This is a genomic window from Luteimonas sp. 100069, from assembly GCF_003813845.1.
Lineage (GTDB): Bacteria > Pseudomonadota > Gammaproteobacteria > Xanthomonadales > Xanthomonadaceae > Luteimonas > Luteimonas chenhongjianii.
Window position 1 is genome coordinate 1 of the sequence record NZ_RPFN01000010.1, and the last position, 56406, is coordinate 56406.

Below are 56406 nucleotides of genomic sequence, written 5' to 3' on the forward strand. Positions count from 1 at the left end.
TGGCGCTCTCGCGACCGGCGGCAGCGTCGACGACGCGCTGGGCGTAGTGGCCGTAGGTTGCCCCGCGCTCGCGCTCGCGTCCCCGGCCTCACCCTCACCCTCACCCGACGCGCCGAGCGCGTCGACCTCTCCCGGAGGGAGAGGTGCAGGACAGCAACAACCCGGGCGGGTCAGTGAGTACTCCCGCCGGCGGCGGCAGCGGAGAGGCGGCGCTGGCATGGAGGTGCTTGAGCGGCCCGGCGCGATGCACGCCTCGAGTTTTCCGGAGGGTCGGCGCAGAGCCGCAGCACCGTGGTCGTTCAGCCGATCACGCGCTCGAAAGGCGGCAGCGCATCGAGGATGCGCTGGCCGTAGCGGCGGCTGAGCAGGCGCGAATCGAGGATCACGACGCGGCCGGTATCGGTCGAGGTGCGGATCAGGCGCCCGGCGAACTGGGTCAAGGTGCGCAGCGCATGCGGCACGGCGATCAGGTTGAACGGGTTGTGGCCGCGGGCTTCGAGCCATTCGCCGAGCGTCGCCGTCTGCGGGTCGGTCGGTACCGCGAACGGCACCTGGGTGATCACGACCGTCGTGCAGGCCTCGCCCGGCAGGTCCAGACCTTCCCCGAACGAATTGAGCCCGAACAGCACCGAGCCCTTGCCGGCGGCGACGCGCTCGAGATGCGCGGCCACCACCTGCGACTTGTTGCCACTGCTCTGCACCTGGATGGCTGCCCGCCGCGAGCCCGGCATCAGCTCGGCGACCTTCTCCATCTTCCAGCGCGAAGTGAACAGCACCATGCTGCCCTTGGACCAGTCCAGCTCGCGCGCAAGCCATTCGGCCACCGCCTTCGGATGGCCTTCGCGGTCGTCGGGCGGCACCGGGAACTGCGGCACGATCAGCTGCGCCTGGTTGCGCAGATCGAACGGCGACGGAAGGGATGCGGTTTCGGCGTGGTCGGGCAGGCCGGTGTCGATCGCGAACGACTGGAAATCCCCGCCGCCGGTCAGTGTCGCCGAAGTCATCACCACCGAGTCGATCTCCTTCCACAGCAGCGAGCGCAACACGTGCGCCGCCGAGACGGGTGAGCAGTGCAGGGCAAGGTCGCCTTCGCGGGTGGCGGTGATCCAGCGTGCCATCGGCGGACTGCCGTCGCGGTCTTCGCGGCGCCAGCCGGCCCACAGGTCGTGCTGTTGCTCGATCATTTCCAGGGCCAGCCCCAGGCTGCGCTGCAGCTTCTCGCGCGCAGGATCCTCCTGCTTCACCCGGGCCACGGCCTGCTGCGCGGCATGCACCCAGTTGAGGAGGGCGCGGGTGTCCTCTCCCAGCTGTTCGATCGCGGGCGCCCAGTGTTCGGGCAGGCGGCCGAGCGGCGCCCGCCACATCGGGTCGCGATCGCCGGGCTCCGGTTGCCAGGTCCGGTCAACGTCGAGCTGGAAGGCCTTGAGGCCCTTCGACACCCGCGAGGCGAGTTCGATCGCCTCGCCGGGCAGCAGCGTGCCGATCTTCTCCTTGTCGACCAGGCGGTAGCTGCCGGCGATCAGGATCTGCATGCGCCCGGTGCGCTTGGCCATGTCGGCCAGGGGCAGACGCGCAGCGCCCTGGTCGATCGCCACATTGGCCACGTGGTGACCTTCGTCGAGCACCAGCAGCATCTCGCCGGGCGGCGCCAGCAGCGGCTGTCCGTTCTCGATGTCGCCCATCGCCAGCGACGACAGCAGCAGGGCATGGTTGGTCACGACGATCTGCGATTCGCGCACCGTATTGCGCGCCCTGAGCACCGGACACTGCTGGGCGAAGCTGCAGCGCCGGCCGGCGCAGCCGGACGCCGGAGTCGTGATGCGCGTGCGCAACGCCGGCGAGATCGGCTCGGGCGCGGCATCGATGTCGCCGTCCCACTGGCGGTCCGCATGCGCTTCGAGCAGCCGCCGCGCGGCGTCGATCTCGTGCGGTGCCAGCGGCCGGTCGTAGAGCTGGCGCTCGAAGTCGCCGCCTTCGTCGGGGCCGGCGCCGTCGAGCAGCATCGTGCCCTGGCTGTGTTCGGCATGCAGTTCCGCGGCGTTGCGCGTGCACAGGTAGCGGGTGCGGCCCTTGGCCAGCGCGACGCGCGCTTCCAGTCCGGTCGCGGCGAGGAACGCCGGGATGTCGCGCTCGACCAGCTGCGACTGCAAGGCCACGGTGCCGGTGCTGATGACGAGTTTCTTCTTCGTCGCCAGGGCGATCGGCACCCCGGCGGTCAGATACGCCAGCGACTTGCCGACACCGGTCGGCGCCTCGGCGACGCCGATGCCGCCTGTGGTCGCGAGTGCGCGCGAGACCAGTCCGATCATCGCGCTCTGCGAGCGGCGCGTGCTGAAGCCGGGCGTGTTCGCCTGCAGCTTCGTGTACGCGGCGCGGATGTCGGCCTTCAGCGCCTCGGTCAGCACGCGCGGCGGTGCATCGGCCGCGTCGGTGGCCGGCGAGGTGGTGTCGGGTTCGCCCATGCGCCATTGTCCCACGGCGGGTCGCGCGGACCGAGACCGGAATGCTGAACACGGTGAGATCGGCACGGCATGGGCATCCGGCCGCCTGCTAGATTGGCCACTCAAGACCGGAGCGGACCATGAGCGCGGATTCGAGGGAGTTGCAGGGTTTCGTGCGCGAGGCACTGGCGCGCGGGGCCGGTCACGATGCGGTCGCCACCACCCTGGCCAAGGCAGGCTGGCCTGCAGCGCAGGTTGGCGACGCGCTGTCGCGATACCCGGCCGTTGCATTCGGGCTACCGGTTCCCCGACCGCGGCCGACCCTGTCGGCGCGCGACGCCTTCCTGCATCTGGTGCTGTTCACGGCGCTCTATATCTCGGCGTGGCAGCTCGGCAGCCTGCTGTTCGACCTGGTGAACCTGGCCTTCCCCGACCCGAGCGATCCCGATTACCGGGGGCAGTGGCTCGGCCGGTCGATGCGGTGGTCGGCATCGTCACTGGTTATCGCGTTTCCGTTGTTCGCGTTCATGGCGCACAAACTGTCGCGCGAACTGGAGCGCGATCCGGTCAAGCGGCTGTCGCCGGTGCGCCGATGGCTGACGTACATGACCCTGTTCCTGGCCACGGCGGTGCTGGCGGGAGATCTCATCACCCTGGTCTACAACGTCCTGGGGGGCGAGCTCAGCGTCCGATTCCTGCTCAAGGTGCTGATCGCGGGCACCATCGCCGGGGCGATCTTCACGTTCTACCTTCTGGACCTGCGTCGGGAAGAGGTGTCGCCTTGAACGTGGCCCGCTTCGGGCGCGGCCTCGTGGTGGCCGGCGGACTGGTGAGCGCGGCGGCGGTCGTGGTGACGCTGATATTGATCGGCACCCCCGGCGCGCAACGCGACGCGCGCCTGGACGCCGCGCGCGTCCGTGATCTGCATGCGATCGAGCAGGCAGCGGGCGCGCATCTGCTCAGGCGAAAGACCCTGCCCGAAACCCTGGAGGCCGTGCCGGGCGTCGACCTGCGCCGGACCGATCCGGTGACCGGCGCGGCGTACGAATACCGGGTTCTCGGGCCCGATCTGCTGGAGCTGTGCGCGGTGTTCGCCACCGACAACGCCCAGCCGCTGCGCCAGATCGAACCCTGGATGCGCCGCGACTGGCCGCATACGGCCGGCCGGGTCTGTTTCGAACGCCAGATCAAGCCGTCGTCCCAGGCCGAAGCGCCGGGCTAAGCCCGAGAGGCGATCCTGCACGCGCCTCGCCGGTGTTCCATGCGCGCTCTAGGTCGTGCCGACGGTCGCGATGACATCGGATCCGGATACCCGCGCCGCCGGTTCCGGGCATCTGGCGCAGTTGCATGCGTTGCTGGAGCGGATCATCGAGACGCAGGCCGTTGGAGGGCGGGGCGTCGCCGTTGGGGCACAGGGCCGATGGGGCGTGCAGCCCCGGCCTTTGAGATTGCGCCATCGTCGCTGCGTCCCCGGTTGCGGACGACGTCCCAGGCCCGGCGATCGTCGTAGCGATCTGCATAGCGGTCGCGCAGATGTCGGCTGATGCAGCTCGAAAGCCCGCGTCCCGCGCGCGCGGCCGCACAGGCGGCATCGAAGCGGCGACTCCCGACCTCCTGACGTTGGTAGTCGTACACCGCGCCATCGACGAACTCGACCGACAGCAGATTGCCTTCGAGACGCCAGGCGCGCACGCCGCTGCCGCCATGCCGGTTGCCGTAGCGCATCCACCCGGTCACCGCGCCGGCCCTCCAAGCGGACCGAGTGCGACGCGCTGCTGCGGCTGGTGAGCCCGGGACGGCATGTCCGCAGCGTCTGCGCGCGGGTGTCGACGCGGCGTCGGCGATGGTCGGTCCGGACTCAGGCCGCGCCGTGGATCGACGCGGCGGCCAGCCCCACGCTTGCCGCAAGCTCATGCTGGCGGAAGGGTTTGTTGAGGATGGTCACCCCGGGCGCGATGTCGGCCATGTTGGTGTAGCCGGAAACGATGATGATCGCCGTGGCCGGCAGACGCTCGCGCACGGCGCGTGCCAGCTCGGCGCCGGTCATGCCCGGCATCAGATGGTCGGTCACCAGGATGGCGGGGGCGAGACCGTCGTCGAGCGCGCGCAGCGCCTCTTCGGCCGAACCGGCCTCGACGATGCGATAGCCCATGTCCTCCAGCGCATCAGCGGTGCACATGCGCACCGAATCCTCGTCATCCACCACCAGTGCGGTACCGCGCGGTTCTGCTGTGCTGTCCACTACTGTGTCCTCGGTCGGTTCGTGTGCGGCGACCCGGGATGTGCCCACGGGGAGCCAGAGTTCGACGGTGGTGCCGGCGCCGGGCGAGCTGTCGATCGACAGATACCCGCCGAGTTGCAACGCCAGTCCGTGCGCCATCGACAGGCCAAGGCCGGTGCCCTTGCCGATGCCCTTGGTCGAGAAGAACGGCTCGATGGCACGCTGGCGCGTCGCCTCGTCCATGCCATGACCGGTGTCGGACACCGCCACCACCACGTAACGTCCGTCCGCCAGCCGGCCATCGCCCGTGACCCGGGCATTGCGGGCAGCCAGCGTGAGGGTACCCCCTTCTGGCATCGCGTCGCAGGCGTTCATGCCGAGGTTGAGGATGGCCATTTCCAGCTGGCCGGGGTCGGCCACCGCAGGCAACAGACCATCGGCGGCCGCCACGACCAGCCGGATCCGCGGACTGCAGGAACTCTCCACCAGCGCGGCCATGCCCACCACGAGCGCCCCCACGTCCACGTCGGTGGTCTGCAGCGGCTGCCTGCGCGCAAACGACAGCAGCCGCTGTACCAGCGAGGTGGCGCGATCTGCGGACCGGCGTGCGACCCCGAGCATGCGCGCGCGGCGCTCCGGGCGCGCATTCGGATCGGACGCAAGGTCGAGCGCGGTGACAATGGGCATCAGCAGGTTGTTGAAATCGTGGGCGACGCCGCCGGTCAGCTGTCCCAGAGATTCGAGCTTCTGCGACTGGCGCAGGGCTTCTTCGGCATTGCGGCGCTCGGTCGTGTCGATCGCCTCTGGAACCACGGCGATGATGCGGCCGTCGTCGTGGATCGGCCGCAGCGAGAGGTCGTGGCAACGTCGGCCACCGGGCAGATCGACCTGGATTTCGTCACGCACGGTCTCGCCTGCGGCGGCGCGCACGAACATCGCCCGGATACGCGCCGGCATCCCGGGCGTGGCGGAAAACCACGGCGTCTCCCACAGCGGCAGGCCAACGACGTCGTCGAACCCGACTCCCAGCGCCTCAAGCACGGGCCGATTGGCATCGGTGACGATGCCGTCGGGTCTGCACATGCCCTGCAGCTGGTAACTGGTTTCGAACAATGTGCGCAGTTGCGCCTGGGAGCGGGCCAGCGCGTCGGCGGCGGCCTTGATGTCGGTGACGTCGCGGCCGCTGCAGTAGAAACGCCCGCCTTCCGGCGTCGCCATCCACGACAGGGTGCGGACGCCCCCGGTGCGCGTGCGAAAGCGGTTCTCGAAATGCAGCACCGGCTTGTCGGCGCGCAGGTTGTCGAGGACCGCGCGGGTGACTGCGTGATCTTCCGCGCAGACACGGTCCAGCCAGCGGCGGCCGAGCAGTTCGTCGTCGGTCCAGCCGAGCAACTGTTGCCAGGCGGGATTGATCGCTTCGATCACGCCCTCTGCGTCCATGACCGCGAGCAGGTCGGGGGTGACCTGCCAGGTCAGCGATCGCTCGCGTGCGCGTTCCAGGACCTCGCGTTCCAGATCGCGGTTGAGTGCGCGCAGCTCGGCCTCGCGCGTGCGCAGGACGAGGTCGGACATCCGGCGCGCGGTCACGTCGACGCCCTGCACGAAGATGCCGGCCCCGCCATGCTCGTCGCTGATCGGTTGGTAGACGAAGTCCAGATAGCGTTCGACAGGCTCGCCGCCCGCCGAGGCCTGGACGACGAATCTCATGCCGTCGGCGGAAAATGGGTTGCCGCTGTTGAACGCTTCGTCGAGCAAGGCCACATAGCCCTGCTGCGCGGCCTCCGGCAACGCTTCGGCTGCGGGTTTGCCGAGCACGTCGCGTCCGCCGATGAGGCGCATGTAGGCCGGGTTGGCATAGCGGAACACATGGTCGGGGCCGGTGAGCATCGCCATGAAGCTGGGCGCCTGGTCGAACATGCGCCCCAACTGGGCGACGTCGGCACGCAGCCGGCGCTCGTTCTGCACCCGTCGGGTGACATCGGTGGTGACGTTGAGGAATCCGGCGATCCCGCCGTCCTCGCCGCGTACCGGCGTATAGGAGAACGTGAAGAACGTTTCCTCCGGATAGCCGTTGCGCAGCATCGTCAGCGGCATGTCTTCCTGCATCGTGGCCGTGCCGGACATCACGCTGTCCACCAGCGGACGGATGTCCTCCCAGACATCGGACCAGATCAGCGCCAGCGGCTGGCCGAGCGCGCCGGGCTCCTTCGCGCCAAGCACCCGCATATAGGCGTCGTTGTAGAACAGCGTCAGCTCCGGACCCCAGCACAGACACATCGCGAAACGCGATTCGAGCATCAGGCCCAGTGTCGTTCGCAGTGACTGCGGCCAGTGTTCGATCGGGCCCAGCGGCGTTTGCGTCCAGTCGAACGCCGCGACGCGGGATGCCATTGCGCTGTGGATGTGCAGGAAATCGGGCGAGCCGGCAGTCGCTGGAGACGTCACGGACAACGCGCGGGGAGTGGATGACCGCGCATCCTGCCACAGCCATTCGTCGCGACGCAGTGAGCGGCTCATCCGATCCGGGCCTGGAGGGCGGCCGCATTGGGGACTGCATGGCCGCCCGCGGTGTTGTCGAACACCACCCAGGCGTCGGCCGGCCCCGCAGCGACCGCGTCGGCGATCGCATCCAGTGCCGCGGGCGGATAGTCGCTGTAGTAGATCTTCGGCGCGCCGTGCCAGCGCCAGTATGCGAATCCGGGATGCCCACCAGGGACGGCATCGTCGCCGTGGCGCGCGGGATCGGCCGCCACGCGTGCCACCTCGCGACGGCGCAGGACGGCCTCCGCACGCGGCTCCAGCCAGCTCGCATGACGTGCCTCGCAGGCCACCGGGCCCGGCCAGCGCCGACCCAGCATCGCGAAGAAGGTGCTGGCGATGCGGGCATCGAACGCCAGACTCGGCGGGAGTTGCACGAGCACGCAACCCAGCCGATCACCCAGCGCGCCGGCCGCGTCGAAGAACGTATCGAGCGCCGGTCCGCAGCCCACCAGCCGCGCCTCGTGGGTGATGGCCTTGGGCAGCTTCACCGAAAACCGGAACCCCGCCGGCACCGTGTCCGCCCAGCGCGCATAGGTCGCAGCCCGGTGCGGCTTGTAGAAGGAGGAATTGATCTCTGCCATGTCGAAGCGCGTCGCGTAGCGGGCAAGCGCGGATTCGCCGGCCTCGAACAGGTCCGCGTCACCCGCGGCGATCGACCAGCCGGCGCACCCGATCCGGATCATCCCTTGCGCGGTCCCGGATCGGGATGGAGCTGCAGCAGCCGGGCGAGACGCACCGCGTTGCGCGCGCGCATGCCGATGGTATCGGCCACCTTTGCCGGGGGCTGGTCGAGATCCCCGGAGTCCCCGCCGCCCATGGCTTCGGTGACGCGCGCGGTGGATGTGTCGACGCCATGCGCCACGATGGCGGTGAGCCCATGGTCGAGCCGCCGCCGGGTCGAGGAACGCGTGGCGGCGGGTTTGAGCGTGCGGTCGAGGCCGAATGCGGTCAGCGGCATGCAGATCTCCGTGGATACGGGCGCGACTGTCGACGCGGACGCGTCCAGCACATGTCGTTCCGGCGCGTTCATTCGATACTGGCGAATCACCCGCTGCATGCAACGCAGCACCCTCAAGGATGGTCACGACGCCTTGTGCTGCAATGCACAATAATGGTCGGTTCCGAGTCCGAGCGTCCTCATGGCGAATGCCCCGGCCCTGCCGTCCGATCGCACCCGCGCGCTGATCCTCTTCGCCCTGGCGATGGGCGGTTTCGCGATCGGCACCAGCGAGTTCGCGATGATGGGCCTGATGCCGAGTCTGGTCCGGGAGTTCGGTGTCGACGAACCGGCAGTCGGGCATCTGATCAGCAGTTACGCGGTCGGTGTGGTCGTCGGCGCGCCCCTGCTGGCGATCCTCGGTGCGCGCCTGCCGCGGCGTCGCCTGCTGCTGGCGCTGATGGGTTTCTACGCGCTGGGCAATCTCGCGACCGCGCTTGCGCCGAACTACGGCGCGATGATGGTGGCGCGTTTCGTCGCCGGTCTGCCGCACGGGGCCTACTTCGGCGTCGCGATGCTGGTCGCTGCTTCGATCAGTCCACCTGCGCAGCGCGGCGCGGCGATGAGCCGGGTGCTGCTGGGTCTGTCGATCGCAATTCTGGTCGGCAATCCGCTGGCGACATGGTTCGGCCAGCAGCTGAGCTGGCGCTGGACCTTCGCCCTGGTCGCGGTGATCGCGATGCTGACCGTCGCGCTGGTTGCGCGCCTGCTCGCCCCCGACCCGGCCGAGGCGACGCAGTCGCCGATGCGCGAGCTGCGCGCGTTCAATACCGCGCAGGTCTGGTATGCGCTGCTGATCGGCGCGATCGGCTTCGCCGGCATGTTCTGCGTTTTCAGTTACCTGGCCCCGACCCTCATCGAGGTCACGCGCGTGTCGGAGCGCTGGATTCCGATCGGTCTGGCGGCGTTCGGCGTCGGTGCGATCCTCGGCAACCTCGCCGGCGGCTGGCTGGTGGACCGACTGCAGTTCCGTGCGGTCGCCGTCGTCATGGGCTGGTCGCTGCTGGTACTGCTGCTGTTCCCGCTCGCGACCGGCGCGGTGTGGTCGATCCTGCCGGCGATCGTCGCGGTCGGCACCATGGGGGCGCTCGCGCCGGTGCTGCAGAAGCGGCTGATGGATGTTGCCGGTGACGCGCAGACCCTCGCGGCGGCGTCCAACCATGCCGCCTTCAATACCGCCAATGCGCTCGGTCCCTGGCTGGGCGGCATGGCGATCGGCGCGGGCCTGGGCTGGACAGCCACCGGCTACGTCGGGGCGGTGACGGCCGCGGCAGGCCTGGGGATCTACGTCATGGCGCGGCGCGACGAACGGCGCCAGCGCGCGAACGTGGCCGCGGCCTGCTGAAATCTCCACGGCCTGGACGCCTTCACGCCTGTTGCCCGCCGCGCTGTCGACACTGCCGTTCGATCCCCGGAGCGGAGACCAGCATGGCGGCGAAGAGCAAGGGCGCGAAAGACGCGCAGACGATCGCGAAACTGATCGAGGACATCGACATCACGATGTTCACCAGCGTGGGGCCGGGCGGTTACCTCGTCAGCCGGCCGCTCTCGACCCAGAAGGCACGCTTCGACGGCAGCCGCGTCTGGTTCTTCGTTGCTTCCGACAGTCCCAAGGTTGCCGAGATCACGCGCAACTCCAAGGTCAACCTGGCGTATGCGTCCAAGGGCCGCAATACCTACGTGTCGATGGCAGGCGATGCCTACGTCAACGACGATCCGGAGAAGATCGAGGAGTTCTGGGACGACGCGCTCAAGGCGTATTTCCCGCGCGGCATCAACGATCCCAAGCTCACCCTGATCGAGGTCGAGATGCGCACCGCCGAGTACTGGGATGGCCCGGGCTCGCTGATCGGCAAGGCCATCGCCTTTGCCGTCGCCCAAGTGACCAGGCGCAAGGAGGCGATGGGCGAGAACCGCATCGTCGACCTGCGCGGCGGGACCACGACCTCGCGTCTGCCGCCGTCGCATGCCCAAACGCGCGGCGACGACGGTGGAAAGCCGGCGACGAAGAAGATCGCCGGCCGCTCGGGCGGCGGCACGACCGCATCGTCCGGTGCCAAGCGGACGACCACGAAGAAGAGCGCCACCGGTTCACCATCGGCCAGCACCGGCGCCCGCGCGAACGCGACGCCAAAGGCATCCTCGAAGCAAGCGACGACCAAGCGCCCGGCAGCGCGCAAGCCCGCTGCCGGCAAGACTGCGCCATCGCAGCGCGGTGGGGGCGCCAAGGGCTCCGCCCGCGGGACCGCCGGCGGCTGAAGCCCGCCCGCGTGCCGCGGCTGGCCATGTCGCGGCACACTACGCATCCCCTCCAGGAATGCCGCCATGCCCACGCGCGACGACGAGTTCGATCCCGACGACAACTTCGCCCACGGCGCCACCGGTCACGATTTCGACGAGGGCGACGCCGAACACGAGGGCGACCTGGAAGTGCTGGCCTGGCAGTGGCTGCTGCGCATCAACCCCGGCGACGAGGAGGCGGCCACCCAGCAGTTCCAGGCGTACCGCGAGCTGCTCGGCGACGATGACGATGACGACGCCGAGGCGGTGCGCGATGCACTCGAGCGCGTCACCGACTGGCGCGCCAGTTTCCGCATCGACGAAACCGAACGCACCACGCTGATCGATGCGATCGAGACCCTGGCCGAACGCTTCCGCGTGGATATCGACTGGGGGGTCGAGGACCCGACCGATGCGGTCGCGCTCGCCGGCGCGTCGACCGGCGCCCTGATCGAGGCGGCCTACGACCAGTTGCGGGTGGCCGGCTACACCCTGTGGACCTGGGACACCGGTGACGACACCGTGGCCGGCGTGCTGGCCCCGCGCGACGACGACGAAGCGATGCGCGTACTCGGCAACGCGCTCGGTCTGGACCTGCGCCCCGGCGCTGGCTGAACAAGCAGCCTCGACACAGCATTTGCAACGCATCTGCTAGGTTTACTCGTGTCCGTCACCGCATGGGAGGGTGCCATGGACCCGAGAGCCGTTACCGCCGCTTGCGCCTGTGCGTTCGCACTGGCGTGGGCGATGCCTGCATCCGCTGCGGGTCCGAATACTTCGGTGGAGACCCCGACCTCCCTCGCCACCGATGACGGGATCCAGCCATGGATGTCGCCGATCGGCGCCGCCTATCCCATCCGGCACATGTCGTCGCTGCGCACCGAATACCGGCGCATCCGCGACCTGCGCCGTGAACAGATGCAGCCGGAGTACGAGCGGCGGCTGCGGATGTCCGGCGAAGCAGCGGCCGACGCGTGGCGCGAGGACACCCTGCGCGATGTCGCCAAGCGCGATCTGCGCGATCTGCGGGCACGACTGACGCGCTGAGCGCGGGCGTTCCGGGCGGCGTGTCGCGCCGAAAGCCCGGGTTTGCCCCCGGGCGTGAGCCAGCCTGCGCGAAGACCCACCCCCGTCGGCGTCGCTGGCGGGCATACGGAAGGGGGGAGAAGTTGCCGGCACGCGTGACGGCCCCGGAGCGCGACCACGTCGACATGTCCGACTTCCGCCGTGCTCAGTCCGCCCTGAGCGTTGCGCTGCCGGAGGTCGAAAACGTCGCGTCTTCGACCGCAGCCTGCGCCTGGGCCTGATCGTCGGCATCCGCATCGAGGCCCGCATCGGCGTCGTTCTCTCCCGGCGACAACGCCAGCTCGACCAGGATCGGGAAATGGTCGGAGCCGACATCGGGCAGACGCTGCATCCCCACCAGGGTGAAATGCGTGCTGTGGAACAGGTGGTCGAGCGGCCAGCGCAGACCCGGCAGGCGGGCATGGAAGGTGTTGTACATGCCGCGCCCGATGCGGGGATCGAGCAGGCCACTGAGCTTGCGGAACAGGCGCGTGGTGCGTGACCAGGCAACGTCATTGAGATCGCCAGCGACGATCACCGGCAGCGTGGATTCCTTCACCGCCCGGCCCACGATCACCAGCTCGGCATCGCGCTCCTGTGAGCCGTCCGATTCGGTCGGGCTGGGCGGGCGCGGATGCAGCGCATGCAGCGCCACGCGTCGGCCGCCGTCGAGTTCCAGCGTCACATGGATCGACGGAATGTCGTCCTCGACCAGATACCGGATCTCCGCGTCGTGCATGGGCAGACGCGTGTACAGGTGCATGCCGTAGAGATTGTCCAGCGGGCAACGCATCGCATGCGGCAGCAGGTCCCTGAGTGTGTCGAGCCGTTCCTCCCACCAGCTGTCGGTCTCCACCGCGATCAGCACGTCCGGGCGGTGCTTGCGCACCTGGGCGAGCAGCAGTTCCGCGTTGCGGTTGGTCGTGAGCACGTTGCTCGCGAGCAGGCGCAGCCGTGGCTGTGCCGAATCAGGCGCGTCCTCGACTTCGACCCGCGCCAGGCGGGTGTAGGGGAAGATCCACCACGCCTGCCACAGCATGCAGGCCACGTTGACGACGATGATCCCCACCGTCCATGCGTCTTCGACGGGGCGTAGGGCGAGTTGCAGAACGAGCACCAGCACCGACAGCAGCAGCAGCTGCAATCTCGGGAAATCGAAACAGCGGATCCACCAGGCACCGCTGCGGATCGTGGGCATCAGGGTCGCAACGGCGAGCAACGCGGTAGCGGCAGAGAAGACCAGAGTCAGCATGGGAGGCGGGTGGCAAAGAAGGCCGGCACTATCAGCCCTGGCCCGCTTCAGGGATGTGAAGTGCCCGCGCCGGCGCACTGCGGCTGGGCAGCCAACGCGTCGGCTGCGACCATGGCGCGCCCGGCACCCGCCGGTCCGCAACTGGAGCCCCTGATGTCATTCCGGCCGCGCGTGGATCCGTTCACGCTGATGCTGCTCGCGACCATCGCCCTCGCATCGTTGCTGCCGGTGCAGGGGAAAGCCGCCGCGGTCATGGACATCGTCACCAACGGGGCCATCGCCGCGCTGTTCTTTCTGCACGGCGCGCGACTGTCGCGCGCTGCGATCGTCGCCGGCGCGCGGCACTGGCGGCTGCATCTGACGATCCTCGCCTGCACGTTCGGGTTGTTTCCGTTGCTCGGGTTGCTCGGCCGGCCACTCTCGGGCTGGCTGCTGACGCCCGAGCTGTACGTGGGCATCCTGTTCCTGTGCGCGCTGCCCTCCACGGTGCAGTCGTCGATCGCATTCACCTCGATGGCCGGCGGCAACGTGTCGGCAGCCGTGTGCGCCGCCTCCCTGTCGAGCCTGGTCGGCGTCGCGCTGACGCCCCTGCTGATGGCGCTGCTGGTGGGCGGTGATGGGGCGATGGCCAATCCGCTTACGGCCATTGCCAGGATCATGCTGCTCCTGCTGCTGCCCTTCGTTGCGGGCCACCTCCTGCGCCCGTGGATCGGGAGCTGGGTCGAGCGCCATCGCCCGGTGCTGCGCTGGACCGACCAGGGCACGATCCTGCTGGTGGTCTATACCGCCTTCAGCGCCTCGGTGATCGAAGGACTGTGGCGCCAGACGCCGGTCTGGACCCTGGTCGCGGTCACCGCGGTGTGCGCTGTGCTGCTGGCGGTCGTGATGCCGCTGGTCACCTGGATCGCGCGTTGGCTGGGCTTCGACCGCGCGGACGAGATCGCCATCGTGTTCTGCGGCTCGAAGAAGAGCCTCGCCACCGGCCTGCCGATGGCCAAGCTGATGTTCGCGAGCGGTGGTCTGGGTGCGATCGTGCTGCCGGTGATGATCTATCACCAGATCCAGCTGCTCGTCTGCGCGGTGGTTGCGCAACGGTATGCGCGCCGCGCGCCTGCGCCGGGGCAGGGCGCAGGCTGAGGCCGCCGGGCCTGTCTCACCGCATCCGGCCTGTTGCGGCGTCCGGGTCAGACGCGGTGGGGGTTGCCATCATCGTCGGGTGCGTCGCCACCGTTGTCCGAGCCGCTTCCGGAGACACTTCCGGAGCTCGCCGCGGCGCCCGGGGCATTGAGTCCGGTGGCGCTACCGGTCAGCGACGGCGCGGAGGACGTATGTTCGCTCGGGGATCGTGGGACGTTGGTGTCCGGCGCATGTGCGCCCGGCGTACCGGTGTGCAGAGAATCGTCGTGCGGGGCGTCGTGCTGCCCCGTTCGGTCCGCGCGCTGCACGCGCAGGTGGTTTTCGATATCGCGCACGCCTGCACAGCGCTCGACGAGATCTTCGACGCGGTGCTTCATCGCACGACCGGGGACATGACCTTCGAGGCTCACGACGCCGTTGCGGACCTGCACCGAAATCTCGCGGGCATCGATCGCGTCGTCATACAGCAGCCGCTCGCAGATGTCCTCGGTGATCCGCGCATCCGAGCGCACATATCCCTTTGGGCCGACCCCCCGCCAGCCGCCCGCCGCGTTGCCATGGCGAGCGGCATCGGTGTGCCGGCCGTGACCGCCATGGCGGCCCGAGCCCTGGCCCGGCCGCGCGCGATGCCCCCAGTCCGAGAGATGGTCATCGCTTCCGCGCAGCCGCTCCGACCCGTAGGCCCCGTACCCATCGCCACCCGCCGAATGGGGCTCCCTCGGCTGCCACCGTTGCTCCTGGCGCCACGGTCCAGCGCCCGGCTCCGGGGCGCTGCCACGTGGTGGCTCGTCCCAGAACGCGTGCCCATGGCCGGTGCCGTGGTCGTCATCGTGCTCATGCATGCCGGAGCGGGAGGCGCCCCCGCCCGACCAGGCGCCTCGGTCGGGGCCGTGATCGCCTCGTCCACGGCGATGGGGGTCGTATTCCCGGCCGGGACGTGAGCGACCGCCGTCCTGCTCGCGCGCCCGCCGCTGCGACGTCGAATCGTCGAGCCGGGCATCGAGCCAGCGCTTGCCGGCTTCGATGTAGCGGGCGCCGGTTGCGATCAGTTCTTCGCCGAAGGCCTTCATTTCCGACACGCCGGTGTCGTCGTCCTGTTTGCGATGTCCCATGGGATCTCCTGTTTCGTCGGGCAGGACGCTGGCGGGCGCTGCGCCACCCGGCGTCTGCCGTGGTGCTCCCGGCAGCGCGTATCACTGCCGGTGGGCAGACGACCGTGCGCGCGCGCGCGTTGCGTGGGCGTCAAATCCGTAGAGGACTCGCCGCGGCGCGAGCCAATCGCCGCGCCGTTCATGCCCGCTTCGCACGCCGAGATACCCGCGTCTCAGCGGTTCAACGCGTCCATGCCGGCTTCCGGATAGCGGGTTCCGGCCGCCGCATCCGGCGGAAAGATCGCATCGATCCGGGCCATGTCGTCCTCGGTCAGATGGATCTCCAGCGCAGCAATGTTCTCGTCGAGGAAGCCGATGCGCTTTGTGCCCGGAATCGGGACGATGTCCTCGCCCTGCGCGAGCACCCATGCCAGCGCCAGCTGCCCTGGTGTCACGCCGTAGTCCTGGGCGATCGCCTGGACCGATTCCACCAGCGCGAGGTTGCGGTCGAAGTTCTCTCCCTGGAAGCGCGGCGAGCGGCGGCGGTAATCGTCCTCGTCGAAATCCTCGACGGTGCGGATGGTGCCGGTCAGAAAGCCCCGGCCCAGCGGCGAATAGGGCACGAAACCGATGCCGAGCTCGCGGCAGGCGGCCAGCGTGCCGGTGGTCTCGGGATCGCGCGACCACAGCGAATACTCGCTCTGCAGCGCCGTGATCGCATGCACTTTCGCCGCGCGGCGCAGCGTGTCGGCCGATGCTTCCGACAGGCCCAGGTACCGGACCTTGCCCTGCTCGACCAGGCGCGCCATCGCGCCGACCGTGTCCTCGATGGGCACCTGCGGATCCACGCGGTGCTGGTAGTAGAGGTCAATGGTCTCGATGCCCAGGCGCTTGAGGCTGGCCTCGCAGGCCTGCTGCACGTATTGGGGCCGGCCGTCGATGCCACGCGCCTGCGGATTGTCCGGATCGAGGCGGATGCCGAACTTGGTGGCGACGAAGGAATCGTCGCGGCGGCCGGCGATCGCGCGGCCGACCAGCGTCTCGTTGGTGTGCGGGCCGTACATGTCGGCGGTATCGAGCAGGGTGATGCCCTGGTCGAGCGCATGGTGGATCACGGCGATCGACTCGGCATCGCTGCCACGGCCGCCGTAGAACGCGCTCATGCCCATGCAGCCCAGGCCGATCGCCGATACGGTGGGGCCGCCAGGGCCGAGGGTGCGGGTCTTCATCGCGGTGCTCCGTGTTGAGTGCAAGGGCTCACTGTGCAGGTCTCGCCGGCACGTCGGCGTCGAGATCGCCGGAGCTGAGTGTTTCCGCCCCTGGCGAGCGTGTGTCCGCATGCTGCACCGGCGCGGCCGCATGCTTTGTTGCGTCACGGGCATCGCCATCGGTGACCTCGTTGCGCATGCGCGGCAGGGCCTCGGGCAGGTGCGCATTGATGAAGGCCAGCATGCCCTCGCGCACCGCGCAGCGCAGATCGAACAGTTCCCCGGAATTGCGCGCGCTGACCAGCAGGCGCACCTCGATGGTGTGCTTGTCGGTCTCGGTGACCTGGGTCACGCAGACGCGCCCGTCCCAGCGCGGATCGGCTTCGCAGATGCGCTGCAGTTCCTCCCGGATCGCCGGGATCGGCGCGCGATGGTCGAGCCACAGGAACGCCGTGCCCAGCAGCTGCGCGCTGGTGCGCGTCCAGTTCTGGAAGGGGTTTGAAATGAACCATTGCAGCGGCACGACCAGGCGACGCTCGTCCCAGACCCGGACGATCACGTAGGTCGATGTGATCTCCTCGATGCGTCCCCATTCGCCCTCGACGATCACCACATCGTCGAGACGGATCGGCTGTGCCAGCGCGATCTGCAGGCCGGCGATCAGGTTGCCGAACACCGGCTGCGCCGCGACACCTGCGATCAGGCCGATGATGCCGGCCGATGCCAGCAGGCCCGTGCCCACCTGGCGTACCTGGGGGAATGTCATCAGCGCCAGCGAAACGCCGACCAGCACGATGCCGGCCTGCACCACGCGGCTGATCACCCGGGTCTGGGTCTGGATGCGCCGGGCCGCGAGATTGTCTTCGACGTCGATCGGGTGATCGCGCAGGATGCGCGCCTCGACCGCACCGACAGATCGCGCCAGCAACCAGGTGACGCACAGCATGGCGCCGATCCCGATCCAGTGGCGCAGCTGGCCAAGCAGTTCCGGGTCGAGCGGTGTGGCGTTGAGCGCCAGGGACAGGAACAGCAGGGGCAATGCGACTGCGGCAGGCAAGGCGACGACCTGTGCGATCCGCGCGCGCATCTGTTCGGAGGCGCGGCGGCGGGCAGCGCGTGCAAGCCGGCGCAGGTACCAGTGCACGATGATGCCGAGGGTCAGGGCGGCCAGCAGCGGCCATGCGATCGTGGCCAGATGCATCCAGTCGGTGCGCATCGCGCCTCCAGTGCGTCATCGGGCGTGCCATGCTGCGGCGCGGCAGGTTGATGGGTCGTCAAGGTGCCCGCGAGGCGCGCGAGACCGCATCACCGCTGCGGCTCGCGACGCACCTTGGGACGCGCGTCAGCGCAGCCAGGCCGCGACGAATGCCAGCAGCACCAGGACGATGGCGGCGCCGATACCGGCGCGTCGCAGATGGCGGTGCATCATCGGATTGGGCCTTTTCGGGTCACACGAGATTGAAGCGTTCGGAGTACAGCCGGTCGGACGGCACGCCGCGCGCGATCAGCTCCGGCTCGACCGCATTCGCCAGCGCCTCCGGCCCACAGACATAGACCGGCAGTTGCGGCAAGTCGCGGGGCAGGCGGCGGTCGAGCAGATCGCCGTCGATGTGGCCGGTTTCGCCGGTCCAGCCGTCGGGAGGCGCCTCGAGCACATGGATCACGGTCAGCGGCAATGCCTGCGCCAGTGCTTCGAGCTCGTCACGGAACAGCACGTCGTCCCAGCCCGGGTTGCCGTAGAGCAGCCATAGCGGCGCGCACGCCCGGCGGTCGCGTGCGGTCCGCAGCATGCTCATGATCGGGGTGATGCCCACGCCGCCGGCAATGAACACCGCGCCGTGCGGGCATCGCGAAGGCAGGTAGGCGAATTCACCGTAGGGGCCTTCGACGAACGCGTGCATGCCCGGTGTCAGCGCGCCGACGCGGCCGGTGAAGTCGCCGAGCGGCTTGATGGTGAATTCCAGCGTCCGGTCGTCGGCGCTGGAACTGATCGAGAACGGGTGCTGCTGCAATCGCCAGGGCGTCTCGCCGATCGTGATCCAGGCGTACTGGCCGGGGCGGAACGCGAGGCCGCGGTGGCCGGACGGCAGCAGGCGCAGGACGTGGCTGCCGTCACGCGCGGTCCGCACCGACTGCACCGTCCACGGGCGACGCGCCAGCCGGCGCGGGCGCAGCACGCGGTTCTCCAGCACCGCGTAGAGCGACGCGCCGACGACCACGGCCAGCGCGGCCTTCTTCCACATCGGCGCGGTGTAGTGACCGACCATCAGCGCATGGCCCAGGCCGATCGCCACCACCAGCAGCGCGAGCGCGCCATGCAGGGCACGCCAGTGTTCGTACTGCAGGCCGAACGACAGGCGCCACAGTGATGTGGCGGTGAGCCAGGTGGCCGTCAGCAACGCGCACCACAGTGAGGACGCACGCAGCCAGTCCTCACGTGGATCGAGGTAGTCGAGGAAGCGCGTATCGCCGAGGAACATCGTCAGCGGATGCGCCAGCACCAGGCCCCAGCCGAGCAGGCCGGTCTGGCGATGGAACTGCAGCACGTCGTCCTGGCCGAGTCCACGCGCGAACCAGCGTTGTCGTCCGGAGGTCAGCGCCTGCGCGGCGAGTACGCCCAGTCCGAGCAGACCGAGCATGGCGCCGGTCTCGACGATCCGTCCGCGAACGGCCGGCGCATCTCCGGCCAGCGCGATCGCCATCGGCAGCAGCGCAGCCGCCATCCACGCCAGCAGCCACAGCGCGAGCCGCCGCCAGCGGGTGTTCATGCCACGCGAGCGCCGGGGTCGCGGCGCAGCTCGCGGGTGAGCGCGACGACGAGCAGCAGGCCCACGACCAGATAGGGCACGCCGCCCGGCACCCACATCAGCAGGCCGGCCAGCTGCTGGTCGCGCAGCGCGTCGACGCCGGCCAGCAGGGCGCGGTCGGTATAGGCCGGATAGAGCAGTCGCGGCGAGAACGTCAGCAGCGCGCCGAGGAAGCCCATGCACATCATCGCGGTCACCAGCGCCACGCAGGCACCGGCCGCGCCGCCATCGTGCGCGCGCAGTCGCCGCAGGACCGCGCTCCAGAACCACAGGCCGGCGAGCAGCACGCTGGCGAGCATGCCGCGGTGCACGCTTTCGCTCGCGAGCGAGACGGCGATCATGCCGGGCATGTGCCACAGCCACATCGTCGCGATGTGGACCAGCGTGGCCAGGCCGAGTGCGGAGGTCGCGGCGACGGCCAGTGGCGCCAGCAACCGCCCACTGGCAGCAGCGGCGGCGCGAGGCAGCGTGGAAGCGACGGTCGCGAACGGACGCGCGGCCAGCAGCAGGGGCGGGGCCAGCGCCAGCAGGACCATGTGCTGGGCGACGTGCGCAGATGCGAGGTAGCCCGCGTACGCATCGAGCGGCCAGACCAGCGCGAGCGCCAGCGCGAGCATGGCGAACGCGAACGCAAGTGCTTCGCGCAGCGGGGTTCCGCCGTGCGCGCGCTGCCGCATCCACCCCGTCGCATATGCCGCTGCGAGCACCGCCAGCGGCAGCAGCGTCCAGGCAGACAGCGTCCACGCCTGCGACAACGACGGCGGCGGACCGTCTGCCGGCGCTGCCCACAGATGCGGCGCAGCCAGCAGCAGAACAGAAGCGGTCGATGCGATGAAGGAAATAGGCACACGCGACATGCGCCCGACGGTAGCAGCCCGCTGTCGCAGTCCACGTCGAGGGCACGCCGTATTGATGCGGGGCACCGTACCCTTCAGGCATCGATTCCGCGTGGAGCGCCGGTGTACTTCTGGCTCAAGATCCTGCACATCCTGGCAATGACGATCTGGTTTTCCGGTCTGTTCTTCCTGCCGCGGCTGTTCGTCGCGCGGCATCGCCACGAGATCGACGCGGATCCCGAATACTGGAATCCGGTCACCAACATGCTGTTCTTCCGGATCATGACGCCGGCGGCGCTGGCGACCATCACCGTGGGCGGCATCCTGTTCGCGTGGAATCCCGCGGGCGCGTGGCTGGTGCTCAAGCTGGTCGTCGTTGCCGGCGCGGTGCTGCTGCATCTGTACTTCGGCCTGCTGCTCTACGAGCTGGGGCACGACCGCGACCACCACGGGCCGACGTTCTATCGGGCGATCGGATGGGTGCCGCTGGTCTTCCTGCTGCTCATTGCCGGATTGACCGGCGCCAAGCCGCTGACGCTGGGGAATCTTCCGGCGCCGCCGATGGGACCGGTCGAGGCCGAGGAGATCGTGCCCGGACTGGAGGAGGGCGAGGGCCTGCCGCGGCTGGAGTTGCCGGAGTCCTGATCGCCCTGGCGGTGCTGCGCGTAGTTCGAGCGTTTCGCGCGCTGCCGCGCCGCGCTCATAGCGCAACCGCAGCGATGAAGGGCGGGTGCTGGCAGCGTTAACTGCGCGACCTCCGATGGATCACGCCGCTTCGCCCGCTGGCTCGCCGTCGGCCATCGGCGCTGCCCTCACCAGACTGCGGCCGACGTACGCGCCGGCGCGTGCCGATCGTCGAAGGTGGGCCGGCCGGGCCGCCTGCGCGCAGCGCGACACGCCGGTACGCGACCGATCTATTCCGCGGGCGGCTTGCGGTCCGGATCCGGGCCGTCGGCCGCGTCCGCTTCCTCGTCCCCGTAGACGCCCACCCCGTGGCGGAAGCTCAGCGTGCCGCCGAGCCAGCCGGCGACGCCGACCAGGCCGGCCATCACCGCCGACGACAGCAGGCCCCAGGGCCACACTGCAGCGACCGGATCGGGCAGGCGCAGCCAGACGCCGAGCGTGGCCATCGCCAGCACCATCACCGCGACGATGAAGTGGTTCCATGCGGAAACGTGCCGGCGTACGACGCGGATCGACATCATGTCGAAGGTGCCGACGACGCCGGCCAGCAGACCGAAGCCGAGGCCGCCGACGTTGAGCCACAGCGACAGTTCCGCCCAGAACGCAGCGCCCAGCCACAGGAAGAGGACGTCGGTGACCACGACCATCGACAGGAACGCGATCGGAAAGGTCACCAGCATCGGGTGGATCGGGTGCTTGGCGATCGCCAGCACGCTTTCCACCGTGTGGCTCCTGGTGTCGGGAACGGGTTGTTTGAGGTCTCTGCGCATGGTTTCCGGGCGCCTCAGGCGCAGGTCTGGAGCATCGCCAGCGGCGATGCGGTGAACACCACGCCCAGCGCGGAGATGGCCGCGCCGAGCAGGCACAGGACCACCATGAAAAGCCGCCGGGCATGGTCGGCGCGACCGGCATCGTCGCTGGCCAGCAGCGCCCGACGGATCTGCCACGCGCGCCAGGCCTGCCAGGCGATCGCGGCAAGGATGACCGCGGTCAGTCCCCACATCGTCCAGGTCATGATCTCGAGCCCGGCCACGCGCTCACGCCCCAGCTGGCGCGCGCAGGCCAGGCCCTGCAGGCTGTAGATCGCCAGGAAATGCAGCGCCCACAGCGCATACGGCGCGCACATGCGGGTGAGCGTCATGCCGCGTGGCCGGCTCATGCCCACCTCGGGAACAGGTGCAGCACCGCCCAGGTGACCACGCCGATGCCGACGGTATAGCGCCAGAACGCCGCGGCGATCCGCGACTCGAGACGGCGCACGCCGTCCACATAGCCACAGCGGATCCGCATCGCGGTGAAGCCACCGATCAGCATCGCCACCAGAATGTGGACCGCGTGGAACCCGGCCAGGGTCCACACGACGGACGCATAGGCATGGACTTGCGGCGCGCCGACCGCCGCCCACAGCGCGGGCAGATGCAGACCCAGATACACGGCGCCGCCGACGACGGCCACCACCTGCCATGCGATCGCCGTGCGCAGCCTGCCCGCCGCCAGCGCCACGGGTCCCAGCCACGCCGCCAGCAGCGGCAGGACCAGCGGGGCCAGCGCGACCAGGGCCGGCGTCCACGCCATGACCGTCGCGCCGACTGGGGGCCACACCGGCGCGTTGAGCCAGAGGTAGAAGTAGGCGAACACCAGCGATGCGAACAGCGAGCCATCGATCAGCAGCGTGACGACCAGCGCCCACCAGCCCGGCGCGTTGCGCGCCGCGGCCTGCGTCGGCAGGCGCAGGCCGGGCGCCACCTCCAACTCCGCCGGCGCATGCCGGTCGCCCGTGGTCCAGGCCCAGTGCAGGAACAGGCCGATCAGCGGCACCAGCATCAGGATCGACAGCCAGTATTGGGAGCTGATGAAGCCGGCCAGCAGGATGGCGATCGTGAACGCCGCCAGGATCGGCAGCCAGGTCGATGTGGAGACCCGGATCACCTGTTCCGGACGCCCGGACTGGATGCCGGTGCCGAGGAGTTCGCGGCGGTTGTCGTGGGCTTCGCCGAGCAGGCCGTCGGTGCGTCGCGTGGCCGCGACCACTTCGGGGTTGTCCCACAGCGGGTAGCGGCTTTCGATCTGCGGCACCGACGCGAAGTTGTAGGTCGGCACCGGCGAGGGCACCGCCCATTCCAGGGTGCCGGCCTGCCACGGGTTCTCGACCCCGCGGCGTCCGAGCACGAAGCACAGCGCGACATCGATCAGGATCGCGACCACGCCGACCGCCATCACGAAGCTCGCCGCCGTCGACAGCAGGTTGAGCCAGTGCACGCCGAGTTCCATCGCGTAGCTGTCCACGCGCCGCGGCATCCCGACCATGCCGGTCAGGTGCATCGGCAGGAACGCGAGATTGAAGCCGATGAACACCAGCCAGAAACCGCTGCGGCTCAGCGATTCGCTGGGCATGCGCCCGCTGGCCAGCGGCAGCCAGTAATAGAGGCCGGCGAACAGCGGGAACATCAGCCCGCCGATCAGCACGTAGTGCAGATGGGCGACGACGAAGTGGGTGTCGTGCACCTGCCAGTTGAACGGCACGAATGCCAGCATCACGCCGGTCAGGCCGCCGCAGACGAACACCACGAAGAAGCCGATGATGTAGAGCATCGGCACGCGCAGCCACGGTTTGCCGGCCCAAAGCGTGGCCAGCCACGCGAAGATCTGGATGCCGGTCGGGATCGCCACCATCATGCTGGCCGCGCTGAAGAAGGCCAGCGCCAGCAACGGAATGCCGACCGCGAACATGTGGTGCACCCACAGGCCGAAGCTGAGGAAGCCGGTGGCGACCAGCGCCAGCACGATCCAGGTGTAGCCGACCATCGGTCGCCGCGCGAAGGTCGATACGACCATCGACACCACGCCGGCCGCGGGCAGGAAGATGATGTAGACCTCGGGATGGCCGAACAGCCAGAACAGGTGCTGCCACAGCAGCGGATCGCCGCCGCGCGCGACTTCGAAGAACGCGAAATCGAACGCCCGTTGGATCTCGAGCAGGATGCTGGCCAGGATCAGCGGCGGGAAGCCGAACGCGATCATGAAGGCGGTGACCAGCATCGCCCAGACGAACAGCGGCATCCGGCGCAGGTCCATCCCCGGCGCACGGGTGATCAGCACCGCGGCGATCACCTCCACCGCCGAGACCACCGCGGCGATCTCGGCGAAGGTCACGCCGATCAGCCAGAAGTCCGCGCCCTTGCCCGGGGAATAGGTCGAGTCGCTGAGCGGCGTGTACATGAACCAGCCCGTGTCGGGCACGCTGCCGAAGATGAAGCTCGAGTACAGGAACAGCCCGCCGAACAGGTAGCACCAGTAGCCGAACGACGACAGTCGCGGGAACGGCAGGTCGCGCGCGCCAATCATCTTGGGCACCAGATACATGGCGAAACCGCCCATGATCGGCACCGCGAACAGGAACATCATCGTCGTGCCATGCATGGTCACGAACTGCGCGTAGCGCTGCGGGTCGAGCACCTGCAGGCCCGGCCAGGCCAGTTGCAGGCGCATGAACATCGACAGCAGGCCGCCGACCAGCAGGAAGGCGAAGCCGGTGACGATCACGCGCATCGAGACCGTGGAATGGTTGACCGCGGTCAGCTGGCCGACCAGGCCCGGGCCATTCGCCCAGACGCGTTCGAGCCTGGCGAGGCGATCGCCATGGCGCAGATGGTCGCCGGGGGTGGGAATGGTGTGGTCGGGCGTCGCGGGGCTCACAGCACGTCCTCCGAGGCGCCGTGGCGTGGCGGCGCGCGTCCGGCCGGCGCGTGGGCCGAGGGTGGCTCGTCGTCAGGCCGTGCATCGCGTCCGGCCAGCCAGTCCGTCAGCGCGGCGGGTTCGAGCACCCGGACCGGAAAGACCATGCGCGCGTGTTCCAACCCACAGAATTCGGCGCATTGGCCGCGTATCGGTGTGGCGCGGTCGGCGCGCAGGCGCAGCACGTTGATGCGGCCGGGAATCGCGTCGACCTTGCCGCCCAGCCGCGGAATCCAGAAGCTGTGGATCACGTCGTCGCTGGTGATGCGGAACTCGATCATCTGCCCCAGCGGCATCGCCAGTTCGTCGATGCTCTCGCCGATCACCCGGTCGTTCGCGTCGCGGTAGCGGAAGTGCCATTGCCACTGGCGCGCGGTCACCTCGATCACCGCATCGGGCTCGCTGCCCACGCCGGTCACGCGCGCGCTGGTCAGCGTGCCGTAGACCAGCAGGCCGGCCACCACGACCAGCGGCAGCGCCACGCCGCCCCACAGGATCAGTCGTTCGGGCCGGCGCGGCGTGTCACCGGCTTCGCGCCGGCGCAGGGTGTACCACAGCAGCAGCATCACCCCGATCCACACCGCGGAAAACAGTCCGGTCATCAACCAACCGCCGCGGGCGATCTCGGCGGCAGCGGGACCGGCAGGATCGAGCATGGACTGCGGGCCGCCGCATGCACTGGCGGCCACCGCGAACGCGGCGGCGAACAGGGCGCTGGCGCGCCGGCGGTCTCGGATCGGCATGTCGATTGTTGCGGCCCCAATGTTCACGGACGGCGGGCGGCCGGTCGGCGAACCCGTCGGGGACGCTACCGAGGACGGCGGCCACAGTATGTGAATGCGTCGCGATGACGTCGGCCTCGCAACAGGCTCAAGGCGACGTCGGCCCTCGGCCATCGGCAGTCGCAGAAGCTGAGACGACGGCGCCGGAGAGTAGGCGCGTGAACCTGACCGACAAGCTCGCGATCCTCGCCGACGCCGCCAAGTACGATGCCTCCTGCGCGTCGAGTGGCGCGAACAGGCGCGACTCGTCGAAGACCGGTGGCATCGGCAGTACCGAAGGCATGGGCATCTGCCATTCCTACACGCCAGACGGCCGGTGCGTATCGCTGCTGAAGATCCTGCTGACGAATTTCTGCGTTTTCGACTGCGCGTATTGCGTCAACCGCGTGTCGAGCAACGTCCGGCGTGCGCGGTTCACGCCCGACGAGGTCGTGACGCTGACGCTGGATTTCTACAAGCGCAACTACATCGAAGGCCTGTTCCTCTCCAGCGGCATCATCCGCAGCGGCGACTACACCATGGAGCAGATGGTCGAAGTCGCTCGCAGCCTGCGCGAGAACCATCGCTTCGCGGGCTACATCCACCTCAAGACCATTCCCGATGCCGCGCCGGAACTGCTGGCGGCCGCGGGCCGGTATGCCGACCGCCTCAGCATCAACATCGAGCTGCCTACCGAAGCCGGGATGACGGCGCTGGCGCCGGAGAAGACCCATGCCGGCATCCACAGTGCGATGGGCGAACTCAAATGGCGCATCGACGAGGACAAGGACGCGCGCAGGGTCAAGCGCCAGACCGCAGGCGTGCGCCGGGCGAAGGCGCCGCGCTTTGCGCCGGCCGGACAGAGCACGCAGATGATCGTCGGCGCCGACGACGCCAATGATCGCAGCATCCTCGAATCGAGCAGCCGCATGTACGGCACCTACCGGATGCGCCGCGTCTACTACTCGGCCTTCAGCCCGATTCCGGATGCCTCCAGCACCCTGCCGCTCCAGGCGCCGCCGCTGCTGCGCGAGCACCGCCTCTACCAGGCCGACTGGCTGCTGCGCTTCTACGGCTTCGACGTCGACGAGATCACGCCGGAGGCCGGCGCGCAGGACGTTGCTGCGGTCACGCCCGGCATGCTCGATCTCGATGTTGATCCCAAGCTCGCGTGGGCATTGCGCAATCCTGCGCGCTTTCCTGTCGACATCAACCGCGCGCCGCGGGAAATGCTGCTCCGCGTGCCGGGCCTGGGCACGCGCAACGTGGAGCGCATCATCTCGGCGCGTCCGCACGGTGCGCTGCGGCTCGACGACCTCGCACGCCTGCGCATCCCCCTGAAGAAGATCATGCCGTTCGTGATCACGCCGGGGCACCATCCGCGCCAGCGCCTCGACGATCCCGCCCGCCTGCGCAGCGAACTTGCTCCGCAGCCGCGGCAGGCAAGCCTGTTCTGATCCGCGATGGCCGGTGAGTCCACGAGCACCGGTCATGATGCGGGGCATTGCCGCATCACGGCCACGGTCGCGCCGCCCTGGGACGCCGCCGCCTGGCGCAGCGCTGCGCGTGCGGCCGTGTGCGCGGACCTGCCGCCGGACCGGCTGGACTGGAGCGGTGGCGCGCAAGGCGCATTGCTTGGCGGCGCCGATCTCGTCACGTTTCCCGCGAACCGCGAGCCGCCGCGCGTCCCCGCGGAATTCCTCGCCCTCGCCGGTGCCGTGCTGTGTCACCGCGCCGGGGACCGCCATGGCCTGCTGTACCGCATGCTCTGGCGCATCGCGCTAGGGGAACGTGCCCTGCTGCTGCGCGCATCCGATCCCGATGTGCACCGCGCCCGCACACTGGCACAGGCGGTACGCCGCGACAGCCACAAGATGAAGGCCTTCGTCCGCTTCCGCGCGGCGCCGGGCGACGACGAGCACTACATCGCCTGGTTCGAACCGGATCACCACATCGTCGATCGCGTCGCGCCGTTCTTCGCGCGCCGCTTCGCCGGCATGCGCTGGGCGATCGTCACGCCCGACCGCACCGCGATCTGGGACGGCTCGGCGCTCGCCTTCGCCGGCGGCGGCACCCGCGCCGATGCGCCGGCCGAGGACGCACGCGAAGACCTGTGGCGTACCTACTACGCCAACATCTTCAATCCGGCGCGGCTCAACACCACGATGATGCGCAGCGAGATGCCGCAGAAGTACTGGGGGCATCTGCCCGAAACCGCACTGCTGCCGGCTCTGGTGCGTGATGCCGGTCGGCGTGTGCGCGAGATGGCGGAGCGCGAACACGTGGCCCCGAGACGCCGCATCCCGGTTGCGCCGGGGCCCGCACCCGCCGAGCCCGGCAGCCTGGACGCGCTGCGGGAATCCGCGCGCGACTGCCGGGGTTGTTCCTTGTGGCAGCCGGCGACGCAGACCGTATTCGGCGAAGGTCCGACCGATGCGCGCACGATGATCGTCGGCGAGCAGCCGGGCGACGAGGAGGATCTCTCAGGACGCCCGTTCGTGGGGCCGGCCGGGCGGCTGTTCTCGCGCGCGCTCGACGAGCTCGGCATCGACCGCAGGGGTCTGTATCTGACCAACGCGGTGAAGCATTTCCGCTTCGAGCCGCGCGGCAAGCGGCGCCTGCACAAGCGACCGGACGTCGCGCATATCGAAGCGTGCAATGGCTGGCTGCGCGCGGAGATCGCGCAGGTGAAACCCGAGCGCATCGTCTGCCTGGGCGCCAGTGCCGCGCGGGCGGTTTTCGGACCCGGCGTGCGCCTGAGTGAGGCGCGCGGCGCCTGGCGCACGCGCGATGACGGCGTACGCGCCTTCGCTACCGTGCATCCCGCCTGGGTGCTGCGCCAGGGCGACCTGCAAGCCCAGGCGCTGGCCTACGCGGGATTCGTCGAAGACCTGCGCCTGCTGCTGGCCACCTGAACCGTCGTCGGTCGCTTGCGCGGCATCCCGCCGCTGTTCACCTGCACGTCGCGGCAACGCCAGAACACTCGCCAATCCCCAAAGCAGGAGAAGTGCGATGACGCAGATGACCCCGCTCCGTGGCCTGGTGCTGGCCCTGTCGCTGGCGACCGGGGCTGCTGCCGCCCAGGACGCGATGACCGCGACGCAGGTGCGCGCCGCGTTGACCGAGGGCGGCTATACCGAGATCGAAGACGTCGAGTTCGAGGAGGGCGTGTGGAAGGCCGACGCCAAGGACGCGACCGGCAACAAGATCGACGTGCGCCTGGATCCGGCCACCGGCCGCATCTATCCGGAAACCGCCGGCGCCAGCAATCTGGGCGAAGCCGACATCCGCGCCAAGCTCACCGCTGCCGGGTACACCCGGATCAAGGATGTCGAGTTCGATGACGGTCTGTGGAAAGCCGAGGCCGATAACGCGGAAGGGCAGCGCATGGACCTGAAGCTCGATCCGCAGGACGGACGCATCATCAGCCAGTCGCGCGACTGATCCGCGCTGCGCGGACCCCAACGCCCGGCCTCGTGTCGGGCGTTTCCATGTCCGGGCGCCCGCGAGCAATCAGTCGCCGGTGCGATCCGGGATCGGCACGTCCAGCGGCATCTCGTCGCGCACGCAGTTGGCGGCGTCCTTGGGCGCATCGGAATGGGTGTCGAGGCACCGCGCGGCGATCATCGCCCAACGCGAGACCGCATCCTCGCGCGCCGAAAGCGCACCGGTCGCGACCATCCAGCGTGCGATCTCGACCATGCGGGCGCGCGCTTCCAGCGAGGCGGTGGCGTCGAGCGAGGCCGCGCTGACGATGAAGGCGTGCGCGAACGCCGCGGTCGTGCGCTCGGCCGACACCTCGTCCGGTGCGAGGCCGGCCGGGTCGTCGAGCAATGCCTGCAGGCGGATGGCCTCCTGCGCCTTGAGATCGCCGGCCGAGCCGATGCTCATGCGCAGCAGCACCGTCGCCGACAGCGCGCCGATGAAGATACCGGTCAGCAGCACGAAGATCGCGCCGATCAGCAGCGGGCCGCGCGGCCGGCGCGCGGGTTCATGGTCGGGGTGGGTCACGCATGTACTCCGTCGCCGCCGGATGCGGCGGCGCCATAGGCTAGCGCAGCACGAGCCCGGTGCCGCAGCCGCGGGTGCGACCGATCAGCGCAGCCAAATGGCGGGCTCGCGGCTTGGGCGCCGTCGCGGCGGCTGGAGGGGGCATTGAGCTCGGCCGCAAGCGTCGGATAGGCACTGGCCTCGGCGCAGGTGATGCACCCGTAGCCATCGGTATCCAGCGCCGAGACGTCGGCGCGGTAGCGCGAACCGTCGACCGGGCGCGGCTCGCGCGAGCGGACGATGATCTGGCGGCCGTCCTCGTCCTGCGTGGTCACCATCCCGAGCTGCCGCCCCCGGCTGTCGCGAAAGCTCCGGGGAGCGCTCTGCTGCAGGGCGTGAGGTGCTGATCCGGGCGGCGGCCCGCAACCGCAGCCATGCACGTGGGAGGAGCGCGCGAAGCGTACTGGACTGCCCCGGCTTGAACGAAGCGACAAGATCGCAAGCGTGGCCCGCGCGGGGGCGGTGAGCAGGCCAGTGCGGCTCAGCGGCGGCGCATGCGCAGGGCGATGGTCTGGCCCGCCAGCAGCGCCCCGATGCCGAGCGCCACCCACGCCGAGGTCACCGCGCCCGGCAGCGGCCATTCGGTCTGCTTCATCCAGACCGCGAACAGCCCCCACAGGGCGATCGCAAGATAGGCGACGTTTCCGCGCATGCGCTGGTTGAGGACCAGAAGGACCACCGCCGAGATCGCCCACAGCACGAGGCTCCAGCCGAGCATGCGGCTGGTCGACAGCAGCTCGTAGGCGACGATGGTCTGAGCGAGATTGAGGAAGGCCGCGAGCGACAGCCAGCCGGCATGGATCGACAGCGCCAGCCAGGCCAGCCGGTGCGAGGCGGCATTGCCACCACGCGAGAGCTGCACCGCGCACCAGGCCAGCGCGGCGAGCGCGCCGAAGATCACCACCACGCAGACCCCGAACAGCCCAGCGGAAAACAGCGGCATCCAGATCGCGGTCAGGAAAAAGCCCAATGCCGCGACCGGGGCAATCCGGCCCAGCAGCGGATCGTTGCGCCGGGTCCCTGTGGCCTGCCAGCCGGCATAGAGCAGATCGAGCAGGAAGATCAGCCCCCACACCGAGAACGCATAGCCGGCGGCAACCATCAGGGTCGGGTATCGGTCGGAGATGGTGCCCTGATCCGGACCGAAGGCGCCGGTCTGCGACAGCCAGGCGATGACCGGCATCGCGATCGAACAGAGAAGGACCAACAGGCGCATGACGAAGATTCCGACGTTACAAACCCGCGCATGCTCGCAGCGCCGGCGTGAGGGCATCGTGGCGGGTGCGCGCGGGCAGGACAGTCTTGACCTCTCACCCGGGAGAAGGGGTTTGGCAACCGAAGATTTCGCCGGGCATAGCCCGGCGTCGACGCCAGGCGCGGATGGCGTCGCACGGCAAGCGCCTGCGGCGTCGCAGCGGCGTGGCAGGGATCGGTTCGCGATGCCTGCCTGCGCCGTGCGCGCGCCATCCCACCCCTGGCATCTGCGCCGCAGGCCTCCTCCACGCCCCGCTTGAGCGGGAGCATGGGGAGACCCAGGGGTTCGGCGATCTACATGCCGCTATGCCGCAGCAACGCCGCGATGTCCGGATCGCGGCCGCGGAAGGCGCGGAAGTTCTCGATCGCATCCCGGCTGCCGCCGCGCGAGAGGACCTCTTTGCGGAAACGCGCACCGGTGTCGGCCAACCGCTCCGGCGCTTCCTCGAACGCCGCATAGGCGTCGGCGCTCAGCACCTCGGCCCACTTGTAGCTGTAGTACCCGGCGGCATAACCGCCGGCGAAGATGTGCGAGAACTGGTGCGGAAAGCGGTGCCAGGCCGGGGTGCGATTGACCGCGACCTCGTCGCGCACACGCTCGAGCAGCGATAGCACGTCGTCCTGCATCGGGTCGAAACCCGCGTGCAGCAGCATGTCGAACAGCGCGAACTCGACCTGGCGCAGCGTCTGCAGGCCGCTCTGGAAATTGCGCGCGGCGAGCATGCGGTCGAACAGGTCCCGCGGCAGCGGCTCGCCGGTGTCGACATGGGCGGTCATCGCCTGCACGCGGTCCCATTCCCAGCAGAAGTTCTCCATGAACTGGCTCGGAAGTTCCACCGCGTCCCATTCCACGCCATTGATGCCGGCGATCGGCAATGCATCGACGCGCGTCAGCAGCTGGTGCAGGCCATGGCCCATCTCGTGGAACAGGGTGATGACTTCGCCATGGCTCAGGGTCGCGGGGCGACCGTCGCCGCCGCGGCCGAAGTTGCAGACCAGGTATACCAGCGGCGTCTGCATGCCCTCGGCAGTGGCACGGCGGTTGCGGCAGTCGTCCATCCACGCGCCGCCGCGCTTGCCTTCGCGCGCATAGAGATCGAGATAGAACTGCCCGACGAGTGCGCCGTCGCGGTCGACGAGACGGTAGAAGCGCGCGTCCTCGTGCCAGACCGGCGCCTGGTCGGGTTGCACGCGCAGTCCGTACAGCGACTCGATGACCTCGAACAGGCCCGCGAGAACGCGATCCACGGTGAAATAGCGCTTCACCTCCTGCGCGGAATAGGCATATCGCGATTGCCGCAGGCGGTCACTGGCGAATGCGATGTCCCAGGGTTCGAGGGTGGCGAGCCCAAGCGCTTCGCGGGCGAAGGTTTCGAGTTCGTCGCGGTCGCGCTGCGCGTGCGGGCGGGCACGCGCGGCCAGATCGCGCAGGAAGGTCAGCACCGCGTCGGGCACGGCGGCCATCTTGGTCGTCAGCGACAATTCCGCGTAATTCGCATGCCCGAGCAGCCGTGCCTGCTCGGCGCGCAGCGCGAGAATGCGAGTGATCAGGGGCCCGTTGTCGAGCGCCGCGGGACCGGATTCCGACGCGCGCAGTCCGTACGCGCGATAGAGACGCTCACGCAGCGCGCGGTTGGTCGCATAGGTCTGCACCGGCAGATAACAGGGCATCTGCAGCGTGAGCTTCCAGCCGCTGCGGCCGTCGCGCTGGGCCGCGGCGCGGGCCGCGGCCAGCACGTCGTCCGGCAGGCCATCGAGTTCGGCAGCGTCCTCGACATACAGCGCGAACGCATCGGTGGCATCGAGCACGTGCTCGGAGAACTCCGATGACAGCTTCGCCAGCGCCTGCTGGATCTCGGAGAACCGGGCGCGCTCTGCATCGTCAAGCGCGGCGCCACCCAGCCGGAAATCGCGCAAGCCATGGGCGACCACCCGCCGCTGTAGCGCATCCAGTCCCAGCGCATCCGCCTGGTCGGCAAGTGCCCGGTACTGCGCATACAGCGCCTGATCCTGGCCAAGCCGGCTGTAGAAACGGGTCACTTCGGGCAAGGCCGCGTTATACGCCTCACGCAGCGCCGGCGTGTTGACCACCGCATTGAGATGGCCGACCTGGTTCCAGGCCCGGCCCAGGCGCTCGGTCGCGTCCTCGAGCGGGGTCACGATGCTGTCCCAGCCGACCGGCGCGTGTCCGGCCAGGGCCAGCGCGGTCTCGGCTTCGGTGACCAGGGCGTCGATCGCCGGCTGTACGTGTTCGGGCTGGATCTCGTCGAAGCGGGGCAGGCCGGAAAAGTCGAGCAGCGGATTGTCGTGGTTCAAGGGAACTCCGGGTATTGCAAGGGGAAACGCCATTCGGGAACAGCACATGGACCGTCACATGATCGCCGGCCAGCGCTTCCATGAAGTGGTGGCGGGACGCGCCCACTCAATGGCTGAGAGCGTCATGGCAGACCTGCCACGGGAGGAGCAAGCCTGGCATGCGCCGGTACCCGTGGCTGCTGACCGATGCGGCCGATCAGGCGTTTTTCGCCGCGCCTGCGCCACCGCGCAAGATGAACAAGGTCTTCGCGGGGCGGGCGGCGCCAGCCGGGCCATGGCGCGGCGGAGGTGCGCACGGACATGGAGAAATTTCGTGGGTGAAGACCGGTCACGTTAGAAAGCCCGGCGCGCAGGCGATGTGAGAGACGCATGTCACAAAAGCAGCGCTCGCTCGCGCTATTGTCTGGGTTCCTTCGTCGTCCTGACGCATCCGCAGATGCATTCGATCGAAGTCGTCCTGGTGATGTTGCTGGCCGTCGTGGTCAGCGGCTACCTCACCCGCGTGCTGCCGCTACCGCTGCCGCTGGTGCAGATCGCGCTGGGCGCGACGATCGCCGGCGCCTTTGGACAGGGCGTGACCCTGGATCCGCATGTGTTCTTCGTGCTGTTCCTGCCGCCGCTGCTGTTCCTCGATGGCTGGCGCATTCCCAAGGACGGCCTGTTCCGCGACAGGGGCCTGGTACTGCAGCTCGCGCTGGGGCTGGTGGTGTTCACCGTTGTCGGCATCGGGCTGCTGATCCACTGGATGATTCCGGCAATGCCATTGGGGGTGGCGTTCGCCCTCGCCGCCATCCTGTCGCCCACCGATCCGGTCGCGGTCTCCTCAATCGCCGCGCGCAGCCCGATACCCCGCCGGGTCATGCACATCCTAGAGGGCGAATCGCTGCTCAATGATGCGACGGGCCTGGTGTGCTTCCGCTTCGCGATCGCGGCCGCGCTGACCGGCAGCTTCTCACTGGTGTCGGCATCGCTGACCTTCCTGTGGTTGGCGATCGGCGGCATCGCGGTCGGTGTGGCTGTGACCTTCGGCATCAATCTCGGTCACGCGATGGTGTCGCGGCTCTTCGGCGAGGCGGCCGGCACCCCGATCCTGATCAGTCTGCTGACGCCGTTCGGTGCCTATCTGCTGGCCGAGCAGATCGGGGCATCGGGCATCCTGGCGGCGGTCGCCGCCGGCATCACCATGAGTTATGTCGAACTCAGTGGCCGCGCGCTGGCGACCACCCGCGTGCAGCGGACCGCAGTCTGGGACACGGTGCAGTTCTCGCTCAATGGCATCATCTTCGTACTGCTGGGCGAGCAGCTGCCATGGATCGTCCAGCGTGCGATGCGCTCGGTACTCGAGGCCGGACATGTACAGGCCTGGTGGCTGGTGGTCTACGTGGTCGCGATCTATGGCGGCCTGTTCGCGCTGCGCTTCGGCTGGGTGTGGACATCGCTGCGCTTCGGCCTTTACCGGGGAGGACCTGAGGCGCAACGCCCGAGCCGGCGGCTGGTTGCCGCGATGTCCTTGGCCGGCGTCCGGGGCGCGCTGACGCTTGCCGGCGTGCTGACCCTGCCGTTGCTGCTCGCCGATGGCAGTCCCTTCCCGACCCGGGATCTCGCGATCTTCCTCGCCGCCGCGGTGATCATCCTGTCACTGCTGCTCGGCAGCTTCGTCCTGCCGCGCCTGCTACGCGGCCTCGAAGTGCCCGAAGCCGGCGAAGAGGAACGCGCCGTGGACCACGCCAGGCACGAGGCCGCAGTCGCCGCAGTCGCCGCGGTCGAACGCGCACAACATGACCTCCCCGAGGCCCGCAACCATCCTGACCTCTACGCGAGCGCCGCGCTGCGGGTGATGTCGTTGTACGAGGACCGCCTGCGCCGTGATCCGGTCAAGGGTATCGATGCGGATGCATTGCGTCGCGCGGATGACGCCGAGCGCGCGCTGCGCCTCGCGGGCGTGCACGCCGAGCGTGCGCGCATCTACGAACTCGCACGCAACCGCGAAATCTCCGATGCCATCGCCCGCAAGCTGGTGCGCGAGCTGGACCTGATGGAAGCGCGTAACCGCTGAGTGGGCCCCCTCCGTGGACGGAAGGCGGGACGAACCTGCCCCTGGCCGGACGCCGCGGGCGAGTGCCCGCCGGGAACACGCGCCATTCGCAGCGAGGCAACTGCTCCAATCAGCTCCGCTCCCCGACTGTCGCGTCGCTACACGCTGTCCCCGCGTCGCCCTGGCGAGGCGACGTATATTTCCGGTCGATCCCGTGCGAACGAAAGCCTCAGCCCGGCTGCCAGTCGAAGGTCAGGGTTTCCTCGCGGGCGAAGCGCTGCAGGTGGTTCTCGATGACCTGCTGGTAGCGCTCGATGCTGTCGGCATCGGGCTGGGTCAGCACGATGCGCAGCGTGTCGCCCTCGACGAAGAAGTCGGCGCCGTTGTCCTCTCCCTGGAACGGGATGAAGGCGTGGCTGTCCTCGTCGTCACGGGTGATTTCGAACTTGTGCCGCCAGTGATTGCACAGGGTGCGCAGCAGGCGGGGAGCGTCGTTGGACGCCGTGGTCGCGGTGGTGGTGATCGACATCGTGGACTCCATCGGGCGGCGCCGTCGCCGCGGCCGCGAGCATAGGCGGGCATGCCGGTGCCGTGAACCCCCGCCGGCCAGGACACTGTTGCAGCGGCCCGCGCAGGGCGGATGCCGCACACTGGGCGGCCCACTGTCGCTACAAGGTCACCCATGGATGCTTCCGCCATGCCGCGCGCGTTTCCCTGGCCGGTGGTGCTGTTCGATCTGGACGGCACCCTGGTCGACAGCGCGTCCGATATCGCGGCCGCGGTCAACCGGCTGCTGACTGAGCTCGGACACCACGCCGTCGACGAAGCCACGGTACGCAGCTGGATCGGCGACGGCGCGCGTGAGCTGGTTACCCAGGCGCTTCGCCACGCCGGCGATACCCGTGACGTCGGGGCGGTGATGCCGCGTTTCATGGTCCATTACGGCGATTGCCTGCTGCTCGATCCGCGGCTGTATCCGGGCGTGGAGACGACGCTGGAGGCGCTGCGCACTGCCGGCGTGCGCATGGCGGTGTGCACCAACAAGCCGGCGCAGTACGTGTCGCCGCTGCTCGAGGCGCTGGGTATCGATGGCTTCTTCGACGCGGTGCTCGGCGCCGGTGTGCTGCCCGAGCGCAAGCCGCATCCGTTGCCGCTGCTGCATCTGGCCAGGGAATTCGGCGTCGACATCGGCCGGTGCCTGATGGTCGGCGATTCCGCCACCGATGCCGGCGCGGCGATCGCTGCCGGGGCGCCGCTGGTACTGGTGGCCTATGGCTACCGCCGCGATTTCGACCTCTATGGCTGCGGCGCGCTCGCGGTGATCGATCGCTTCGACCAGCTGCTCGACCTGCGCTGAGGGCCCGGGCCGCGTGTCTTTGGGCGCGCGGCGGCGCTCTGCACCGTCGCGTTCTCCCCGCAGGCACGTGGCCAGGGACCTTCAGTCGCCGAGCCGCGCCCGTACTTCGGCGGCGACCCGTGCGGTTTCGCGCAGCGGCACCACATCGAACGCGGGCAGGGCACCCTCGAAGCGGCGCACGCGGCGGTCCGCGATCATGCTGTCGACGAACTGCTGCGGTGCGCCGTCGAGCGGCCCCGGCGCGAACACGAACACCGGCGCGCGCGTGGCGCAGGCTTCCGACAGCATGTTCACCGAGTCCGCCGAACAGACGATGCGATCGGCCCAGGCGAGCATGCCCGCATAGGGATTCTCGCCGTCGCGTGCCTCGGCCCAGACGCAGGCCGCGCGGCCTGCATAACGCGCGCGCAGCGCCGCGCGCACGGCCGGCGATGTGCGCCGGGAACCGGTCAGCAGCAGGCTGCCGCCGTCATGCGCAACGCATGCGTCGAGACGGTCGGCGAGCGCAGCGAACGCGGCGACATCGAAGCGTCCGTGCCGCGAATCACCGCCGAGCAGCACCGCGATTCGCGGGCCGGGCAGGGCACCGAACTGCGGATACGCCGCGCGCGCGCGCGCCAGCCACGCGTCGTCGACCGGATGCAGGCTGCCGCGCGCGACCAGCACGTTCTCGCCGCGCAGCATGTCGTGTTCGGGCACGACCACGAGATCCCAGTGGCGCGGCGGCATGCGGGGGTCGAGGATCTGCACCGTGCGCGCGCCACGCGCGCCGGCGAGCCGGGTTGCCAGCGCAGCCTGGCGGCCGCAGCCGATCACCAGCGCCGGCGGCGTCGACAGCCGCGCCGCGAACTCGTGACCGAACGCCAGCCGCGCGCCCGGCAGCTGGTGGGGCGAGGCCCAGCGCCACGGAGCGCGGGGCGTGAGCTGCAGCTCTTCGGCCCGGGGCGACAGCCAGTGAGCCAGCGCGCCGGCCTGGCGGGCGTTGCCGGCACGGCCGTCGCTGACTGCCCAGACATGTCCCGGATCCCGGTCGCTGGCGGAGGCGCGTTCCACGTATGTGATCATCCGTTCTGCGCCGACCACGCGGCGCGTCGCCGCAGGACTCTACACTGCGGCCCTGTTCCTGCCCCGTTCCTATCGAGATGCCGATGACCGACACACTGCCCGATGCCGCGCTCGACCAGCTGTTCCGTACCGCACGCACCTACAACGGCTTCAGCGGCGAGATCAGCGACGAGACCCTGCACCAGCTCTACGAGCTGCTGAAGTTCGCGCCGACCTCGGCCAATGCGTCGCCCGCGCGCTTCGTGTTCGTGAAGTCGGCCGAGGGCAAGGCCAAGCTGGGTGCGGCGCTGTCGGAAGGCAACTACGACAAGACGATGTCCGCGCCGGTGACCGTGATCGTCGCCCACGACGAGGACTTCCACGAAAAGCTGCCGTTCCTGTTTCCCCATACCGACGCGAAGAGCTGGTTCGACGGTCCGCGCGAGAACCGCGAAGTGCCCGCGTTCCGCAACGGCACGCTGCAGGGCGCCTACCTGATCATGGCCGCGCGCGCGCTCGGTCTCGACACCGGTCCGATGTCGGGCTTCGACAATGCCAAGGTGGATGAAGCCTTCTTCGCCGGCACGTCGATCAAGTCCAATTTCCTGGTCAATCTGGGCAAGGGCGATCCCGCGACGATCTTCCCGCGCTCGCCCCGCCTGCCGTTCGACGAAGCCGCACGCATCGTCTGACCGCCCGTTCTTCCGCTGCGCCTTCCGGCGCGGTGTCATCGCCGCCCACGTGATCGAGGATTCCGTCATGCGTACCGCCTACCTGCTGCTCCCGCTCGCCGCCGCCATCGCTCTTGCCGCCTGCGCCCAGCAGGACCCGGCGTCGACGGACGTCGCCGCGCCCGCATCCGCCCAGACCGCCCAGACCGCTTCGCCGTCCGAGGCCATGGCCGAAACCGAGCCGACCGCCGAAGCCATCGCCGGTGTCTCGGGCACCTACGTGCTCGATCCCAAGCACACCGACGTGATCGCGCAGTGGAGCCACTTCGGCTTCTCCAACCCGATCGCGCACTTCGGCGACGTGTCCGGCCAGATCGTCTACGACGCCGACAACGTCGGCGCGTCGTCGGTCGAGGTCACGCTGCCGCTCTCGGGCTTGAATTCGCACGTCGGTGACTTCGACGACCACCTGCGCAGCGCCGACTTCTTCGACGCCGCCAAGTACCCCAACGCCACGTTCAAGAGCACCTCGGTCGAGAGCGCCGGTCCCAACAAGCTCAAGGTCACCGGTGACCTGACGATCAAGGACATCACCCGGCCGGTGGTGCTCGACGTCACGATCAACAAGTTCGGCGAGCAGCCGATGGCCAAGCGACCCGCCGCCGGCTTCGATGCGGTCACGCAGATCAAGCGCAGCGATTTCGGCATGGGCATGGCCGCGCCCAACGTCAGCGACGAGGTCGAGCTGCGCATCACCACCGAGGCCGTCGCCGCCGGCGATGCGCCCGCAGCAACCGCCGCGCAGTAAAATCCGCGGTCAGGACGCCGGTGCAGGGGTTTCCCTGCGCCGGCGTTTCCGTTTTCGCGTTCCGGATTCCGCCGTCATGAAAGTCCATCGTCCCGCCGATCAGCGTGGCCGCACCACGTACGGCGACCGCACGCGCCTGTGTACCTTCTCCAGCGGCGATTACCACGACGCCGACTGGATGGGCTGGGGCGCGCTGCGCCAGCTCAATGAGGAATTCCTGCCGCCGGGCGCTATCGTCCCCTCGCAGCGCGTGGCGAACATGGAGCTGCTGACACTGGTGCTCGACGGCGAGCTGCTGCGCGATGACCTGGCGCTGGGCGCGGGCGCGTTGGCCTGGATCGGCGCCGGGCATGCCAGCGACACGCCGGTGGAGACGGCCGGCGCGGATGGTGCCCGCGTGCTGCGCATCGCGCTGCAGCCCGAGCGCGTCAACCTGCCGCCCGCGGCAGCGATCCGCGATCCGGATCCCGGCGCGCCCGTCGATGCCTGGACATTGCTGGCGGGTGGCGACGCAGCGCCGGACAGCCTGCCGCTGCGCCTGCAGGCCCGGCTGCGGCACGCGCGCCTGTCCCCGGGTGCGCGCCTGGAACTCTCGCTCGTGCCCTCGCATCGCTACTGGCTGCAGTTGTTGCAGGGCGCGGCCACGGTCGATGGCCTGGCCTTGAGTGCCGGCGACGGCGTCGCGTGGGCGAACGAGAGCGCCGCAGATGCGATCGTCGCGGGTGTCGATGGCGCCTCGCTCCTGCTGTTCACGCTGCCACGCTGAGGCCGTCTCCATGACGGCGCGCTAGAATGGCCGCCTCCACTCGATGAATGTCGCCGCCATGACCGCAGCCCCCGTCCAGCCGACGCAAGCCAACGCCGCCAACCGTTACGAAGTGCGCCGCGCCGACCTGCCGCTGAGCTGCCCGCTGCCGTCCATGGCGCTGTGGAACTCGCATCCGCGCGTGTACCTGCCGATCGAAGCGGAGAACGGCGAGTCCGTCTGCCCTTACTGCGGCGCGCATTTCGTCCTCGTCGACTGACGCCTCGCGCTGCGGTCGCATGCGTCGTCCGCTGACCGTGGTCCAGCTGCTGCCGGCGCTGTCGTCGGGCGGCGTCGAGCGTTCCACCATCGAGATCGCGCAGGCGCTGGTCGACGCCGGCCATCGCGCCATCGTCGTCTCCGCCGGCGGGCGGCTGGTGCCGGCGCTCGAGGCGACCGGCGCAAGCCACGTCACGCTCGACATCGGTGCCAAATCGTTGCGCGTGCTGCGCCATGTGCGCGCCCTGCGCCGGCTGTTCGCGGAAACCGGCGCCGACATCGTCCACGCACGCTCGCGCCTGCCGGCATGGATCGGCTGGTGGGCGCTGCGTGGCATGCCCGCGGGGCGCCGCCCCCGTTTCGTCACCACGATGCACGGCCTGAACTCGCCGTCGCGCTACAGCGCGATCATGGCCCGCGGCGAGCGGGTGATCTGCGTATCGGAAACCGTGCGCGACTACCTGCTGCGGCACTATCCGGGCACACCGCGCGACCGCCTGCGGGTGATCCCGCGCGGCATCGATCCGACGAAGTTTCCGGCAGCGCCGCGTCCCGACGCCGTCGCTCGGGCCGAGGTCGCATCGCGCTGGCCCGCGCTCGGTGGCGACGGCCCGCTGCTGCTGCTTCCCGGGCGCGGCACGCGGCTCAAGGGCCACCACGACGCGATCGCGCTGCTCGCGGACCTGCGCGGCAGCGGCCTCGACGCCCGCCTGTGGATGCCCGGTGCACGCGAGGCGGGTCGCGAGGCCTACCTCGCCGAACTCACGTGCGCGGCCGAGGCCGCCGGCTGCAGCGACGCACTGGCGATGACCGAACCCACCGACGCGATCGCCCGCGCCTACGCCGCCAGCGATCTGGTACTGCAGCTTTCGCGCAAACCCGAGGCCTTCGGCCGCACCGTGCTCGAAGCTTTGTCCTGCGCACGTCCGGTGGTGGGCTGGGCGCATGGCGGCGTCGGTGAACTGCTCGCGCAGCTGCAGCCCCAGGGCGCGGTGCCCCCGTTCGACCTGGCCGCGTTGGCGCAGACCGCGCGCGCGCTGGTCACGCGACCGCCGCGAGCCGTTACGATGCCCGACACGCTGCGTGCGATGCAGGAGGCGACCCTCGCGGTCTATGACGAGTTCGACGACAACTGATTCCGTGCGCGATCCGCGCGCACCGCGCACCGCAGGCTGGCGTTGGGCGCCGCACTGGGTCCTGGCCTTCGTGATCCTGTGGCCCGCGCCCGGTTATGCCGAAGGCGTGATGGTGCTGGGCGCGCTGGCAGCGCTCATCCACCTGGTCGCGGCGCGTTTCCGTGGCGGGGCCGCCCTGCTCAGCGCGCCTGCGTGGGCGCTGACCAGCGTGCTGTTCTTCGCCTACTGGCTGCCGCAGCTGATCTCGGCGGTGGATTCGGTCGATGTCGGACGTGCGTTGCGCGAAGCCGTGGTGGATCTGCGCTATCTGCCGTTCCTGTGGCTGGTGGCGTCCGCTGTGACCACGCCGCGCGGCCGCCGGATCACGCTCGGTGGCCTGGCCGCGATCGTCGCGGTGTGGACGATCGACGGACTGTGCGAAGTGGTGTTCGGGACCAGCCCCTTGTTCTTCGGCATCGACCAGCTCAAGCAGCTGATCAGCAACCGCCCCATGTGCAGCGTCGAGCAGCTCGCCGCCGCCGACCGTCTCGGCGGTGTGCTCGGCCCCTGCAATCTCAAGCTCGGCATCGTCCTCGCCAGCCTGTCGCCGTTCGCGCTGTACTGGGTCGGGCGTCGCTTTGGCGCGACCGGCTGGCTGGTCTCCAGCGCGGCGATCGGCATCGTGATCCTGTTCGCCGGCTCGCGGGCCTCGTGGCTGACCTATGCGCTGGTGCTGCTGTTCTCGGGCTGGCGCCTGCTGGGGTGGCGCCGGTTGCTGGCGGTCTTCGCGGCCGGGCTGGTCCTGGCTGCAATCGGGGCCACCGTTTCGCCACAGGTCCGCGACCGTATCGAACGCACCGCGGCGGGGCTGTCGGCCGACGAGTCCGGTGTCGACGCCGCGCTGTCGGGCCGTGCCCGCATCTGGGACGCGGCGGTCTGCATGATCCGCGAGAACCCGATCAACGGCGTCGGCGCGCGCGGCTTCCGCGAGGCGTTCCCGGGCTGCGATCCCGATGCCGGACAAATCGCTGCCTGGGGCGATGGCCCTGCGTTCCATGCGCACCAGATCGTGCTGGAAATCGGCAGCGAGACCGGCCTCGTCGGCCTGTTGCTGTGGCTGGCCGGCGCGGCGATGGCCTGGCGCGCGTGGCGGTTCGCGCCGCCGATCGCCCGCGAACGCGCGCGCCCGGCCATGCTGGCGCTCGCGGTCACGGTGTTCCCCTTCAACACCCATCTCGCGTTCTATTCGACGTTCTGGGGTGGCTTCACCCTGCTCCTGTCCGCCCTGTACGCGGGAACCCTGCTCGCACGCGTGGAGCCGTCGCAGCCCGGCGAAGGCAAGGCGCCGCACTGAGCGCCTCGCGCAGCGCACGACGAATCGACCACCCATCCGCTTTCGGGCCTGGATGGTGAAGCAATTAGTCCGCGCGCAGGACGGACAGCCGCAGGGCTTTCCAAGCCCTGTCGGCCATGCTGCGCTAGCTTGCCTTCAGGTGAGGGGCCCCGGCGGTCCGACCCCTCCGTGGACCCTGCCTAGTAGGGCGGTGCCTGGCCGTCGGGCTGGCGCTTGAAGCGCCGGTGGATCCACAGGTACTGGTCGGGAGCGGCCCGGGCCATGGCTTCGATGGCGGCCATCACGGTGGCGGTGTCGGCGGTCGCATCGGTTGTCGGATAGGGGTCAGGCGCGGGGGTCAGGCTCAGGGTGTAGCCGCCATCGGCGCGGCGCACGTGGCGGAAGAACACGACCGCAGCGCCGGACATGCGTGCCAGCTGGTGGGTCGAGGTCAGGCTGTGCGCGGGCCGCCCGAAGAACGGCACGTACACCGCGTCGCCGCCGCTGGGGTCCTGGTCGGGCGCGTACCACAGCAGGCCGCCGCGCTTGAGATGGCGCACCACCCCACGGACGTCGCGTTTGGGGAACATCGCCGCGGCATAGCGCGCGCGACCGCGCCGCACCGCCCATTCCATCGCGGCTTCCGAATGCGGGCGATACATGCCCGCCAGCGGAACGTAATCGCACATCAGGCGGCCGCAGACCTCGAGCGTGGTGAAGTGCCCGGAGACCACGATCACGCCGCGCCCGGCCGCGCGAGCGGCCTCGATGTGCTCGACGCCTTCCACGACGAGCCCGCGCCGCAGCGGCGCGATCGAGCCCCACCACGCGCGCGCGAACTCGAACAGGCCGATGCCCAGCGCCTGGAAGTGCCCCCGCAGCAGGGCATCGCGCGCAGGCGCGTCGAGCTCGGGAAAACACAGCGCCAGATTCCGCGCGGCCACCCGGCGGCGGGCCGGCAGCGTCACACGCAGCACATTGCCCAGGCCGCGACCGAGCACACGCTGCAAGGGCCAGGGAATCCGCGCCGCCAGCGCCATCAGGCCGATTCCAGCCCAGGCAGGCCAGTGGCGGGGTCCGAGCGGTGGTCGGGGCGGGGGCGTCGTCGACATCGCGCCATTGTAGGAGGTGGTGCGATGCGGGCATCCGTTATCCTGTGCGGATGCGGGCCGACATCACCGAACGACTGCTGCGCGGCCTCTATTCGGCGCTGCTCGTCGTGCTTGCGCCGGTCACGGTGTATCACCTGATCTGGCGCGGCTTCCGTCAGTCGGCCTATCTGCTGCGCTGGGACGAGCGGTATGGCATCTACCGCGCGCCGGCGGAGACGACGCCGGTGTGGGTGCATGCGGTGTCGGTCGGCGAGGTCAATGCCGCCGCGCCGCTGATCAACGCCCTGCTGGCGCGCGACCCCGCACGGCGTCTTCTGGTCACGACGATCACTCCGACCGGCTCGGAGCGGGTACGCGCCCTGTGGGGCCAACGCGTCGAACACGTCTACCTGCCCTACGACCTGTCGGGTGCGGTGCGGCGGTTCCTGCGGCATTTCCGGCCGCAGATCGGCCTGATCGTCGAAACCGAGCTGTGGCCGAACCTGCTGTTCTGCTGCCGCGATGCAGGGGTGCCGACGATGATCGTCAATGCCCGGCTCTCGGCGCGCTCGTTGCGCGGCTACCGCGTCCTGCGGCCGCTGGTGGGGCGCGCGCTGCGCACGGTCAAGCGGGTGGCGACGCAATCGGCCGACGACGGCAAGCGGTTCGTGAAGCTCGGCGCCCGCCGCGAGACGGTCGTCGACACCGGCAACCTGAAATTCGACATCACCCCGGACGAGGCGAAGATCACGGCGCTGCGCGACGAGTTTCGCAGGCATGCCGGCGTGCGGCCGGTCTGGATCGCGGCCAGCACGCATCCCGACGAGGAGGCCGCCGTCGTCGACATCCACCGCCAGCTGCGCGCGCGATGGCCGGACCTGCTGCTGATCTGGGCGCCGCGCCACCCCGAGCGCTTCCGCGGGGCGATGCAGCTCGCGGTCGAGGCCGGCTGGCGGGTGGCCACGCGCGCGCTGACCACCTGGCCCGATTCCGGCGACAACGTGTTCGTGCTCGATACCCTGGGCGAGCTTGGTCTGTTCTTCGCCTGCGCCGATGTCGCCTTCGTCGGCGGCAGCCTGCAGGACATCGGCGGCCACAACCTGCTCGAGCCGGCTGCGGTCGGTACGCCGGTCGTCACCGGCCCGCATCTGCAGAACTTCACCGACATCGCCCGCCAGCTCGAGCGCGCCGGCGCGCTGCGGATCGGTGCCGACGCCGACGCCGTGCGCGCCCACATCGCCGCGCTGCTCGAAGATCCCCAGGCGCGGCGGGCAATGGGGGAGGCGGGCCGTGCCCTCGTCGTCAGCGGCCGCGGCACGCTTGCCCGCACCCTGGCGCTGATCGAGCCCGACCTGCCGGCGCCGGACACGAAAACGGCGCGGACCCTGCGATCCGCGCCGTCGTCACTTTGAACCGGCTTTCCGCTTACTGCGTCTGAGTACCGGTGCCGGTCGAGGCGCCGATGCTGTTGACGTCGACGGTCAGCTGACGGTTGATGTCCTGCAGGTTGCCGATGTCCAGCGTGCCCGCGGCCTGCTCGAGCAGCAGCCGGCTCTGCAGGAAGTTGTACTTGGCGAACGCGTACTGCTGGCGCGCCGAGAACAGGTTCTGCTGGTTGATCAGCACGTCGATGACGGTGCGCGTGCCCACTTCCAGTCCGACCTGCGAGGCCTCGTAGGCGGCATTGGCCGAGACCAGCGCCGCCCGGCGCGCCTCGACCTCGGTGATGCCGGCGACGAGATTCTGGTAGGCGCTGCGGGTGTTGCGCTCGATCGAACGGCGGGTCGCCTCGTACTGGTCGGCCGTGATGTCGCGCTGGGCGATCGACTGGCGCACGCGCGACTGCGTGATGCCGCCAGTGAAGATCGGCACCGTCAACGTCACGCCGATGCTGTTGGTCTCGCCGCGGCTGGTGAGCGCATCGACGTTGTCCCGGCCCCAGGTGTCGCTGTTGCCATAGCTGGCGCTCAGGTCAAGGGTCGGCAGGTGGCCGGCCTTCGCCGCGGCGACGCTGTAGTCCGACGCGGTGACCTGGTAGCGCAGTGCCTGCAACTGCGGGTTCTGCTCGATGGCCGTGGCCACCCAGGCTTCGACGTCACGGCCTTCGGGCAGCTGCGGGGTGAAATCGTCGGGGAGGCCGCGCAGGTCGCGGACTTCCGAGCCGGTGATCTCGGCCAGTGCCTGGTAGGCATCCAGCAGCGCATTGCGCTGGAGAATGGTGTTGGCACGTGCGGCATCGTACTGCGCACGCGCCTCGTGCACGTCGGTGATCGGCGCCAGACCCACTTCGAGGCGCTTGTCGGCGAAGTCGAACTGGCGCTTGAACGCGGCCTCGGCGGCCTCGGCGGCGGCCAGGGTCTCGGTCGAGACCAGCACATCGAAATAGGCCGCGGCGGTGCGCGTGATCAGCGAGTCGTTGTCGGCGTCGAGCTGGAAATCGGCCGCCGTACTCAGCGCGCGCTGCGAACGCAGCGTGGAGATCTGGCCCCAGTCGAACAGCACCTGGCCGGCGTTGACCCCGTAGCTGCGCGTGCGTGCGCGGCCGGAGACCCCGGCCACGCGGCTGTCGCTCAGCGAGGCACTGCCGCCGATCTGCGGCAACAACGCGCCACGCGCCTGCACCGCGCCTTCGCGGGTCGACAGGCGCTGCGATTCGGAAATCGAAAGGGTCGGGTCATTGGTACGGGCCAGCTCGTAGGTCTGGACGAGATCGGCGGCAAACAGCGGGCCGGACGTCAGCGCGAGCGCGAGTGACAGGAACAGGGGGCGGCGGAACATGGCGATCCTTCGACGATCAGAGAGTGAACTGCGGCACCGGCGCGGCGCCTGCGAGATAGGCGAGCCCGGTCTCGAACAACGATTCGATGTGCGTGGCGTTGACCCCGTCACCATCGCGGCGGACCTGCACCGCTTCCATGGCCGGTGCACGGCCGCGGACGATGAACATGCGACCACCGGGGCGCAGCCACTGCACGAAGCGCTCCGGCACGATGTCCACCGCGCCGCCGACACAGATCGCATCGAAGCGGCGGTCGGTTTCCCAGGCGAAGACGTCAGCCGTGACCACGTCGACGTTGGCGATGCCCTGCGCCTCCAGCCGGCCGCGGGCGGCGTCGGCGAGATCGGCATGCCGCTCCAGGCTCAGCACGTCGCGGGCGAGGTAGGCGAGGCAGGCCGTGAGATATCCACTGCCGGTGCCGATCTCCAGCACCTCGTCGCCCGGTTCGAGTTCCAGCGCCTGCAGCGCGCGCCCTTCGACGACCGGCTTGAGCATGCTCTCGCCGTGGCCGAGCGGGAGTTCCAGGTCGCTGTAGGCCAGCGCGCGGTGTGCGTCGGACACGAAGGCTTCGCGCGGCACGCGCGAGATCGTCTCCAGGACGCGTGCATCGAGCACGTCCCAGGGCCGTACCTGTTGTTCCACCATCGCCACTCGGGCACGGGCGTAATCGATCGTCATTGTTGCGGGGTTCCTTCGTTCGCCGACGCGCAATTCTAGCGGTGCCGGGGCGGGTCCATCATCGTAGCGGGCGTACGGTCACCGCAGTGCCGGAAGTCACCGGCCCGCCCGGCATGGGCGTCGGCGGCTGCGGGCGCCCACGGGGCTGGTTCAGCGCGTCCCGCGCGCACGGCCGTAGGCGCGCAGGAACATGTCCACCGACGCCTCCAGATGCAGGCGCCGTTGCCGCGCGCAATCGCCGGCGTCGTCGCAGTCGAACACCAGCCGCTGGTAGATGTCGCCCTTGAGCAGCACGAAGAACTGCGCGGCGGCGGTCGGCACCAGCGCGTCCTCGATGTCGAGGTCGCCGGTTTCGATCCGGCGGCGCAGCAGGGTAGCGAACGACGATTGCAGGCGCTCGGGACCGCTCCTCCAGAACCGCTGCGGCAGGCGTTTTTCGACCATCTGCGGCGTGCACAGCAGACGGTGGCCGGCGATCGCCTCGGGCGACGCCACCATCGCGAAGAAGGCCTCGGCCACTTCGAGCAGGCGCTGGCGCAGCGGGGTGTCGGGCGAGGGCTGGAAGACCGAATCGGGCATCTGCTGTTCGCAGTACCGGGTGGCGGCTTCGGTGAACAGAGTGTCCTTGTCGCCGAAGTGGCTGTAGACGGTCAGCTTGGACACCCCGGCCTCGGCCGCGATCTGGTCCATGCTGACGCCCTCGTAGCCCTGCTGCAGGAACATGCGCTCGGCCGCTTCAAGGATCGCCGCGCGCTTGACCAGATCCTTGGGGCGACCCGGCCCGGGCGGCGCCTTCTCGGGCGTCGGAGCAGGAGGCAGCGCGGACGGTTGTGTCGACATGGCGCGGAATACTATACCAGCGAGTTCTGAAAATATACGATACGGCTCCGTATCCCTGTCGGACAGCCGTTGTGCCCTCACGCATGCTTCGATCCAAACCGCGTCCGAATGCCCGGCTGTGGCTTGCTGCCGGCGCGCTGGCATGGGCGCTTGGCGGTTGCAGCGCCCCGGCCGAGCCCGAAGCCGCCGCGCGTCCGGTGCTGGTGGTCCATCCCGATGCGGTGGGCGACGCCGGTGCCTGGACCTTTCCCGGTGAGATCCGGGCCAGGGAGGAGAGCGCGCTCGCGTTCCAGGTGGGTGGCCAGTTGCTGCGACGCGAGGTCGACGCCGGCGCGCATGTGACCCGCGGCCAGATCCTGGCCGAGATCGCACCGGACGACCTGCGCCTGCAGCAGCAGTCGGCGCAGGCGCAGGTGGCCGCGGCCGAGGCGGAGTACACCCGGGCGCGCACCGACCGCGACCGCTACGCCGCGCTCGTCGACCAGCAACTCGTCAGCCGCTCGCAGATGGACGCGCAGGACGCCGCCTACCGCGCCGCACAGTCGCAACTGCGCGCGGCGCGCGCGCAGGCCGACGTGGCCGGCAACCAGGCCGGCTACACGCGATTGCGCGCACCGCGCGACGGGGTGATCGCGAGCCGCGAAGCGGAGGCCGGCCAGGTCGTCGCCGCCGGCCAGGCGATCTTCATGCTCGCCGGCGACGCCGGTCGCGAGGTCGCGATCGCGCTGCCCGAATCGCGCATCGCCGCATTCGCCGTCGGCCAGGCCGCGCAGATCGAACTCTGGAACCGCCCGGGCGAGCGCATCGCGGGGAACATCCGCGAGATCTCGGCGGCTGCCGACCCGCAGGCGCGGACCTACGCCGCCAGGGTCGCGCTCGATGCGGATGCCATCGACGGCGTCGAGCTCGGCCAGAGCGCGCGCGTGACCATCGCGGCGGAACGGGCCGACGATGGCCTGCTGGTGCCCCTGGCCGCGATCCAGCCCGGGCCGGAGGGAGGCAAGGCGGTCTGGGTGGTCGATCCCGCCACCCACACCCTGCAGTCGATCCCGGTTGAAACCGGTGCCTACGGCGCGCGCATGGTGCCGGTGCGCTCGGGCCTGACGCCCGATGCCCTGGTGGTCGCCGCCGGCGGGCATCTGCTGCGCGTCGGACAGCGGGTAACGCCGGTCGATCGCGAGAACCGGCCTTATCGACTGGACGCCTCCAAGCCGGCGGCGTCGGAATGATGGCGGTCCTCATCGCAAGCGGATCCGGCGCGGGGCGGACAGGCCGCCCGCTGCGGGCGGAGAGGTCGGCCGCGGGCCTGTATCGGGCGCGGCAGTCGCGCGGGCACGGGCCGGCGCGTGAGGGCGTCTGCGGAACGGCGGCGTCGCGCGCCGGGGCGCTTCCAGGCGGGCGCTGCCCGTGATGAGCCGCTTCAACCTTTCCGAATGGGCGCTGCGCAACCGCACGCTGGTGCTCTACGTGATGCTGGTGGTGGCGATCGCCGGCATCCTGTCCTACGGCAGGCTCGGCCAGTCCGAGGACCCGCCTTTCACCTTCAAGGCGATGGTCATCCAGACCCAGTGGCCGGGTGCGACCGCCGAGCAAGTCTCGCGCCAGGTCACCGATCGCATCGAAGCCAAGCTGATGGAAACCGGCGACTACGAGTTCCTGCGCTCGTACTCGCGGCCGGGCGAATCGCAGGTGATCTTCTTCGCCCGTGATTCGATGCGCTCGGGGGAGATCCCCGACCTGTGGTACCAGGTACGCAAGAAGGTCTCCGACCTGCGGCCGTCGCTGCCCCAGGACATCATTGGTCCGTTCTTCAACGACGAATTCGGCGACACCTTCGGCAACATCTACGCGCTGACCGGCGAAGGCTTCGACGACGCGATCAAGAAGGACTACGCCGACCGCATCCAGCGCGAGCTGCAGCTGCTCGACGATGTCGGCAAGGTCGAACTGATCGGCCTGCAGGACGAGAAGGTCTTCATCGAAATCAGCAACACCCGGCTGGCGACACTGGGCATTCCGATGGCGGCGGTGCAGCAGGCGCTGTCGGAACAGAACGCGCTGGTGCCGGCCGGCTTCTTCGAGACCGACAGCGCGCGGGTGCAGTTGCGTGTGGAAGGCGCGTTCGCCTCGGTCGAGGCGATCCGCGAATTCCCGATCCGTGCCGGCGATCGCACGGTGCGCCTGGGCGACATCGCGACTGTCGAGCGCGGCTTCAATGATCCGGCCGCGCCGCGCATGCGTTTCATGGGCGAGGACGCCATCGGCATCGCGGTGGCGATGCACGAGGGCGGCGACATCCTCAAGCTCGGCAAGCGGCTGGAGGCCGAATTCGCCCGCCTGCAGGAGTCCCTGCCTGCCGGCATGGAGCTGCGCAAGGTGTCGGATCAGCCGCGCGCCGTGCGCGATTCGGTCGGCGAGTTCGTCAAGGTGCTCGCCGAAGCGGTGATCATCGTGCTGCTGGTGAGCTTCGTCTCGCTGGGCTTCCGCACCGGGCTGGTGGTCGCGGTGTCGATTCCGCTGGTGCTTGCGATGACCTTCATCGCGATGGACCAGTTCGGCATCGGCCTGCACAAGATCTCGCTGGGCGCGCTGGTGCTCGCGCTCGGATTGATGGTCGACGACGCGATCATCGCGGTGGAGATGATGGCCATCCGCATGGAGCAGGGGGATTCGCGCCTCGCGGCGGCAAGTTATGCCTGGACCCACACCGCGTTTCCGATGCTGACCGGAACCCTGGTCACCGCGGCGGGTTTCCTGCCGATCGCGACCGCGGCCTCGAGCACCGGCGAGTACACGCGTTCGCTGTTCCAGGTGGTGACGATCGCGCTGGTGGTGTCGTGGATCGCCGCGGTGCTGTTCATTCCGCTGCTCGGCGAGAAGATGCTGCCCGATCTTGCCAAGCCCCGGCCGCCGCGCCCCGGCTCGCTGCCCGCGCGCTGGCGCGACATGCGCAGCCGCATGGCCGCTCGCTGGCCGCGGCTTGCATTCGCACTGGCGCCGGCCGAGCCCCATTCGCACGCGCATGATCCCTACCAGCGGCCGTTCTATCGCCGCTTCCGCACCTGGCTGCACTGGTCGCTGACCCACCGCTGGCTGGTGATCGGCGCGACCGCGGCGCTCTTCGTCGCGTCGCTGCTGTTGTTCCGCTTCGTGCCGCAGCAGTTCTTCCCCGACTCGACGCGGCTGGAGCTGATGGTCGACATGGAGCTGGCCGAAGGCAGCTCGCTCCGGGCGACCGAGCAGGCCGCGGCGCGTCTGGATGCGATGCTCGAGAACCGCCCGGGCATCGACAGCCGCGTGGCGTATGTCGGCACCGGATCCCCGCGCTTCTATCTGCCGCTGGACCAGCAGCTGCCGCAGGCGAACTTCGCCCAGTTCGTCGTCACGACGACCGACGTCGACGCGCGCGAGCGCATTCGCGCCTGGCTGACCGATGAGGTGGCACCGGCCTTCCCCGAACTGCAGTTGCGCGTGACCCGGCTCGAAACCGGTCCGCCGGTCGGGTATCCGGTGCAGTTGCGGGTGTCCGGCGAACATGTGGAGCGCGTGCGCGGCATCGCCGATGCGATCGCCGCACAGGTGCGCGCGAATCCGCACGTCGCCAACGTCAATCTCGACTGGGACGAGCCCAGCCGCATCGTGCGCCTGGTCATCGACCAGGAACGTGCGCGCGTGCTCGGCGTGAGTTCGCAGCAGCTGGCGCAGTCCCTGTCGAGCTCGCTGTCGGGGCTTCCGATCGGGACCTATCGCGAAGGCCGCGAGTTGATCGGCCTCGTCCTGCGCGGGACGGATGACGAGCGCGACCGGCTGGAGATGCTCGAGAGCCTGGCGATTACCACGGCCAACGGCCAGGCGGTGCCGCTCGGCCAGGTGGCGCGGCTGGAATCGACGTTCGAGGACGGCATCATCTGGCACCGCGACCGACTGCCGACGATCACCGTGCGCGCCGACATCCGCGACGAGGTCACCCCGCCGACGGTGGTCGCCCAGATCCTGCCGACGCTCGAGGACATCCGCGCGTCGATGCCCGAGGGCTACCGGCTCGAGACCGGCGGCACGGTCGAGGATTCCGCCAAGGGCCAGGATTCGATCAAGGCCGGGCTTCCGCTGTTCCTGCTGGTGGTGGTGACGCTGCTGATGGTGCAGCTGCGCAGCTTCTCGCGCGCGGCGCTGGTGCTGTTGACCGCGCCGCTCGGCATGATCGGCGTCACCCTGTTCCTGCTGGTGTTCCGGGTGCCCTTCGGCTTTGTCGCGATGCTCGGCACGATCGCCCTGGCCGGCATGATCATGCGCAACTCGATCATCCTGGTCGACCAGATCGAACAGGACATCGCGGCCGGCCACGCGCGCTGGGACGCGGTGATCGATGCCACGGTGCGCCGTTTCCGCCCGATCGTGCTGACCGCCGCCGCGGCGATCCTGGCGATGATTCCGCTCTCGCGCAGTGTCTTCTTCGGGCCGATGGCGGTGGCGATCATGGGCGGCCTGACCGTGGCCACGCTGCTGACGCTGACCTTCCTGCCGGCCCTGTATGCGGCGTGGTTCAAGGTGCGCGAGGACGAAACGCCGCCGGCCGCATGAGCGGCGACCGGCGGCGGGTCAGGGCAACCAGAGCTTCTCCAGGTCCCGCAGGCCCCAGTCGCCCGGTGCCTCCGACTGCACGATGCGGTCGTCGCAGCCGGCGAGCGACAGGTCGACATCCCGCATCAGCACGCGCGCCTGCCGGCGCGTGCAGTGGAAGATCCGCACCCGCGGCTTCAACAGCGCGGTGGGCACCTGTTCGATCACCACCGCCAGGTGCTGCGACTGCAGGCGCACCAGTGTGCCCACCGGATAGATGCCCAGGCTCTTGACGAAGGCCTGGAAGATGGCCGGATCGAAATGCCCGGTCCACGATGCCATGCGCTTGAGCGATTCCGCCGGGCACCAGCCGCGCTTGTAGGGCCGGTCGGAGGTGATCGCGTCGTAGACATCGCAGACCGCCGCCATCCTGGCCATCTGCGAGATGCGTTCTCCGGGCAGCCGGTGCGGATAGCCGGTGCCGTCCATCTTCTCGTGATGGTGCAGGGCGATGTCGAGCGCCGCCGCGTCGTCGACGCCGCTCTCCAGCAGCAGCCGATGGCCATCCTCGGGGTGCCGGCGCATGGTGCTGTATTCGTCCTCGGTCAGGCTGCCCGGCTTGTTGAGTACGTGCAGCGGCGCGACCGCCTTGCCCATGTCGTGCAGCAGGCCGCCCTTCGCTGCGGCGTGCACCGCGTCCTCCGGCAGGCCCAGCCGCCGGGCCAGGGCCGTCATCAGCCCGGCCACGGCCATCGAATGCAGGTAGGTGTAGTCGTCCGCGGTCTTCAGCCGCGCCACACTGACCAGTGCATGCGGGTTTCGCAGCACCGAATCGCAGACCGCATCGACCAGTGGATCGGCCGCGTCAGGATCGATGGCGCGGCCCAGGCGGGCCTCGGAGAACATCGCCTCGACCAGCGCCCGGCCCGACGCCAGCAGCTGCCGGGCATTCCGGACCTCGTTCTCGAAGTTCGCTACACCCTTCCGGGGGGCGGCCGGCGCGGAAGGCGGCTGCGCAGCCTGGGCCGGCTCGGGCTGCGGCTGCGGTGCAGGTGCAGGTGCAGGTGCAGGTGCAGCTTCGGCAGGAAGGTGGGCGTCCGCCTCGGGGGCAAGCCCCAGGCTCACGTCGATGACCAGCTCCGGCACCCCGCTGTCGCGGATCCGGCTCACTGCTTCCGCGTCGGCCAGAAACGAGCTGCGCCAGAACGGGTGATCCAGCCAAGAGCCCGACAGGCGCTGGACGTACATTCCCGGACGAAGCTGATCGGAGCGGATCGTACGCAGCATGGCCGGCCAGGAAGGACGTGCAGTGATGGGCGCATGCGGGGCACGCATGCCGGGCCGCCTTTGCGGCAGGACGGTCGCCATCTGCGTTGTCGGCCGGTCGGGAGCGGACTTGAGGCCAGGACCAGGCGTTGCCGCACCCCCACCTCGGCGCAGCCACGTGCTCGGCCGTGCCCAGGACTCGGGCACGACGTGTCTGCAGCAGTGAGCGCGGCAAGCCCTGGGCAGATGGCTCCCGAGCATCATCGGGTACCTGCGTTGCACTACTGGCCCAAGTGCACTGGCGGCGGCCTGAGAGACGCCCTGATCAAGCTGCGTCGCGATGCCGCGCCCGATTGAATGAGGCCTGAGGCTTCACCGCACACAGGCCCTCACCAACCGCTACTCCGTTGGAGGCGTGGGGCGGTGATCGAAGCTCAACACCCTCGCCAGCTTCCAGCTGTCGCCCTCGCGTTTCCACAGATGCACGAACTGCGCGATTTCGGCGCCGGGCTCTCCGGCCCTTGCGAAACTGTGCCGACCGGTCTGTATCGCGCCGTAGCCCTGCATCGGGTAGACCTCGAGGCTTCCGGGAACCAGCGTCCTGGTGACCCCGTCGTCACGCGGGCAGGACTTCAAGCTTCGAACCTCGTCACCAAAAGCTGCGCCGGTACGATCGTGATAGAACTCCGCGTCCTCGGTGAATACCGCGGCGAAATCATCCGCGTCGCACGTAACAAAGGCGGCTTCAAAGCGCGCGCTGTCCATGCGTTCCAGCTCGTCGTAGAGCGGGCCGCCGCGTGCCGTGTCCTGTGCAAAGCCGGCCTGGGCAAGGAGTGCCAGCAGTGCGGCGGCAACACCCTGGCCCCAGTGGAAGTGCGGAGCGCCGGAGCGACGCCGGCCCCTGCTCATGGAAGGGATGACGGTGCGCATGGTTTCTCCCTGTAAGACCGAGTGTCCGAAGCCGCGGGCGCTTGCGTGAACTCCATGGCAGCCGCTACCTGCTGGCACTTTGCCCGACGCAACGGCGTCGGCCTGCATGGACTGTCAGGACGCGTTGCGGCGCCGGCGCCACGCGGAAACGAGCCCGCCCAGGGCTGCCCCGATCGCGGCACCGTACAAGGCGCCGCTGGAGAAGTGATGGCCGGTGAAGTGGGCAATGCCAGCTCCGAGCGGCATTGCGACCAGGGCGACCGAGGCACGCTTGCGTCCCTCGCTCAGGCGCTGCGCCTCCACCGCACGTTTGTGGCGGAGTTCCGCCTGGACTTTCAGGTCCGGCTCGAGGATGGCTTGAGCGATCGCCTCTGCCCGTGACTTGTCCATCATCTGCTCCTCCAATCCACGCCCCGACAATTGAACCCAGCCGTCCGTAACGCGAACGGTACCGACGGCGATGATATCCAGAAACCGACATAATCAGCGAAGGCGGGCAGGGCCGGTTCGAATGGAGTTGGCTGGCCATTCTCTCGCGGTAAAAGCGGCCAGTCAGAACTGCTGCGCAGAGTCGAACACGCGCATTCGAATAAATGCCGTCCAATGCGCCATGACCCGCGCCAGTGCCGATGGCAAAGCCAGCGAGGCCAAACCAGGCGGCGGTGCTGAGCCTGCGGCTTGACTCCGCTCCGGCCCAGGCATGCTCGAGCAGTCGCATCGGCTCGATTCGTGATCTGTCGTGACCTTGCACCTTCCTTTTCGAGGACGGCCTGAGGCCCTGATCCAGGCATCCGCGAAGTGGTGCCCGCCGCGGTGCGAGCCCAGCTGGCCAGTCGCGTCGCGCAGTCCCCGCGACGGACCCACGTTGACGGCCATATCGCGCCCGAAGACTCGATCAGCCACGCGAACCAGGAGCACGTCGAACGCGCCGCACGGCCGCCGCGCCCACCGCGAGCAAGCCGCATCACGCCTCAAGCGGCGCGTTTCAATGGCTCGCGTGCTCCCAGCTCCATTGCGGATCGCCCGCGATGCAAGCCAAACGATGCCCGGGGCCGAGTCCGCGCCGTGTCGGCTGCGGGAGGCCGCTCGCATGCCCGCATACAATGCCGCTCGCCGTCCGTTGAGCCTCTGCACATGCGCCCCGTCCTGCTTGCCGGTTTCCTGTTTCCCGCCCTCCTGTTCGCCTCCATGGCGCTGCCGGCCTCTCCAGGCACGGTCGCCGTGGCTGCGCAGCCAACAGGGCCTGGCGCCAGTGCCGTGCTGCTGGGCCGGCTGTTCGATGCACGCTCGGGCAAGGTCGTCGAACAGGGCGTGGTCGTCGTCGCCGGCGACCGCATCCGCTGTGCCGGACAAGAGTGGGATTGCGCGCGGCCGCGAGGCGCGGCAGTGCACGACTACGGCCGCTCCATGCTGCTGCCCGGGCTGATCGATCTACACGTGCATGCGCGGCCGCACTACATCGGCGCCTTCGTGCCGTCGGGCGTGACCACGGTGCGCGACGCCAACAACACCCTGACCACCATCGCCATGCTGCACGCCGCCCCGGGCGCACCGCGCATCCTCACCAGCGGCCCGGCGCTGGACGGACCCGCCAGCGTGCTGGGCGAGGCGCCCTCTCCGCTGGGAAGCCAGACCCTGGAAACGCTGATGCCAGTCACCGTCACCACGGCCGATGAAGCCGCCAGTGCGGTGCAGGCCCTGGTGGGCGCTGGCGCCGACTGGATCAAGCTCTACGAGCAGCTGTCACCGGAAGCGATGGCGGCGGCGGTACAGGCCGCGCGCCAGGCCGGCGTTCCGGTCATGGCCGACCTCGGCCTGGTGCTCACCCGCGGCCTCAGTGGCGCGCAGGTAGATGCGGTGCAGGCCGGCCAGGCCGGCGTCTCGACGCTGGAACACCTTTCCGGCGCCGCGCTGGCCTACCAGCGCATGGGCGGGGACCCACGCGCGGAGCTGGATCCGGCCCTGCTCGACCGGCTCGCCGCCGACATCGCCGCCACCGGCATGGCCGTCGTGCCCACCCGCGCCAACACGCGCCAGTTCAACGCACCGGGCAGCCTGACGCTGGAAGGCCTGCCGGGTGAGGATCGGATACGTCCTCATTTCGAAGGCTTCTGGCGTTACCTGGAGGACGCGGTCGCAGGCGAAAGCGCCAGGGCCGAAAGCGCCGCCGACCTGCGCCTGTCATCGGCCCTGTTGCCG

50 protein-coding genes and 1 pseudogene (1 of these 51 only partly in view) are annotated in these 56406 nt (G+C 69.5%); 23 read left to right on the forward strand and 28 right to left on the reverse strand.

Annotated features, from left to right (window positions below; all coding sequences use genetic code 11):
- Window positions 1-299 precede the first annotated feature (299 nt).
- Window positions 300-2462, reverse strand: coding sequence for an ATP-dependent DNA helicase DinG (gene dinG / locus EGK76_RS14885; protein WP_123833140.1), 2163 nt, complete (start codon window positions 2460-2462; stop codon window positions 300-302).
- A gap of 119 nt (window positions 2463-2581) precedes the next feature.
- Between dinG and EGK76_RS14890 the strand changes: the two genes are divergently transcribed.
- Both EGK76_RS14890 and EGK76_RS14895 read left to right on the forward strand, forming a co-directional pair.
- Window positions 2582-3226: a DUF5671 domain-containing protein gene (locus EGK76_RS14890; protein ID WP_123833141.1), complete on the forward strand. Its 645-nt coding sequence runs from the start codon at window positions 2582-2584 to the stop codon at window positions 3224-3226.
- Window positions 3223-3663: a hypothetical protein gene (locus EGK76_RS14895; protein ID WP_123833142.1), complete on the forward strand. Its 441-nt coding sequence runs from the start codon at window positions 3223-3225 to the stop codon at window positions 3661-3663. Before EGK76_RS14890 ends, EGK76_RS14895 begins: the two co-directional genes overlap by 4 nt.
- Before the next feature lie 143 nt (window positions 3664-3806).
- On the opposite strand, the gene EGK76_RS14900 is transcribed toward EGK76_RS14895, so the two are convergent.
- From EGK76_RS14900 to EGK76_RS14915, 4 genes are all read right to left on the reverse strand, one after another.
- Window positions 3807-4178, reverse strand: a complete 372-nt coding sequence (locus EGK76_RS14900; protein WP_123833143.1) for a hypothetical protein — start codon at window positions 4176-4178, stop codon at window positions 3807-3809.
- A 121-nt stretch (window positions 4179-4299) separates the two neighbouring features.
- Window positions 4300-7053 (reverse strand): PAS domain-containing protein, encoded by a 2754-nt coding sequence (locus EGK76_RS14905; protein ID WP_158613517.1) that lies wholly within the window; start codon window positions 7051-7053, stop codon window positions 4300-4302.
- Window positions 7054-7175: 122 nt separating this feature from the next.
- Window positions 7176-7886: a DUF72 domain-containing protein gene (locus tag EGK76_RS14910; RefSeq protein ID WP_123833145.1), complete on the reverse strand. Its 711-nt coding sequence runs from the start codon at window positions 7884-7886 to the stop codon at window positions 7176-7178.
- Entirely contained in the window at window positions 7883-8161 is a 279-nt protein-coding gene (locus tag EGK76_RS14915; RefSeq protein WP_123833146.1) for a hypothetical protein, read from the reverse strand. The genes EGK76_RS14910 and EGK76_RS14915 overlap by 4 nt, the downstream gene beginning before the upstream one ends.
- 181 nt (window positions 8162-8342) lie before the next feature.
- On the opposite strand from EGK76_RS14915, the gene EGK76_RS14920 reads away from it, so the two are divergent.
- The 4 genes and pseudogenes from EGK76_RS14920 to EGK76_RS14935 all read left to right on the forward strand — a co-directional run bounded on the left by EGK76_RS14920 (window position 8343) and on the right by EGK76_RS14935 (window position 11527).
- Window positions 8343-9545, forward strand: a complete 1203-nt coding sequence (locus EGK76_RS14920; RefSeq protein WP_123833147.1) for an MFS transporter — start codon at window positions 8343-8345, stop codon at window positions 9543-9545.
- 83 nt (window positions 9546-9628) lie between these two features.
- A pseudogene (locus EGK76_RS15700) lies at window positions 9629-10132 on the forward strand (pyridoxamine 5'-phosphate oxidase family protein); the annotation flags it as partial.
- Window positions 10133-10525: 393 nt separating this feature from the next.
- A complete protein-coding gene (locus EGK76_RS15450; RefSeq protein ID WP_158613518.1) occupies window positions 10526-11095 on the forward strand; it encodes a hypothetical protein in 570 nt (189 codons plus the stop codon).
- Between the two features lie 165 nt (window positions 11096-11260).
- Complete coding sequence (locus tag EGK76_RS14935; RefSeq protein WP_096296599.1) at window positions 11261-11527, forward strand: hypothetical protein; 267 nt, start codon at window positions 11261-11263, stop codon at window positions 11525-11527.
- A 184-nt stretch (window positions 11528-11711) separates the two neighbouring features.
- Here EGK76_RS14935 and EGK76_RS14940 read toward each other — a convergent pair whose 3' ends face one another.
- Window positions 11712-12797, reverse strand: a complete 1086-nt coding sequence (locus EGK76_RS14940) for an endonuclease/exonuclease/phosphatase family protein (protein ID WP_199730931.1) — start codon at window positions 12795-12797, stop codon at window positions 11712-11714.
- Between the two features lie 111 nt (window positions 12798-12908).
- On the opposite strand from EGK76_RS14940, the gene EGK76_RS14945 reads away from it, so the two are divergent.
- A complete protein-coding gene (locus EGK76_RS14945; protein ID WP_123833149.1) occupies window positions 12909-13934 on the forward strand; it encodes a bile acid:sodium symporter family protein in 1026 nt (341 codons plus the stop codon).
- Between the two features lie 47 nt (window positions 13935-13981).
- Here EGK76_RS14945 and EGK76_RS14950 read toward each other — a convergent pair whose 3' ends face one another.
- From EGK76_RS14950 to EGK76_RS14970, 5 genes are all read right to left on the reverse strand, one after another.
- Complete coding sequence (locus EGK76_RS14950) at window positions 13982-15046, reverse strand: BON domain-containing protein (protein ID WP_123833150.1); 1065 nt, start codon at window positions 15044-15046, stop codon at window positions 13982-13984.
- A 212-nt stretch (window positions 15047-15258) separates the two neighbouring features.
- On the reverse strand, window positions 15259-16254 hold the full coding sequence (locus tag EGK76_RS14955) for an aldo/keto reductase (protein WP_123833151.1): 996 nt from the start codon (window positions 16252-16254) through the stop codon (window positions 15259-15261).
- Between the two features lie 28 nt (window positions 16255-16282).
- A complete protein-coding gene (locus tag EGK76_RS14960) occupies window positions 16283-17449 on the reverse strand; it encodes a mechanosensitive ion channel family protein (protein WP_123833152.1) in 1167 nt (388 codons plus the stop codon).
- 232 nt (window positions 17450-17681) lie between these two features.
- Window positions 17682-19001, reverse strand: a complete 1320-nt coding sequence (locus EGK76_RS14965; protein ID WP_123833153.1) for a ferredoxin reductase family protein — start codon at window positions 18999-19001, stop codon at window positions 17682-17684.
- Window positions 18998-19897 carry a cytochrome c oxidase assembly protein gene (locus tag EGK76_RS14970; protein ID WP_233580331.1) on the reverse strand — a complete coding sequence of 300 codons (900 nt, stop codon included), beginning with the start codon at window positions 19895-19897 and terminating at the stop codon, window positions 18998-19000. The genes EGK76_RS14965 and EGK76_RS14970 overlap by 4 nt, the downstream gene beginning before the upstream one ends.
- A 102-nt stretch (window positions 19898-19999) precedes the next feature.
- Between EGK76_RS14970 and EGK76_RS14975 the strand changes: the two genes are divergently transcribed.
- The gene (locus EGK76_RS14975) at window positions 20000-20521 is read left to right on the forward strand and encodes a CopD family protein (RefSeq protein WP_233580332.1); all 522 of its coding nucleotides are present in this window, start codon (window positions 20000-20002) and stop codon (window positions 20519-20521) included.
- Between the two features lie 269 nt (window positions 20522-20790).
- Here the strand turns inward: EGK76_RS14975 and EGK76_RS14980 are convergent, their stop codons facing one another.
- From EGK76_RS14980 to EGK76_RS14995, 4 genes are read right to left on the reverse strand one after another with little or no spacing between them, the layout of a single operon-like run.
- Window positions 20791-21330 (reverse strand): DUF2231 domain-containing protein, encoded by a 540-nt coding sequence (locus EGK76_RS14980; RefSeq protein ID WP_123833156.1) that lies wholly within the window; start codon window positions 21328-21330, stop codon window positions 20791-20793.
- A 14-nt stretch (window positions 21331-21344) separates the two neighbouring features.
- Complete coding sequence (locus tag EGK76_RS14985) at window positions 21345-21719, reverse strand: hypothetical protein (RefSeq protein ID WP_123833157.1); 375 nt, start codon at window positions 21717-21719, stop codon at window positions 21345-21347.
- On the reverse strand, window positions 21716-24256 hold the full coding sequence (gene ctaD / locus EGK76_RS14990) for a cytochrome c oxidase subunit I (protein ID WP_123833158.1): 2541 nt from the start codon (window positions 24254-24256) through the stop codon (window positions 21716-21718). The genes EGK76_RS14985 and ctaD overlap by 4 nt, the downstream gene beginning before the upstream one ends.
- Window positions 24253-25038 (reverse strand): cytochrome c oxidase subunit II, encoded by a 786-nt coding sequence (locus EGK76_RS14995; protein WP_123833159.1) that lies wholly within the window; start codon window positions 25036-25038, stop codon window positions 24253-24255. Before EGK76_RS14995 ends, ctaD begins: the two co-directional genes overlap by 4 nt.
- Before the next feature lie 197 nt (window positions 25039-25235).
- Here EGK76_RS14995 and EGK76_RS15000 point away from each other — a divergent pair, with 197 nt between their 5' ends.
- The 3 genes from EGK76_RS15000 (at window position 25236) to EGK76_RS15010 (ending at window position 28500) form a co-directional block, all read left to right on the forward strand.
- Window positions 25236-26513: a putative DNA modification/repair radical SAM protein gene (locus EGK76_RS15000; protein WP_123833160.1), complete on the forward strand. Its 1278-nt coding sequence runs from the start codon at window positions 25236-25238 to the stop codon at window positions 26511-26513.
- Window positions 26514-26519: 6 nt separating this feature from the next.
- Window positions 26520-27971 (forward strand): UdgX family uracil-DNA binding protein, encoded by a 1452-nt coding sequence (locus EGK76_RS15005; protein WP_123833161.1) that lies wholly within the window; start codon window positions 26520-26522, stop codon window positions 27969-27971.
- 97 nt (window positions 27972-28068) lie between these two features.
- Window positions 28069-28500, forward strand: coding sequence for a PepSY domain-containing protein (locus EGK76_RS15010; protein ID WP_233580333.1), 432 nt, complete (start codon window positions 28069-28071; stop codon window positions 28498-28500).
- A gap of 69 nt (window positions 28501-28569) precedes the next feature.
- Here the strand turns inward: EGK76_RS15010 and EGK76_RS15015 are convergent, their stop codons facing one another.
- The 4 genes from EGK76_RS15015 to EGK76_RS15030 all read right to left on the reverse strand — a co-directional run bounded on the left by EGK76_RS15015 (window position 28570) and on the right by EGK76_RS15030 (window position 32709).
- Entirely contained in the window at window positions 28570-29067 is a 498-nt protein-coding gene (locus tag EGK76_RS15015) for a hypothetical protein (protein WP_096296587.1), read from the reverse strand.
- Window positions 29064-29384, reverse strand: a complete 321-nt coding sequence (locus EGK76_RS15020) for a hypothetical protein (RefSeq protein ID WP_096296586.1) — start codon at window positions 29382-29384, stop codon at window positions 29064-29066. Before EGK76_RS15020 ends, EGK76_RS15015 begins: the two co-directional genes overlap by 4 nt.
- Window positions 29385-29587: 203 nt before the next feature.
- Complete coding sequence (locus EGK76_RS15025; protein WP_096296585.1) at window positions 29588-30322, reverse strand: hypothetical protein; 735 nt, start codon at window positions 30320-30322, stop codon at window positions 29588-29590.
- A gap of 332 nt (window positions 30323-30654) precedes the next feature.
- The gene (locus EGK76_RS15030; RefSeq protein ID WP_123833162.1) at window positions 30655-32709 is read right to left on the reverse strand and encodes a M3 family metallopeptidase; all 2055 of its coding nucleotides are present in this window, start codon (window positions 32707-32709) and stop codon (window positions 30655-30657) included.
- A 403-nt stretch (window positions 32710-33112) separates the two neighbouring features.
- On the opposite strand from EGK76_RS15030, the gene EGK76_RS15035 reads away from it, so the two are divergent.
- Window positions 33113-34732, forward strand: a complete 1620-nt coding sequence (locus EGK76_RS15035) for a Na+/H+ antiporter (RefSeq protein ID WP_096296583.1) — start codon at window positions 33113-33115, stop codon at window positions 34730-34732.
- A gap of 208 nt (window positions 34733-34940) precedes the next feature.
- Here EGK76_RS15035 and EGK76_RS15040 read toward each other — a convergent pair whose 3' ends face one another.
- Window positions 34941-35240: a DUF2218 domain-containing protein gene (locus tag EGK76_RS15040; protein ID WP_157745173.1), complete on the reverse strand. Its 300-nt coding sequence runs from the start codon at window positions 35238-35240 to the stop codon at window positions 34941-34943.
- Window positions 35241-35393: 153 nt separating this feature from the next.
- Here EGK76_RS15040 and gph point away from each other — a divergent pair, with 153 nt between their 5' ends.
- Entirely contained in the window at window positions 35394-36068 is a 675-nt protein-coding gene (gene gph, locus EGK76_RS15045) for a phosphoglycolate phosphatase (protein ID WP_233580334.1), read from the forward strand.
- An 81-nt stretch (window positions 36069-36149) separates the two neighbouring features.
- Here gph and EGK76_RS15050 read toward each other — a convergent pair whose 3' ends face one another.
- Window positions 36150-37133: a mitochondrial fission ELM1 family protein gene (locus EGK76_RS15050; RefSeq protein ID WP_123833163.1), complete on the reverse strand. Its 984-nt coding sequence runs from the start codon at window positions 37131-37133 to the stop codon at window positions 36150-36152.
- Window positions 37134-37216: 83 nt separating this feature from the next.
- Between EGK76_RS15050 and EGK76_RS15055 the strand changes: the two genes are divergently transcribed.
- From EGK76_RS15055 to EGK76_RS15080, 6 genes are all read left to right on the forward strand, one after another.
- A complete protein-coding gene (locus tag EGK76_RS15055) occupies window positions 37217-37804 on the forward strand; it encodes a malonic semialdehyde reductase (RefSeq protein ID WP_123833164.1) in 588 nt (195 codons plus the stop codon).
- A 67-nt stretch (window positions 37805-37871) separates the two neighbouring features.
- Window positions 37872-38591 (forward strand): YceI family protein, encoded by a 720-nt coding sequence (locus tag EGK76_RS15060; protein WP_123833165.1) that lies wholly within the window; start codon window positions 37872-37874, stop codon window positions 38589-38591.
- A 76-nt stretch (window positions 38592-38667) separates the two neighbouring features.
- Window positions 38668-39357, forward strand: a complete 690-nt coding sequence (locus EGK76_RS15065) for a hypothetical protein (protein ID WP_123833166.1) — start codon at window positions 38668-38670, stop codon at window positions 39355-39357.
- Window positions 39358-39415: 58 nt separating this feature from the next.
- The gene (locus tag EGK76_RS15070; protein WP_123833167.1) at window positions 39416-39616 is read left to right on the forward strand and encodes a zinc-finger domain-containing protein; all 201 of its coding nucleotides are present in this window, start codon (window positions 39416-39418) and stop codon (window positions 39614-39616) included.
- 19 nt (window positions 39617-39635) lie between these two features.
- Window positions 39636-40751: a glycosyltransferase family 4 protein gene (locus EGK76_RS15075; protein WP_123833168.1), complete on the forward strand. Its 1116-nt coding sequence runs from the start codon at window positions 39636-39638 to the stop codon at window positions 40749-40751.
- Window positions 40729-42084, forward strand: a complete 1356-nt coding sequence (locus tag EGK76_RS15080) for an O-antigen ligase (RefSeq protein ID WP_123833169.1) — start codon at window positions 40729-40731, stop codon at window positions 42082-42084. Before EGK76_RS15075 ends, EGK76_RS15080 begins: the two co-directional genes overlap by 23 nt.
- A gap of 179 nt (window positions 42085-42263) precedes the next feature.
- On the opposite strand, the gene lpxL is transcribed toward EGK76_RS15080, so the two are convergent.
- On the reverse strand, window positions 42264-43175 hold the full coding sequence (gene lpxL, locus EGK76_RS15085; protein WP_123833170.1) for an LpxL/LpxP family Kdo(2)-lipid IV(A) lauroyl/palmitoleoyl acyltransferase: 912 nt from the start codon (window positions 43173-43175) through the stop codon (window positions 42264-42266).
- Window positions 43176-43225: 50 nt separating this feature from the next.
- On the opposite strand from lpxL, the gene waaA reads away from it, so the two are divergent.
- Window positions 43226-44566: a lipid IV(A) 3-deoxy-D-manno-octulosonic acid transferase gene (gene waaA / locus EGK76_RS15090; protein WP_123833171.1), complete on the forward strand. Its 1341-nt coding sequence runs from the start codon at window positions 43226-43228 to the stop codon at window positions 44564-44566.
- A 13-nt stretch (window positions 44567-44579) separates the two neighbouring features.
- On the opposite strand, the gene EGK76_RS15095 is transcribed toward waaA, so the two are convergent.
- The 3 genes from EGK76_RS15095 to EGK76_RS15105 form a co-directional block, all read right to left on the reverse strand.
- The gene (locus EGK76_RS15095) at window positions 44580-45932 is read right to left on the reverse strand and encodes a TolC family outer membrane protein (protein ID WP_096296572.1); all 1353 of its coding nucleotides are present in this window, start codon (window positions 45930-45932) and stop codon (window positions 44580-44582) included.
- Window positions 45933-45948: 16 nt separating this feature from the next.
- Window positions 45949-46611, reverse strand: coding sequence for a protein-L-isoaspartate O-methyltransferase (locus EGK76_RS15100; RefSeq protein ID WP_096296571.1), 663 nt, complete (start codon window positions 46609-46611; stop codon window positions 45949-45951).
- 150 nt (window positions 46612-46761) lie between these two features.
- Window positions 46762-47451 carry a TetR/AcrR family transcriptional regulator gene (locus EGK76_RS15105; RefSeq protein ID WP_123833172.1) on the reverse strand — a complete coding sequence of 230 codons (690 nt, stop codon included), beginning with the start codon at window positions 47449-47451 and terminating at the stop codon, window positions 46762-46764.
- A gap of 83 nt (window positions 47452-47534) precedes the next feature.
- Between EGK76_RS15105 and EGK76_RS15110 the strand changes: the two genes are divergently transcribed.
- Window positions 47535-48680: an efflux RND transporter periplasmic adaptor subunit gene (locus EGK76_RS15110; RefSeq protein WP_123833173.1), complete on the forward strand. Its 1146-nt coding sequence runs from the start codon at window positions 47535-47537 to the stop codon at window positions 48678-48680.
- A 181-nt stretch (window positions 48681-48861) separates the two neighbouring features.
- Window positions 48862-52032 carry an efflux RND transporter permease subunit gene (locus EGK76_RS15115; protein ID WP_123833174.1) on the forward strand — a complete coding sequence of 1057 codons (3171 nt, stop codon included), beginning with the start codon at window positions 48862-48864 and terminating at the stop codon, window positions 52030-52032.
- An 18-nt stretch (window positions 52033-52050) separates the two neighbouring features.
- Here EGK76_RS15115 and EGK76_RS15120 read toward each other — a convergent pair whose 3' ends face one another.
- From EGK76_RS15120 to EGK76_RS15130, 3 genes are all read right to left on the reverse strand, one after another.
- The gene (locus EGK76_RS15120) at window positions 52051-53298 is read right to left on the reverse strand and encodes an HD-GYP domain-containing protein (RefSeq protein ID WP_096296567.1); all 1248 of its coding nucleotides are present in this window, start codon (window positions 53296-53298) and stop codon (window positions 52051-52053) included.
- A gap of 378 nt (window positions 53299-53676) precedes the next feature.
- Complete coding sequence (locus EGK76_RS15125; RefSeq protein WP_157745172.1) at window positions 53677-54207, reverse strand: nuclear transport factor 2 family protein; 531 nt, start codon at window positions 54205-54207, stop codon at window positions 53677-53679.
- A gap of 114 nt (window positions 54208-54321) precedes the next feature.
- The gene (locus EGK76_RS15130) at window positions 54322-54597 is read right to left on the reverse strand and encodes a hypothetical protein (protein WP_123833175.1); all 276 of its coding nucleotides are present in this window, start codon (window positions 54595-54597) and stop codon (window positions 54322-54324) included.
- Between the two features lie 744 nt (window positions 54598-55341).
- Between EGK76_RS15130 and EGK76_RS15135 the strand changes: the two genes are divergently transcribed.
- Window positions 55342-56406: the 5' portion of an amidohydrolase family protein gene (locus EGK76_RS15135; RefSeq protein ID WP_123833176.1), read on the forward strand. Its footprint extends 354 nt past the window's final position; 1065 of the gene's 1419 nt are visible here — the first part of the coding sequence; the start codon lies at window positions 55342-55344; its stop codon lies off the right edge, out of view.

Bases quoted from the DNA above. Each gene is read 5' to 3' on its own strand.
- EGK76_RS14965 (WP_123833153.1), bottom strand. From the start codon at position 19,001: ATGAACACCCGCTGGCGGCGGCTCGCGCTGTGGCTGCTGGCGTGGATG.
- EGK76_RS15020 (WP_096296586.1), bottom strand. From the start codon at position 29,384: ATGGTGACCACGCAGGACGAGGACGGCCGCCAGATCATCGTCCGCTCG.
- EGK76_RS15080 (WP_123833169.1), top strand. From the start codon at position 40,729: ATGACGAGTTCGACGACAACTGATTCCGTGCGCGATCCGCGCGCACCG.
- EGK76_RS14960 (WP_123833152.1), bottom strand. From the start codon at position 17,449: ATGCGCACCGACTGGATGCATCTGGCCACGATCGCATGGCCGCTGCTG.
- EGK76_RS14910 (WP_123833145.1), bottom strand. From the start codon at position 7,886: ATGATCCGGATCGGGTGCGCCGGCTGGTCGATCGCCGCGGGTGACGCG.
- EGK76_RS15110 (WP_123833173.1), top strand. From the start codon at position 47,535: ATGCTTCGATCCAAACCGCGTCCGAATGCCCGGCTGTGGCTTGCTGCC.
- dinG (WP_123833140.1), bottom strand. From the start codon at position 2,462: ATGGGCGAACCCGACACCACCTCGCCGGCCACCGACGCGGCCGATGCA.
- EGK76_RS15115 (WP_123833174.1), top strand. From the start codon at position 48,862: ATGAGCCGCTTCAACCTTTCCGAATGGGCGCTGCGCAACCGCACGCTG.
- EGK76_RS14940 (WP_199730931.1), bottom strand. From the start codon at position 12,797: ATGCTGACTCTGGTCTTCTCTGCCGCTACCGCGTTGCTCGCCGTTGCG.
- gph (WP_233580334.1), top strand. From the start codon at position 35,394: ATGGATGCTTCCGCCATGCCGCGCGCGTTTCCCTGGCCGGTGGTGCTG.
- EGK76_RS15120 (WP_096296567.1), bottom strand. From the start codon at position 53,298: ATGCTGCGTACGATCCGCTCCGATCAGCTTCGTCCGGGAATGTACGTC.
- EGK76_RS14945 (WP_123833149.1), top strand. From the start codon at position 12,909: ATGGCGCGCCCGGCACCCGCCGGTCCGCAACTGGAGCCCCTGATGTCA.
- EGK76_RS15025 (WP_096296585.1), bottom strand. From the start codon at position 30,322: ATGCGCCTGTTGGTCCTTCTCTGTTCGATCGCGATGCCGGTCATCGCC.
- EGK76_RS14915 (WP_123833146.1), bottom strand. From the start codon at position 8,161: ATGCCGCTGACCGCATTCGGCCTCGACCGCACGCTCAAACCCGCCGCC.
- EGK76_RS15125 (WP_157745172.1), bottom strand. From the start codon at position 54,207: ATGCGCACCGTCATCCCTTCCATGAGCAGGGGCCGGCGTCGCTCCGGC.
- waaA (WP_123833171.1), top strand. From the start codon at position 43,226: ATGCGGGCCGACATCACCGAACGACTGCTGCGCGGCCTCTATTCGGCG.
- EGK76_RS15075 (WP_123833168.1), top strand. From the start codon at position 39,636: ATGCGTCGTCCGCTGACCGTGGTCCAGCTGCTGCCGGCGCTGTCGTCG.
- EGK76_RS14970 (WP_233580331.1), bottom strand. From the start codon at position 19,897: ATGTCGCGTGTGCCTATTTCCTTCATCGCATCGACCGCTTCTGTTCTG.
- EGK76_RS15060 (WP_123833165.1), top strand. From the start codon at position 37,872: ATGCGTACCGCCTACCTGCTGCTCCCGCTCGCCGCCGCCATCGCTCTT.
- EGK76_RS14995 (WP_123833159.1), bottom strand. From the start codon at position 25,038: ATGCCGATCCGAGACCGCCGGCGCGCCAGCGCCCTGTTCGCCGCCGCG.
- EGK76_RS15095 (WP_096296572.1), bottom strand. From the start codon at position 45,932: ATGTTCCGCCGCCCCCTGTTCCTGTCACTCGCGCTCGCGCTGACGTCC.
- lpxL (WP_123833170.1), bottom strand. From the start codon at position 43,175: ATGTCGACGACGCCCCCGCCCCGACCACCGCTCGGACCCCGCCACTGG.
- EGK76_RS15030 (WP_123833162.1), bottom strand. From the start codon at position 32,709: ATGGCGTTTCCCCTTGCAATACCCGGAGTTCCCTTGAACCACGACAAT.
- EGK76_RS15130 (WP_123833175.1), bottom strand. From the start codon at position 54,597: ATGGACAAGTCACGGGCAGAGGCGATCGCTCAAGCCATCCTCGAGCCG.
- EGK76_RS15055 (WP_123833164.1), top strand. From the start codon at position 37,217: ATGACCGACACACTGCCCGATGCCGCGCTCGACCAGCTGTTCCGTACC.
- EGK76_RS15065 (WP_123833166.1), top strand. From the start codon at position 38,668: ATGAAAGTCCATCGTCCCGCCGATCAGCGTGGCCGCACCACGTACGGC.
- EGK76_RS14905 (WP_158613517.1), bottom strand. From the start codon at position 7,053: ATGGCATCCCGCGTCGCGGCGTTCGACTGGACGCAAACGCCGCTGGGC.
- EGK76_RS15070 (WP_123833167.1), top strand. From the start codon at position 39,416: ATGACCGCAGCCCCCGTCCAGCCGACGCAAGCCAACGCCGCCAACCGT.
- EGK76_RS15010 (WP_233580333.1), top strand. From the start codon at position 28,069: ATGACGCAGATGACCCCGCTCCGTGGCCTGGTGCTGGCCCTGTCGCTG.
- EGK76_RS15035 (WP_096296583.1), top strand. From the start codon at position 33,113: ATGCATTCGATCGAAGTCGTCCTGGTGATGTTGCTGGCCGTCGTGGTC.
- EGK76_RS14980 (WP_123833156.1), bottom strand. From the start codon at position 21,330: ATGCGCAGAGACCTCAAACAACCCGTTCCCGACACCAGGAGCCACACG.
- EGK76_RS15040 (WP_157745173.1), bottom strand. From the start codon at position 35,240: ATGTCGATCACCACCACCGCGACCACGGCGTCCAACGACGCTCCCCGC.
- EGK76_RS14920 (WP_123833147.1), top strand. From the start codon at position 8,343: ATGGCGAATGCCCCGGCCCTGCCGTCCGATCGCACCCGCGCGCTGATC.
- EGK76_RS14955 (WP_123833151.1), bottom strand. From the start codon at position 16,254: ATGAAGACCCGCACCCTCGGCCCTGGCGGCCCCACCGTATCGGCGATC.
- EGK76_RS15105 (WP_123833172.1), bottom strand. From the start codon at position 47,451: ATGTCGACACAACCGTCCGCGCTGCCTCCTGCTCCGACGCCCGAGAAG.
- EGK76_RS14890 (WP_123833141.1), top strand. From the start codon at position 2,582: ATGAGCGCGGATTCGAGGGAGTTGCAGGGTTTCGTGCGCGAGGCACTG.
- EGK76_RS15450 (WP_158613518.1), top strand. From the start codon at position 10,526: ATGCCCACGCGCGACGACGAGTTCGATCCCGACGACAACTTCGCCCAC.
- EGK76_RS14985 (WP_123833157.1), bottom strand. From the start codon at position 21,719: ATGAGCCGGCCACGCGGCATGACGCTCACCCGCATGTGCGCGCCGTAT.
- EGK76_RS14950 (WP_123833150.1), bottom strand. From the start codon at position 15,046: ATGGGACATCGCAAACAGGACGACGACACCGGCGTGTCGGAAATGAAG.
- EGK76_RS15005 (WP_123833161.1), top strand. From the start codon at position 26,520: ATGGCCGGTGAGTCCACGAGCACCGGTCATGATGCGGGGCATTGCCGC.
- EGK76_RS15100 (WP_096296571.1), bottom strand. From the start codon at position 46,611: ATGACGATCGATTACGCCCGTGCCCGAGTGGCGATGGTGGAACAACAG.
- EGK76_RS15050 (WP_123833163.1), bottom strand. From the start codon at position 37,133: ATGATCACATACGTGGAACGCGCCTCCGCCAGCGACCGGGATCCGGGA.